Origin of the sequence: Polyangium mundeleinium (assembly GCF_028369105.1) — a bacterium.
Lineage (GTDB): Bacteria > Myxococcota_A > Polyangia > Polyangiales > Polyangiaceae > Polyangium > Polyangium mundeleinium.
In genome coordinates this window covers 9,459,379-9,517,049 of the sequence record NZ_JAQNDO010000001.1, presented here as the reverse complement: position 1 = coordinate 9,517,049, position 57,671 = coordinate 9,459,379, and the positions used below count along the sequence as shown (strand labels likewise).

General features: G+C 68.9%; 30 protein-coding genes (2 of these 30 only partly in view). 7 read left to right on the top strand and 23 right to left on the bottom strand.

Annotated elements, in window-relative coordinates; all coding sequences use genetic code 11:
* From POL67_RS37560 to POL67_RS37525, 8 genes are all read right to left on the bottom strand, one after another.
* Positions 1-1,407, bottom strand: partial view of a lysophospholipid acyltransferase family protein gene (locus tag POL67_RS37560; protein ID WP_271925462.1) — the 5' portion only. The gene continues 102 nt to the left of window position 1, outside the view; the window shows 1,407 of its 1,509 coding nt (coding positions 1-1,407); it begins with the start codon at positions 1,405-1,407; its stop codon lies off the left edge, out of view.
* Positions 1,408-1,421: 14 nt separating this feature from the next.
* Positions 1,422-2,489 (bottom strand): NAD-dependent epimerase/dehydratase family protein, encoded by a 1,068-nt coding sequence (locus tag POL67_RS37555; RefSeq protein WP_271925461.1) that lies wholly within the window; start codon positions 2,487-2,489, stop codon positions 1,422-1,424.
* Positions 2,490-2,631: 142 nt separating this feature from the next.
* Positions 2,632-3,915, bottom strand: a complete 1,284-nt coding sequence (locus POL67_RS37550; protein WP_271925460.1) for a hypothetical protein — start codon at positions 3,913-3,915, stop codon at positions 2,632-2,634.
* Entirely contained in the window at positions 3,915-4,526 is a 612-nt protein-coding gene (locus POL67_RS37545) for a GNAT family N-acetyltransferase (RefSeq protein ID WP_271925459.1), read from the bottom strand. Before POL67_RS37545 ends, POL67_RS37550 begins: the two co-directional genes overlap by 1 nt.
* Positions 4,523-6,055, bottom strand: a complete 1,533-nt coding sequence (gatA, locus tag POL67_RS37540) for an Asp-tRNA(Asn)/Glu-tRNA(Gln) amidotransferase subunit GatA (RefSeq protein WP_271925458.1) — start codon at positions 6,053-6,055, stop codon at positions 4,523-4,525. The genes POL67_RS37545 and gatA overlap by 4 nt, the downstream gene beginning before the upstream one ends.
* 2 nt (positions 6,056-6,057) lie before the next feature.
* Entirely contained in the window at positions 6,058-6,429 is a 372-nt protein-coding gene (locus POL67_RS37535; RefSeq protein WP_271925457.1) for an Asp-tRNA(Asn)/Glu-tRNA(Gln) amidotransferase subunit GatC, read from the bottom strand.
* 129 nt (positions 6,430-6,558) lie between these two features.
* Positions 6,559-7,344 (bottom strand): OB-fold protein, encoded by a 786-nt coding sequence (locus POL67_RS37530; protein WP_271925456.1) that lies wholly within the window; start codon positions 7,342-7,344, stop codon positions 6,559-6,561.
* A gap of 190 nt (positions 7,345-7,534) precedes the next feature.
* On the bottom strand, positions 7,535-8,299 hold the full coding sequence (locus POL67_RS37525; protein WP_271925455.1) for a hypothetical protein: 765 nt from the start codon (positions 8,297-8,299) through the stop codon (positions 7,535-7,537).
* Positions 8,300-8,976: 677 nt separating this feature from the next.
* Here POL67_RS37525 and POL67_RS53200 point away from each other — a divergent pair.
* Entirely contained in the window at positions 8,977-10,284 is a 1,308-nt protein-coding gene (locus tag POL67_RS53200; protein WP_276076102.1) for a zinc metalloprotease, read from the top strand.
* A gap of 169 nt (positions 10,285-10,453) precedes the next feature.
* Here the strand turns inward: POL67_RS53200 and POL67_RS37515 are convergent, their stop codons facing one another.
* Positions 10,454-11,698: an MFS transporter gene (locus tag POL67_RS37515; RefSeq protein WP_271925454.1), complete on the bottom strand. Its 1,245-nt coding sequence runs from the start codon at positions 11,696-11,698 to the stop codon at positions 10,454-10,456.
* 231 nt (positions 11,699-11,929) lie between these two features.
* Between POL67_RS37515 and POL67_RS37510 the strand changes: the two genes are divergently transcribed.
* Positions 11,930-12,787 carry a 50S ribosomal protein L11 methyltransferase gene (locus POL67_RS37510; protein ID WP_271925453.1) on the top strand — a complete coding sequence of 286 codons (858 nt, stop codon included), beginning with the start codon at positions 11,930-11,932 and terminating at the stop codon, positions 12,785-12,787.
* 9 nt (positions 12,788-12,796) lie between these two features.
* Complete coding sequence (locus POL67_RS37505; RefSeq protein WP_271925452.1) at positions 12,797-14,293, top strand: type 2 periplasmic-binding domain-containing protein; 1,497 nt, start codon at positions 12,797-12,799, stop codon at positions 14,291-14,293.
* A gap of 4 nt (positions 14,294-14,297) precedes the next feature.
* On the opposite strand, the gene POL67_RS37500 is transcribed toward POL67_RS37505, so the two are convergent.
* Genes POL67_RS37500 through POL67_RS37460 form a run of 9 tightly spaced genes read right to left on the bottom strand, consistent with a single transcriptional unit; the run spans position 14,298 to position 38,999 of the window.
* A complete protein-coding gene (locus POL67_RS37500; RefSeq protein WP_271925451.1) occupies positions 14,298-15,374 on the bottom strand; it encodes a prohibitin family protein in 1,077 nt (358 codons plus the stop codon).
* A 10-nt stretch (positions 15,375-15,384) separates the two neighbouring features.
* Positions 15,385-15,627, bottom strand: a complete 243-nt coding sequence (locus POL67_RS37495) for a hypothetical protein (protein WP_271925450.1) — start codon at positions 15,625-15,627, stop codon at positions 15,385-15,387.
* Between the two features lie 9 nt (positions 15,628-15,636).
* Positions 15,637-16,326, bottom strand: coding sequence for a YcjF family protein (locus POL67_RS37490; protein WP_271925449.1), 690 nt, complete (start codon positions 16,324-16,326; stop codon positions 15,637-15,639).
* Entirely contained in the window at positions 16,323-18,011 is a 1,689-nt protein-coding gene (locus POL67_RS37485) for a cyclic peptide export ABC transporter (RefSeq protein ID WP_271925448.1), read from the bottom strand. The genes POL67_RS37490 and POL67_RS37485 overlap by 4 nt, the downstream gene beginning before the upstream one ends.
* Before the next feature lie 16 nt (positions 18,012-18,027).
* Positions 18,028-19,743 carry a carbamoyltransferase family protein gene (locus tag POL67_RS37480; protein ID WP_271925447.1) on the bottom strand — a complete coding sequence of 572 codons (1,716 nt, stop codon included), beginning with the start codon at positions 19,741-19,743 and terminating at the stop codon, positions 18,028-18,030.
* A gap of 17 nt (positions 19,744-19,760) precedes the next feature.
* Positions 19,761-28,430, bottom strand: coding sequence for a non-ribosomal peptide synthetase (locus tag POL67_RS37475; protein WP_271925446.1), 8,670 nt, complete (start codon positions 28,428-28,430; stop codon positions 19,761-19,763).
* Positions 28,427-31,912 (bottom strand): non-ribosomal peptide synthetase, encoded by a 3,486-nt coding sequence (locus POL67_RS37470; protein WP_271925445.1) that lies wholly within the window; start codon positions 31,910-31,912, stop codon positions 28,427-28,429. The genes POL67_RS37475 and POL67_RS37470 overlap by 4 nt, the downstream gene beginning before the upstream one ends.
* Positions 31,913-31,932: 20 nt before the next feature.
* Positions 31,933-33,990 (bottom strand): RiPP maturation radical SAM C-methyltransferase, encoded by a 2,058-nt coding sequence (locus POL67_RS37465; protein WP_271925444.1) that lies wholly within the window; start codon positions 33,988-33,990, stop codon positions 31,933-31,935.
* An 8-nt stretch (positions 33,991-33,998) separates the two neighbouring features.
* A complete protein-coding gene (locus POL67_RS37460; protein WP_271925443.1) occupies positions 33,999-38,999 on the bottom strand; it encodes a non-ribosomal peptide synthetase in 5,001 nt (1,666 codons plus the stop codon).
* 420 nt (positions 39,000-39,419) lie between these two features.
* Between POL67_RS37460 and POL67_RS37455 the strand changes: the two genes are divergently transcribed.
* Positions 39,420-41,261 (top strand): sigma 54-interacting transcriptional regulator, encoded by a 1,842-nt coding sequence (locus POL67_RS37455; RefSeq protein WP_271925442.1) that lies wholly within the window; start codon positions 39,420-39,422, stop codon positions 41,259-41,261.
* Between the two features lie 50 nt (positions 41,262-41,311).
* Here POL67_RS37455 and POL67_RS37450 read toward each other — a convergent pair whose 3' ends face one another.
* The 5 genes from POL67_RS37450 to POL67_RS37430 form a co-directional block, all read right to left on the bottom strand.
* A complete protein-coding gene (locus tag POL67_RS37450) occupies positions 41,312-42,697 on the bottom strand; it encodes a PA14 domain-containing protein (protein WP_271925441.1) in 1,386 nt (461 codons plus the stop codon).
* A gap of 197 nt (positions 42,698-42,894) precedes the next feature.
* Entirely contained in the window at positions 42,895-45,591 is a 2,697-nt protein-coding gene (locus POL67_RS37445) for a serine/threonine-protein kinase (protein ID WP_271925440.1), read from the bottom strand.
* Positions 45,588-46,226 carry an RNA polymerase sigma factor gene (locus POL67_RS37440; RefSeq protein ID WP_271925439.1) on the bottom strand — a complete coding sequence of 213 codons (639 nt, stop codon included), beginning with the start codon at positions 46,224-46,226 and terminating at the stop codon, positions 45,588-45,590. The genes POL67_RS37445 and POL67_RS37440 overlap by 4 nt, the downstream gene beginning before the upstream one ends.
* A 189-nt stretch (positions 46,227-46,415) precedes the next feature.
* Positions 46,416-47,453: a tetratricopeptide repeat protein gene (locus POL67_RS37435; RefSeq protein WP_271925438.1), complete on the bottom strand. Its 1,038-nt coding sequence runs from the start codon at positions 47,451-47,453 to the stop codon at positions 46,416-46,418.
* A gap of 16 nt (positions 47,454-47,469) precedes the next feature.
* The gene (locus tag POL67_RS37430) at positions 47,470-48,978 is read right to left on the bottom strand and encodes a serine/threonine-protein kinase (RefSeq protein ID WP_271925437.1); all 1,509 of its coding nucleotides are present in this window, start codon (positions 48,976-48,978) and stop codon (positions 47,470-47,472) included.
* A 253-nt stretch (positions 48,979-49,231) separates the two neighbouring features.
* Here POL67_RS37430 and POL67_RS37425 point away from each other — a divergent pair, with 253 nt between their 5' ends.
* From POL67_RS37425 to POL67_RS37415, 3 genes are all read left to right on the top strand, one after another.
* Positions 49,232-52,492 carry a MopE-related protein gene (locus POL67_RS37425; protein WP_271925436.1) on the top strand — a complete coding sequence of 1,087 codons (3,261 nt, stop codon included), beginning with the start codon at positions 49,232-49,234 and terminating at the stop codon, positions 52,490-52,492.
* The gene (locus POL67_RS37420) at positions 52,489-55,173 is read left to right on the top strand and encodes a MopE-related protein (RefSeq protein ID WP_271925435.1); all 2,685 of its coding nucleotides are present in this window, start codon (positions 52,489-52,491) and stop codon (positions 55,171-55,173) included. The genes POL67_RS37425 and POL67_RS37420 overlap by 4 nt, the downstream gene beginning before the upstream one ends.
* A gap of 512 nt (positions 55,174-55,685) precedes the next feature.
* Positions 55,686-57,671, top strand: the 5' portion of a protein-coding gene (locus tag POL67_RS37415; RefSeq protein WP_271925434.1) for a hypothetical protein. Its footprint extends 687 nt past the window's final position; 1,986 of the gene's 2,673 nt are visible here — the first part of the coding sequence; the start codon lies at positions 55,686-55,688; the stop codon falls past the right edge of the window.

Here is a 57,671-nt window from a genome sequence, read left to right as displayed (position 1 = left end):
GTCGGCCGCCTCGGGGCCGTAGTTGCTCCAGGTGAGCGGCTCGCCGAAGCGGATGCGCCACTTCGTCGGCGCGGGCATGAGGCCGAATGGCCCGAGCGCCGGGAAGGTCGGCGTGATCGGGAAGTACGGGATGCCCAGGGTCTTCGTCATGTACTCGAAGCGGTAGAGCATCGGGTTCGCTTCTTCGGCGCCGACGATCGCACAAGGCACGAGAGGCGTGCGCGTGCGCAGGCAGAGGCGGATGAAGCCGCCGCGGCCGAAGCGCTGCAGCTTGTAGCGGTCGCGGTAGAGCTTGCCGATGCCCTTCGCGCCCTCGGGGAAGACCGCGACGAGCGCGCCCTTGTTGAGCAGGCGCTCCGCGTTCTCCTGGCAAGCGCGCACCGCGCCGAGGCGGTTCATGAACGTGCCGACGAAGGGCAGGTAGTAGACGAAATCCTCGGCGAGCCAGCGGAGCTCGCGGTGCGCCGGGTGATCGCGGCGGATGGCGGCGCGCAACATCGCGCCGTCGTAAGGCAGGGGGCCGCCCGCGTGGTTCGCCACGACGAGACATCGGCCCTCCGTGGGGATGTGATCGGCGCCCTCGACCTCGACGCGGAAATACCGCTTCGTCATGAAGTCGAGCACGGGCAGGAGCTTCGCCTCGAAGGCCGGATCGAGGCCGAACTCGTCGACCTCCTCGGAGCGGCTCCGCAGGCCCGCGCGTCCCCACTGCTTTGCGTAAAACTCGGGCGAGAGGACCTCGCTCGCGGTCGCCGACTCCGGCACGGAGGCCCGCGGCGCCGGCACGTCGCTGCGCGGCTTGGCCTTGGGCACGTCGCTCTTGCGCGCGGTGGGGACGGGCGGCGGTTTGGGCACGTAGGCCGGCTCGTCCGCGCGCTCGCGCCCGCGCCCGATCATCAGGTCGAGCCGGGCTTCGAGGTCGCGGATCTGCTGCTCGATCTCGGCGGGGTTCGTCGCGCCCGCGCCCGCAGCATCGGCCTCGTCGCGCACGGACGCGGGGGGCATGCTCGGGCGGATGACGGCCTCCGTGGGTCCGATCGGCGCGACGTCGTGCGCCTCGTCGGCGTCGAGGTCGTAGCCGGGCACGAGGCGCGGCGCGGACGGCGTGTCCGCGTCGAGGTCGGTGCCGTGGGGCAGGGCGGGCGCGATCTCGGCCGTGGACCAATCGTCGTCGTCGTCCTCGTCGTCGTCCTCCGAGGACACGGGCGCTTCGTCCAAAGCGGGCGGCGGCTCCGCGAAAAGCCGCGTCGCCGCGATCTCGCCTTCCGCAGGAGAGCTCTCCTCCTCGGGGGCGGCGACGCCGGCGTTGGCGGCGACGAACGCCGCGGTCGCGAGGGGCTCCTTCGGCGCCACGGCCGCGCGCGTCTCCTTCGTCTCCTTGTGCTTCCGCTTCTGCTTCTTCCCCATGGGAAACCGCCCGCCTAGGCAGGGCTCTCCTGCAGCAGGTTCGCGTCGCGCAGGCTCTGCGCGGCGAGGTAGTCGAGCAGCGCCTCGCGGGTCGTGTACGCCGGCCGGAAGCCCATCACGCGCGCCGCCTTGTCGCCGTCGGCGACACAGACGTATCGCAGGTACCGCAAAAAGCTCGGAGGCACGGCCGAAGCCTGCGTGATCCAGGCCGCGCCGACGAGCGAGCTCGCGACCGTGTGCGGCAGCGGCATCGACGAGCGGCCGGCCAGGCGCAGCACCATGGACAGCGGCAACACGCCGTCGGAGGTGATGTTGAACGTGCCCGGATGATCCCGATCGAGCGCGAGCTTGAAGGCCGCGAGCGCGTCGACCTCGTGCACGAACTGCAAGAGCGGATCGAAGCCGAGCAGCGTGGGCACGACGCGCATGCCGAGATACCGCGTGACCCAGTTCTGCACCGTCGGCCCGACGATCGGCGCCGTGCGCAGGACCGTGACCACGGTGCCCTTCGACTTCGCGGCAAACGCGTTGAGCTCACGCTCGGCGGCGATCTTGTCCGCGAAGAACGGCTCGTCCATGTCGGCACGTAAAGCGTGCCGCTCCGTGAGGAAGTTCGGGTTCGTGGGGTGCGCGCCGTAGAGCATCGTCTGGCTCCACTGCACGAGCTTGCGCAGCCGCACCTGCCGCACGGCGTTGAGGAGATGCATCGTGCCGACCGACTCGAGTTCGTGCGCCCAGCCCGTCGCGTGGGTCGGCGACGAGAGGAAGCAGAGGTGCACGAGCGTGTCGACCTCCTCGGAGGCCAGGATCTCCGCGACGCGATCCTCCGAGGCCGGGTTCGTCAGATCGACCTCGAAATGCCGCGCTTTCGGGCCTGCCGTGTCGGGCGACTTCACGTCGATCGTCACGATGCGGGCCGTCGCCGGATCTTCTTCGAGGAGGCCCACGAGGTTGCGGCCGAGGAAACACGCCGCGCCCGTGAGCGCGACGACGCGCCCGCCCGAGCGGCTCCGCGAGCCCCTCGCAGGCGGGATCGCCGGCTCGCGAGGCTCGCTGTTCGAGTTGTCGATCGGATCTGCCATGCGGAGCGGACTCGACACTACCCGCTCGCGCGGCGAGCGCAACATCTCGGTGGATGCTCGTGGACGACGCTCGGACAAGCCGAGCTACGCCCCCGAACCCCCGTTTGCCCAGCGCGGACAGGGTTCGCCCTGATGGACCTGGTCACGGCGCCGCGCAGGTGGCGCGCACCCACGAAACCTCGTCCCCCATCTGGATCCACATGTCCACGTCCGCGCCGCGCGCCGCGACGGCAAAACTCGTCGCGTCGGCCACGGGCATCGGCGCCGAGACCGGCGTGCCCTCGGCGTCGAGGACGACCGCGTACGCCACCTTGCGCGCCACGCCGCAGCCGAGCGGGGCGAGGTAGGCCGCGAGCACGCCACGCTCGAGCGGCCGGAGCGCGCCCGAGAGGGGCGGCGCGTGCGCGCGCACCTCGGCGGCTTCCTTGCCGACCCGCTCGAAGCGCAGCTTCCCGCCCTCTTTCGCGCAGCCCTCGTCGTCGATGGGGGCCCCGTACACGAGCGCGATCGGCCGCGCCGCCACGGTCGCGTCCACGATGCCGAACGGCGCCGGCACGCGTCCGAGCGAGCGCGCCGCGCCGTCCGTTGCTTCCCAAAAGACCAGCTCTTGCCCTTCGAGCAGCGCCGCGACCACGCCACCGCCCGCGCCTGCGTCGGTCCCGGGCGGCGATGCTTCGAGCCGCGCGATGCACGAGGGGCGCGCGTCGCTCTCGGGGGTGTCCGGGACGATCTCGGTCCGCTTCCACGACGAGGCCGGCTCGTTCGGGAGGCCGACCCAGAGCGCGGCGCCCGCGACCGCCACGTTGCCGAGGCGCGTCGTGAGAAGCGCGCATCGCGACGAACCACACGCGAGATCGAGTGCGTCGAACCGATCGCCCTCGCCGATCGGCGTCGCGTGGTCGCCCTGGTGCACGAACACACGGGAAAGCTTGTCCTCGCCCTGCTCGCTGTACGCCGCGAGCCACACGCCGGCGTCGGTGCGCGCGAGGCGCGGCATGGCGTCGGCGTCGAGCCAGGGCAGCGGCATCGCCCCCTTGCTTTCGCCCTCCGCGTCGAGCACGAGCCCGGCCACGCCGAGGAGCCGCGGGGGCGTCTCCGTTTCGTCCGCGTCGGCCACGACGAGCGCCCCGGCCCCGCGCGGGGCAGCGACGAACCGCGTCGAGGGGGCGACCTTCGCGCGGACGAGCGGCGCGCGCATCTCGCAGCCCGTGGGGAGCGCGATCCCCGGGATCCCCGGTCCGATCCGCGCGGGCTTGAAGACCCACGGCGCGGGCGGCGGCAAGAGCTCGTCCTTGGGGATCGGGATCGGCGCGGGCGGGCCTGCGTCGGCCTTCGTGTCCTTGTCCTTGGGCGTGCAACGATCGCAGCCGGTGGCGAGAAAGAGCAGCGCCGCTGCGGCGAGGGGGAGGGCGTCGTTCCGCGACACTAGAGCACCCGACGCAGCACCGGGTACGGCTCGAGCCCGCCCACTTCCTCGAACCCGTTCGGCTCGAACGCGCCCATCGGACCGGTCCAGAGCTCCTCGTCGTTCACCGGCTCCTTCGGCCGGCGCGGCAAGGCTTCGAGCACGCGCGCGCCGAACGTGTCCTTTGCGTACGAGACGGCGCCCGCGACGAGCGCCTTCGCCACGCCCTGCTTGCGGAAGCCCGGATGCACGAGCGTGCAGCCCAGGAGGAACACGCCTTGCCGATCCCCCTGAAACGCCGGGAGCTGCTTGTAGAAGCGCCGCTCGTAGGCCTTGCGCATCACGGCCGCGGGCGTGACCTTGAGCCAGCCGACGAGCGTCCGCTTCCCCGCCTCGTCCTCGTGGATCGCCACGATCCCCTTCGCCTCGTCGCCGCCCGCCGCGAGCGCGCCGAAAAATACCGAGGCGTTCTCCTCGGGCGCGTTCGCGCAGCGGTCGAGCCAGTCGTTGTTCGTCCCGTCGAAATGCCAGAACCGGCAAAAACACGGCGACGAGGCCGCCGAAAAGAGCTCCCGCAAACCGGACGCATGCTCGGGCCCCGCGGGGGCCGTGACGAGGCGAAGATCGCTCATGCTTCCGAAACCTTGGGCCGGAGCCCGCGCGCCGGCGAGATGCCCTCCCACGCGGCGGCGAGCGCGCAGAGCCGCGCCTCTTCGAGCGGCGGGCCCACGAGCTGCAGGCCCACGGGCAGCGACGGCACGCTGTTCGTCGCGGGCGTGGGCGCGCACGGCACGCTCAGCGCGGGCACGCCCGCGAGGCTCGCGGGCAGCGTGTAGATGTCGGCGAGGTACATCGCGAGCGGGTCGTCGACGCGCTCGCCGAGCGGGAACGCGACCGTCGGCGAGACCGGCGCCGCGATCACGTCGACCTCGCGGAACACCTCCTCGAAATCGCGCCGGATCAGCGTCCGGACGCGCTGGGCCCGCAGGTAATACGCGTCGTAATAGCCCGACGAGAGCACGTAGGTCCCGAGCACGATGCGTCGCGCGACCTCGCGGCCGAAGCCCTCGCCGCGCGTCTTCGCATACAGGGCGCCCAGGCTCTCCGCGCCCTCTGCCCGCGCGCCGAACCGCACGCCGTCGTAGCGCGCCAAATTCGACGAGGCCTCCGCCGTCGCGAGCACGTAATACGTGGCCACCGCATACCGCGTATGCGGCAAGCGCACCGGCCGAAGCTCGCAGCCGAGCGACGCGAGCCCGGCGAGCGCCTCACGCACGCTCTTCTCGACGGCCGGCTCGAGCCCCTTCGCGAAATACTCCTCGGGCACGCCGATCCGCATCCCCCGCACGTCGCGCCCGCACGCCTCCTCGTACGCCGCTACGGGCGCCCCGAGGCTCGTCTGGTCGTGCGGATCCCGCCCCGCGATTACGCCGAGCAGCCGCGCCGCCGAGCGCACGTCGGCCGCGAAGGGCCCGACCTGATCCAGGCTCGACGCGAACGCGATGAGCCCGTACCGCGAGACACGCCCGTACGTCGGCTTGATCCCGACCGTCCCCGTGAGCGCCGCGGGCTGGCGGATGCTGCCGCCCGTATCCGATCCGAGCGCGCCGAGCGCGAGCCCCGCCGCCACCGCGACCGCGCTCCCGCCCGACGATCCGCCCGGGATGCGCGACGGATCCCAGGGATTTTTCGTCGGGAAAAACGCGCTGTTTTCGTTCGACGAGCCCATCGCGAACTCGTCCAGGTTCGTCTTGCCGACGAGCACCGCGTCGGCCTCGCGCAGGCGCGCGACCACGGTGGCGTCGTAGGGCGGCCGGAAGCCGCGCCGTGGATCGAGCGTCGCCTCGCCCTTCGAGGCAGGCCGGAGGAGGATCCGTGATCCGGCCGTGGTCGGCGCGTCGCGCGTGCAAAGCGCGTCCTTGATGCCGATGGGCACGCCGGCGAGCGGCCCGAGCGCCTCGCCGCGCGCGCGTTTCTGATCGACGGCCCGCGCGGCCGAGAGCGCCTCCTCGGCTTGCACCGTCAAGAAGGCCCCGAGCGCCCCGTCGCGCCGCGTGATGCGATCGAGGCTGGCCTTGGTGACTTCCTCGGCCGAGACCTCGCCGCGCGTCACGAGGCCGGCGAGCTCCGGGATCGAGCGATCGAGCACCGTCGCGTCCATGGTCAATCCTCTTCCACGAAGCCCGGCACCGCGAACCCGTCCATCGACGTCCGCGGCGCCTCGCGGAGCGCGATCTCGTGCGGCAGGCTCTCGTGCGGCTCGTCTGCGCGGAGCTCTACCCGCGTCGGCTCGACGCTTGGGGCTCCGGGTCGCCCTGCGGCGCCCTCCGCCCCAAACCCCAGCTCGACATGTGCCGTTGGCTCGATCCCCGTCACGTCGAGCTCTTCGAGCTGCCGGACGTACGCGAGGATCCGCCCGAGATCCCCGGTCAAGCGTCGGATCTCTGCGTCTGGCAGATCGAGGTTGGCGAGGCGAGCGAGCGAGCGGACCTCATCCTCGGCGAGGGTGGCGGGGCCTTCGGGCGCGGGGGACATCGCTGCCGGATGTAGCACGAGGGAGGGCAGGGGAGGGGGCGGGGAACCGGAGGGGGGCGGGGAGGCGGAAGCGGCAGGCCGCATGCGGATGGGACATCGGCCCCGGGAATGCCTCCCCATTGCGAGGTTTCACGGCGCGAGCGTCGGCACGTCGTTCTCCCAGCGGACGCGCGCCAGCGCCGAGCTGAATTCGACGGCGAGCCGCGGGCTGAGCGACTCGTGCGTGAGGTGGCACGAGGACGTGTCGACGCTGATCATGCGCCCCGCGCGCTCCTGCGCGGGCAGGCTCGACGTCTTCGCGCGCCATGCCTCGAATCCGGAAGGGCTCCCGCACACGAGGGCCGCTTGCTCGGCGCCGAGAACGAGACGCGCGCCGAGCTCCTCGCGGTCCTGCTCGCACGTCCCGCGCCCCAGCGCTTTCGCCACGACCCGGCACGCCTTCACCTGCGTGTTGACGACACATCCCTCGATCTCGACGTGTTTGTCGAATTTCACGAGCTTGCCCACCACATCGACCGGATCGTCGGGCTTCAGGGCGGTGATCTCGGCCGCCTCGCTTTCTCGCACCAAACACCGGACGGACGGGGCGTCGGGTTTTGCCTCTTTGGGCATCGTCACCACCACTTTGGCCCCGTCTTTGACGACTTCGCCAAGTTTTCCCCGGACGAGCACATGTTTGCCCTTGAATCGCTCGTCGGCGCGCGTGGCGCTTGCCTCGTAGGCTTCGAGCAGCTCGACGTGGGATATCTCGACCTCGGGCGGATTCGTCCGGATGGAAGGGGCCGCGGGCGGCGCCGGGGCCGCGCTCGCGGAGGCCGCCGCCGCCCCCTCGCGCGAGGCATTGTCGGTGCGGGAGCAGGAGACGACCCCGAAGGCCACGAGAGCGACCCAGAACCACGAGCATCGGCGTGCCATGGCGGACACGTTACGAGGTCCGAGCGGAGGAGACAACCCATGGCGCGGCGCCGGGGTTTCGCCCCGGTCCCCGACAAGGGGCTCTCCGGCCCTCGACCCGGGGCCTGGGCCAGCTCTCGACCTCGGGTGCATCGACCGCGATGCGGTCGATGCACGAGATTCGCTCATCAACGCTCGACGTAGCTCCCGATCAGGGTGCATCGCAGAGGATGACGCACTGGTGCGCGGGGGTCGCGTTGCAGTCGCCGAAAACGCCGGGATCGAAACCACAGTCGCAATCGTACGTGTACGGGTCCACCACGCAGCCGCAATCCAGGGCGATGTCGGCGTAGGCGCCATACGGGACATCGACGTCCGCACAGGAGAAGAACTCGAAGTCCTTGTCGACGTTGTCCGACAGGCAGAAGACCTGGTTCACGACCTCGGCGCCGCCCGGGAGCTCCTCATTGAGGGTCGAGTTCGCGTTCTCCCGGGCGAGGAGGTTCTCCGGCGCATAACAGGCGAAGTCGTGGTCGTTGTTCGTGAGCTCCTCTCCCACGCAATTCTTGCCGACGTGGACATAGTAATAGAAGTCGTACGTGCCGTCTCCCGGGTCTACGCCCGGGGGCACGGGCTGGTTCACGGCATTGCTGGCGCAGAGCTCGTTGAACTTCGCCGCGTCCTCTTCGTTGTTGGGCGCGGGTTTCAAGGTCCCGTCCGCGTTGAAGTTGAAGCAAGCGGTCGCATGGTTGAAACAGCGGTACTTGCTGTCCGCGTTCCCGTCGCGCTCGGCGTCGATGAGCACGGAATTGCCGTACCAGCTCACGCCGCTGCCGCTGAACGCCATCTTGACGCTCGCCGTCACGCCATTCTCCTCGTCCCCGCTCCCGGGCTTCATGCCATTGCAACCGCTCACGGTGACGAGCCCGCCGAACACCATCATGCCGCACAGCGAGATAAGCTTCTTCGCGTTCATGGTCGTGATCTCCTCAATACGTGGTCGTGCTGCGCGGCGTCCTTCAGTGCCGCGCGAAATCCCCATGGCCGGGCTCGTAACGCCGCCGCTGTCGTGATGGGCCGATCTGTCACCGCAGCGAATGCCGAGCGGACGACGTGTGCGTGGCGCGTCCATCGACGCCCTTCATCGCGTTCGTCCGACCGGCAACGCTGCAGCGTGCCCCACCTCGACCCTCGGTCGGCGCGATGTTGGCGCCTTCACCCAGCGACGAGACAACAGGGAAGCTAGCTTGGAATGTGGGCCCGGCAAGGAGAAAGGGAATCGGCTGGGATCACAATACAGGACGTAAGCCTGTCAAAAATCGGGACTTCTAGGCCTCATTTCTCGACATCCGCATTCCCCCGCCCCCCCTCCGATCCATTTCCCTCACCACGGGCCCCCCGCTCGTCCCGAATCCCCCCTCCATCGTCTGCGTGTCGTCGTCCGGTGGGGCCCGATTCCCCCACGCATCCGCCCGCGATCGTATCGCCCGGCACACCGAGACCTACTCCGCCGTCCTTCCTGAAAAATTCTACGCCGGCGTAGGAACTGGGCCCTCCATTTCGCCTCCTGCGGACACGGCTTCCGTTGATACGACCGGCACATTCCTGGTAGTTTTCCGCGTTGTCGCTTCCCGGAACCAGGAGGAAAATTTCATGAAACGAGTCCATCACGTGGTGGCCCTCGGGGGCCTCTTCTTCGGAGCTGCTTCGTTCGCCGGTTGTGCCGCGGAGGACGGCACGTACGACGACGTCGACGACGATCTCGTGGGCGACGAGATCCCCGTGGATCCGGCTTCTCGTCCCACGCGCGCGTGTGGCGTCATGGACCTCCCCGAGGCCGAGCTCCTGCGCGTCGAAGGGGAATTCGAGCGCATCAAGGTGGTGCGTCCGGCAAACGCCTTTACCAGCCCGACCACGATCCCCGTGTACTTCCACGTGATCAACAAGGGCACGGGCATCGCGAACGGCGACATCCCGCAGAGCCAGATCGACGCGCAGATGACGGTGCTCAACAACGCGTACGCGGGCACCGGGTTCTCGTTCCAGTTGATCTCGGTCGATCGGACGACGAACGCGACCTGGTACACGATGGGCCACGGCTCGACGGCGGAGACGAATGCCAAGAACGCGCTCCGCAAGGGCGACAAGAACGCGCTCAACGTCTACACGGCGAACCTCGGCGGCGGCCTCCTCGGCTGGGCGACGTTCCCCTCGGACTACACCGGCGCGCCCAAGAGGGACGGCGTCGTGCTCCTCTTCTCCTCCGTGCCCGGCGGGACCGCATCGCCCTACAACGAGGGCGACACCGGCACGCACGAGGTCGGCCACTGGCTGGGCCTCTACCACACGTTCCAGGGCGGCTGCGCTTCCCCGGGCGATTCGGTCTCGGATACGCCGCCCGAGGCCTCGGCGGCCAGCGGGTGTCCGACGGGCCGTGACTCCTGCTCCGGCGGCGGGGTCGACCCGATCACCAACTTCATGGACTACACCAATGACTCCTGCATGAACACGTTCTCGGCGGGCCAGATCACCCGCATGCAGAGCCAGTGGGACACGTATCGCGACACGGGCACGCCGCCGCCCCCGCCGCCTCCTCCTCCGCCGCCCCCGCCGCCGTCCGGTACGTGCGCACACGACAAGTGCGTCACCGGGGCGGCGCTGAATGCGTCGGCGTGTGGCTCGGTCGTCGCGAGCGTCTGCGCCTCCGACTCCTATTGCTGCACCACGTCTTGGGATAGCCAGTGCGTGAGCGAGGTGTTCAGCTACGGCGGCAGCGTCGCGTGCGGTACCGGCTCTTGCGCGCACAGCCTGTGTACGAGCGGCACGAAGCTCACCAAGGGCTGCGACCCGAACGGCGTCGTGACGACGATCTGCAATGCGGATCCCTATTGCTGCAGCAACTCCTGGGACAGCACCTGCGTGAACAACGTCGGCACCATCGCCGGCAAGACCTGCAACTGAAGCGGCCGGGGAGCGGAGGCCCGGGCGAGCCGAGCGGGGCCCTTCGAGCGTCGAAGGCCCCTTCCGGCTCGCCCGTCCCTCCCTCCCGTCCCCTGCGCCCCATCCATCTCGTCGCCGGGCCGTCCGGTGTTTCGGACATTCTCCTTGCGATGAGCCTGCCCGACAGCACTCATGCGGCGCGGAACTGGGCTTCGGCCGCGCGAGGGTCGCAGAAGCGCAGGAGGCCGAGGAAGGTCAGCTCCAGGATCCCTGCGGTCACGAAGACCGCGGCCGCGCCGTGTCGCTCCGCGATTCGCCCGCCGAGCGGCACCGCGATGGCCGACGTGATGCTCGTCATGGCCGTGAAGATGGCGATCTGCGTCGCGGCGACCGTCGGGTTCGTGAGCCTCATGTAAAACCCGACGAGGACCGCGCTCGCGGCGTACGCGAAGAAGGGCAGGGCGATCGAAATGGCCACGAGGAACGTAAAGGAATGCCACAGGCCCGTGGACATGCCGAAGAGCACGAGGAGCGTGCCGAAGGCTGCCATCGCCGACGCGGCGACCTTGCGCATCCCGACGCGATCCGCGAGCGCGCCGCCGAGGAGCGCTCCGCTGATGCCGGCGATCGGCTCGATCACGCCCATCAACGTGCCGATCGTCTCGATCGAGAGACCAAGGTCCTTGCGGAGCAAGCGCGTGTAGACCGTGCCGATGAGCGCGGGCCCCGCAGGCGTGAGAATGGCAACGGCGAGCCCGATGAGGGTCGTCCTCGCGCCGAACGAGCGGCGCAGCTCGGCGAAACGGAAGGCATTGTGTGCGCTGGCGGCGCCCTGCGCGTCGGTCTCCGGGCGCTCGCGCACGGCAATCACGAGGGTCATCACCGACCAGATGAGGATCGTGATGATGATGACGAGGGACGACCAGCCGATGCGCTTCACGACGAGCGACCCGATACCACCGGTGAGCGCCACGCCTGCCGATTTCGCCGCCGACATCACGCCGTTCGCCTTCCCCCGCTCGCCGTCCTGCAGGAGCTCGACGGCGAGGGCGTCCGTGGCGGCATCCTGGATGGCCGTGAACGTCGCGTGGAGAAAGAGCACGGCGCCGATGAGCCGGAGGTCGCGCTGGGGGTCGAGGAGCAGCAGGGAGAGCAGCGTGGCGCCCATTCCGAGCTCGGCCGCCACGATATAGGGGCGGCGGCGGCCGAAGCGGGTCGCGCCGAACCGGTCCATGAGCAGCGCGAGGGGGATCTTGAGCGCCCACGGGATGCTCATCAGGCCGATGGCGTTGCCGATCGCCGCGTTGCCGAGCCCCTGATCCGTCAGAAAAACGACGTAGAGAATGAAGACAAAGCCGGACGGCAAGCCTTGCGCGAGGTAAAGCGCACCAAACGTGGTCAGGCGAAGCGAGGGGCTCTTGGACAGTGTCCACATGGAATGGAATCCAGTCGACGCCCGTTTGCAATCGACGTGCCCATCGACCGGGGACGCGCCGGAGCTCGTCACGCGCGGATGGGGAGCCCGACAGCCGCCGGATCAACCGAGCCAGTGGATCGATCGAGCCAACCGAAAGTGGATCTTTCGATCCGGTTCCGGCCCTTCCCGGTGACAACCCCCGCATCTTCCTCGCGGCACGGGTGTTGCGTCTCGCACGGCTCACCGAGCATGCACGCGATCGATTCTCTGCTCCGGTCGGCGCTCGCCGACAAGCGATTGAACCACATCGAGGGTCTCCACATCGTCACGGACCGGCTCGATTACCGACCCATTGATCAGGTCTTCCCGCTTTTCGCCGAGCAGCAGTTCTTCCTGGACGAGCTCCAGCGGGACAAGCTCCAGGGCGCCGAGGTGCTGGAGATCGGCCTCGGCTCGGGCGTGCTGTCCATCGGAGCCCTGCGGGCGGGAGCGAAACGGGTGACTGCGCTGGAGATCAACCCCCGCGCGAAGGTCTTCGCAGGCTTCAACGCCATGGTGAACGGCGTCGCGGACAGGCTCGTGATCCTCGACGGCCACGAGCAAATCTTCCATCCCGTGGAGGGGCGGAGGTTCGATTACATCGTTTCGAACCCTCCGTTCGAGCCCACGCCGCCCGGCATGTCGTATTTCTACCACTCTGCCGCCGGCCCTTACGGCCTCGACTTCCTGGACAAACTCTTCGCCGGTCTGGACGCGCACCTCGCGGACGACGGGCACGCGCAGATCGTGACGGCGGCGCCAGGGAACGCGGCGGAGCCGACGCTGCTCGTCGAGCTTTGCCGGACCCACCTCCAGGGCAGGACGCGGATCGTGCGCAACGCCGTCACCATGACGTTCGACGCGATCATGGATCGGCTCGCCGCAAAGGAAATGGGCCCGACGTCGGGAGTCGACGCCCTGCGCGAGATGGCGCGGAGAGATGGCGTGACGCACATCCACCTTTGCGTGATCCATCACGACAAGGGCCCGAAGGAGCTCCGCGTGGAGACCTCGGAGCGGATCTACGAAGACATCTGGGATCTCCCCGCCCAGGAGATCGTGCTGTAATAGGGTCCCGTGGCCAGCGCCCCCGACAAACCCCGCCCGACGCCCTCTGCCGGAGACCCCTTTACCCTCCGCGACGCGGCCGGCCTCGTCGTCGTCGTGAGCGTCCTGGGCTCGCTCGGGTACGCCTTCGTCCGCGAGCAGCTCGCCCTGCAGCACATCGAGACACCGCTGATCGTCGACGTGAAGACCACGACGACCACGCAGACCGACCTCTGCGGCCCCCTGACGCGGGACGGGCGCCCGGAGGTCATCAGCATGCTCTACAGCAATGACAAGAGGGAGTGGATCGAGGAGGCCGCCGATCGTTTCGCGAAGCTCTGCCCGAACATCCAGGTGAAGATCACGGCCATGGGCGACATCCAGTCGGCCAACGCGATCCTGTCCGGGGAGCAGACGCCGACGCTGTGGGCGCCCGCCGACGAGCTCGTCCTGCGATATCTCGACGTGCGCTGGCAGAAGGAGAAGGGCCATGGCGAGAAGCTCTTCGACATGGCGAAGCGGACGTCCATCGCCCGCTCTCCCCTGGTCTTTTTGTTATGGGACGACCGGCGGCAGGTCCTCGAGGCTGTCGCGAAGGCCCGGCCCCCGAAGCAGGGGCCCTGGGTCGAGTACATGTGCCCCCTCGTCCCGACGAACCCCCGCCTCACGGGCATGGCCATCGAGGACATGGTCCCGGGGAAATGGATCGACTGGTACAACCCGATCCTGCCCGCGCCGCAGAAGGAGCCTCCGCCGTGGCGGCGGAAAGCCGAGCCGAAGCCCGCGGAGGAGGAGCCCACGTATCGCGCTCCCTTCCCCACCATCGGCCAGATACGATCCTGGGGCCGCATGAAGTTCGCGCACACCTCGCCGACACGATCGGCGTCAGGGCTCGAGGCGCTCTACCTCATGGCGTACGATTACGTGCTCCCGCCGTCGGAACGGTCGGGTGGGGAGAAGGCGGGCGCCGCGGAGTTCCAGCGCGCCTTCACGGAGAAACGGCAGGCCTTCGGCGCCTGGCTGCGCCGCTGCGAGGCGGGACTGGACGCGGCGCCGGAGTCCGCGTCCCTGCTCACCGATACGATCTTCAACGTGGGCGGGTCGCGCTACGACGGCGTCGTCACGTACGAGCACAACACGTTTTCGATCTTCCATCGGTTCGATCGGTTCGCCAGCGCCGTGGCGAGCATGCGCGTCCTTTATCCGCAACCGACGATCATGAACGACCACCCGGTGGTCTTTCTGAAGCTCAAAACCAACATCACCGAGGCGCGGGAGGTCGCCGCCGGCAAGTGGGTCGACTACCTGCTCGGCGAGGCGACGCAGAAGAGGGCGATCGAGTTCGGGTTTCGCCCGGCGAACCCCGCGGTCTCCATCCGTGACTACGACTCGCCCCAAAATTCGTTTTTGCGATTCCGCCGGTATCGCGTGCAGTTCGAGGACGAGCTGTCCGAGCCCCCGCGCCTCGACGGTGACATGGTGTACGACCTGGTCCGCGTCTGGGAGGACGCGACGGGGCGGAACTGATCCTTCAGGGTTTGGCGGCGGCGGGCTCGGGGACCTTGGCAGGCTCCTGCGCCGGCGGAGGGGCGGGCTCGGCAGCCACGGGTTTGGCGGGCTCGGGCGGCGTCGCCGCGGAAGGGCTCCCGCCCATGGCCGTCTCCACGTTCAGGAGCATCTGCGCTCCCTGCCCCCCACCGAGGACCACGACCTTGCTGTTTTGCGATTTCGCGAGCTCGAGCGTGGCCTCGATGCTCCGCCACCGGAGCAGATCGGGGTTCACCTTGGCCACGATGAGGTTGTAATCGCGGATGCCGGCGGCCTCCGTGCGCTTTCGCTCCGCCTCGTTCTCCTCGCGCTGGAGCTTGTAGCGGTACTCGAGCATGAGCTGCTCCTGCTTGTACTTGTCCGCGATCGCCTGCTCGACGATGTCCGGCAGATTGATGGCGACGAGCTTGAGCTCCTGGATGAGCACGTACGGCTCGGAATCGAGCTTTCCCTTCTCCTCCTCGAGCCGGCCGAGGACGGGGATCTGCCCGAGCTCCTGGAGCACGTCGCGGGTGCTCGAATAGATCTCGTGCGCCGACCTCGATCCGAACGTGCGCCGCACGTGCGACTCGACCTCCGGCTTGATGAGCCGCTCGAAGTATTCCGTCCCGATGTCCTGATGCAAGAAGCCGAGCATCTCCTTGTTGGGGCGATACCGGATCGAGACCTTGACCCCGAGATCGAGCCCCTCCTCGCTGAGGACGTTGAACTCGAGCGTCTGCTGCTGGAGCCGTGTCTCGTACACGGTCAAGCGGTCCCAGGGCGGGATGACGTTGAGCCCCTCGGGCCAAACACGGTTCGTCACGGTGCCGCCCTTGAAGAACCGATACATGACGGCGTGACTGCCGGCCGGGACGCTGATGAAGATGCGCGGCCACAAGAAGCCGAGCACGAGCAGCACCAGGACCAGGGTGGTGTACGCGTAAAACTGAATCTGCTGCACCCGTTTCAGGAGGCGAACCCGCAGGCTGGGATCTTCGGGCCTCCTGTGCGCGGGCTCGACGACCACCGGGGTGGCGTCGTTCGTCCTTTCGTCTCCGGAAGGATCGCGCTCGGTCATCGTCTCCTCGTCATCGCCGGAACCACCGTCTCTTCTTCTCGCTCGAGCCCGCCGGGAGCGGCTTCGGCGCTTGCTCGTCCTCGATGGGCTTGGCGCCCGACACGAGCGCTACGAGAAAACCGCCCAGCGGCGTGAGCAGGATCGAGAAGAAGACGCCGCCCCAGAACCCGATTCGCCGCGTCCTGCCCAAAAGCCCCACGGCGAAGGCCGTGAGGAAAGGCAAACCATACGTGAAGAGCGGCTCGAGCTCCATGGCCCTCGATCAGCTCGCCTTCGTCGTGTTCGCGCGTTCTTGTTCCTGGACCTTCGCGACGGTCTCCTTGGCGCGCTCGAACTCCTGCTTGAAGTACGCGCGCATCGCGTGCGGATCGAAATCGAGGATGGTCCCGCCGGACTCGAAATGCATCAGGAAGACCTTCCCGGTCGCGTGCGTGAACGCGCCCGCGACGAGCGGCACCGTGACGATGCCGAGCGCCGTGCCCACGCCGGGGAGGAGCTTCGCGAAGCTCGAGCCGATCGCGGCGCCGACCGTCACGCCGCCGAGGCTCGAGAGCAAGGAGCCGATGACCTTCTTGGCGGCGTCGTCCTTGAACGGGACTCCGTAAAGATCCGAGAGCTCGGCGAGCATCTTGATCTGCACGCCCGAAACGGCGAGCGCGTCGACGAAGGGGATCGGCACCACGCCCGCGCCGAGCGACCAGAGCACGTTGCGCCGGATGATGGCCTCGGCGCGCCCGACACGCGACATGGTCTCTTCTTTCGCGGCGGGCTTGGGCGCTTCTTTCGCGGCGGGCTTGGGCTCTTCTTTCGCGGCGGGCTTGGGCTCTTCTTTCGCGGCCGCGGCGGGCTTGGGCTCCTCGATCGTCTCGGTCTTCACCTCGATCTTCGGCTCATCCGTGTCCTGCTTCGGGGCGGGTTTCGTGTCCTTGGTTTGTGCCTTCTCGATGGTCATGGCATGGCCTCCCTGGGGGTCTTCATTTCGTTCGAGGAAGAAGATGTGGGGGGAACGTGCGGCCGTCCGCCGTCGATGGACCGGATTTTACCATAATCCATCGTCACGACCCGATCCGCGCAGTGAAAGAACCGGTCGTCGTGGCTCACGGCGATCACGGTCTTGCCTCGCCGCCGGAGGGACGGAAGGAGCTCATCGTAGAAGTACGCGCGGAACTCCGGGTCCTGATCGGCAGCCCACTCGTCGAACACGCAGATGGGCCGATCCTCGAGGAGCGAGACGATCATCGCCAGGCGCTTCCTTTGGCCGGTGGACAGGTCACGCTTCGTGAAGCGTCCGTCCTTGAAATCGGTCTTCTTGTCGAGCTGCATCTCCACGAGCAGGCGGCGGACGAGGGCCTCGTCGGCGCCGAGGAGCCCGTAAACCCTCGAAAAAAGATGAAAATCGGAGAAGATCGCGGAGATCATCTCGCGGTAGGAGGCCACGTTCTCGGGGCGCACCGTCGCGTCGCTCGCGCGGAGCGTCCCGGATGTCACCGGGTACAGGCCCGTCAGGACCTTGAGGAGCGTGGATTTGCCGCTCCCGTTGCCCCCGACGATGAAGAGGATCTCCCCGGGCTCGATCGAGAGATCGATCGGGCCGATGCGGAACGAGGGGTCGCCGTTCGTCCCCGCATACGCGTATTCGACGTCCCTCAGCGTGAGGGTCCCGGGCGTTCCCTTCCACGCATCCTCGGCGTTCGCGAGCTCGGCCGTGTCCTCGACCCCTTCGAGCTTCGCCTCGAGCGCGAGGATATCGGCAATGGCGTGGTTCGACCGGACGTACGCGGGATAGCCGCTGACCGCTCCCTGGAGCGGCCCCCACAGGAACATGACCGCGGCGACGAGCTTCGAGAGCGTGGCCGACTCGACCGTCACGTGCTGCGGCAGGACGAACACGAGCGCGCCGAGGAGCGCGAATTGCGTGGCGCAGACGAGGATGAAGTTTTCGTCGAAGAGGTGGTTGGCTTTGCGCGAGACGTCCCGGAGGGAGGCCGACGCCACGTCGATGTCCGCGCGGATCTCGCGGCCCCGCTCGCGTCCGAGCTTCACCTCCTTGAAGCCCCGGAGCAGGTCGGTGAGGTTTTCGAGGAACGCGATGCGGGTCTTTCCGAGCGCCTTCAGCAAGGGGGTCATCCCCTCCGAGCGCGTGAAATAAAGCGTGAGCCCCACCCCGATCAGGAAGGCGACGAGGATGAAGGCCGGCAAGGACATCCACGCGACGTAGAGGACCGCGAACACGAAGATCACGATCTGCTGCATGACGTTTGTCACGACGCCCGCGGCGTTGGAGATGACCGTCGCGTTCTCCGTGATGCGATCGTAGATCTCGGCTGTTCCGAGGCGCTCGATGCCGGCGAGCTCGGCGCGCCCGATCTTCTCCACGATGCGGCTCTTCAGCCGGTAGAGGACCTCCTCGACGATATCGGTCATTCGGTGGAACACGTAACGCGCGGCCAGGACGTACACGAGGACGGCGAACAGGAAGAGGAAGAACGACCGCACGCCCGCGCTCTCCGGCGATTGGGCGAACACCGTGACGAGCGTGAGCACGAGCGTGTTCGCGAGGCCGGCGCCGGTGGCGGCGATGAAGAGCTTGGGGCGCTCGGCGGCGGCTTCTTTCCAGATGAATCCGATGATCGTCATGGTATTCCGCGGGAGGTCAAACCCCCATGCGTCCGGGCTGCCTGCGCGCCTCCACGAGGAAATCACCCATGGCGAGCGCGTCGATGCGCGTGCCCTTGAAGGTATCGATCGCGTGCTCGGGCGTGCAGACGATGGGCTCGTTGTCGTTGAACGAGGTATTCAGCACCATGGGGACGCCCGTGAGCTCGTGGAAGGCCGAGATCAGCCCGTGATAACGGCGGTTCGTCTCGGCGCGCACGGTCTGTACACGGCTCGTCCCATCGACGTGGACGACGGCGGGGATGCGGCCTGCCTGCTCGGGGCGGGCGGGATAGGCGACGAGCATGAAATCGGAGGCCTCGGCCGTTTTCTCGATGCAGAACCATTTCGCGGCCTCCTCGGCGAGCACGCTCGGCGCGAAGGGACGGAAGGGCTCGCGGTGCTTGACCCGGTCGTTCAAGACCTGTTTCATGGTGGGCGAGCGTGGATCCGCGAGCAGGCTTCGATTGCCGAGGGCGCGCGGGCCGTACTCCATGGCGCCCTGGAACCAGCCGACGATGTCACCATCGGCGATGAGCTTCGCGGCCCTCCGCTCGATGTCGGGGACGCGCTCGTAGACGAGCCCGGAGCTCGCGAGCGCGCGCTCGAGGGCGGCGTCGTCGAAGCTTGGGCCCATGTAGGCGTGGCGAAGGGCGAGTCGTTCCGGATGACCGAGCATGGTGTGCCAGATGTAGAGCGCCGCGCCGAGCGCCGTGCCCGCGTCGTGCGCGGCCGGCTGGATGTAAAGCCGCTCGAAGGGGCTCGCCTCGAAGGCGATGCGGTTCGCGACGCAGTTCAGCGCGACGCCGCCCGCCATGCAAAGGTTTTTCGAGCCCGTGCTCCTCGCCAGATGCTGGAACATGTGGCTGAAGGTCTGGTTCGTGATCTCCTGCAGCGCCGCGGCGATGTCCTCGTGCGCGGCGAGGATCGGCTCGCCCTTCTTGCGCCCGGCGATCCCGAACATGGCCTCGAGCGGCGTGTAGTCCTCGACCCGGAAGCGTAACGCGTGCCCGTCGAGCTGGAATCGGCCCTCGGGGGCGAACGTGAGCAGGCGCTCGAAGTGCGGCAGGTACACCGTCGGATCGCCATAGGACGCGAGGCCCATGACCTTGCACGCGTCGTACTCGGAAAAACCCAAGAACTTGGAGAATTTTTCCCAAAGAAACCCGAGGGATGCTGGGTAGCGAATCTCGCTCTCCACCTCCATCTTCGTCCCGCTGCCGTGGGCGAACAGGGTCGAGCCGAGCTCGCCGATCCCGTCCACGCAGAGAATGGCGGACTCGTGGAACGACGAGGGGAGGAACGCCGAGGCGGCGTGCGCGAGGTGGTGGCCGACCCATTTCATTTCGCCCTGCATGCCCAGGGCGCGTAGCTCCGAGGGCACGCGCTGGAGGCTGTCGAAGAAGCGCATTTCGCCCTCCTCGCTGCCCCACCCGCCCGGCACGACCCGGTCGGCGAGATCCTTGTTCTGGAGCCGCGCGCGGGGCTCGATCGAGTAGCCGACCCAGGCGACGTCCCCGAGCCCGATCCCCGCCCTGTCGAGGCAATGCTGGATGGCGAGTCGCGGCAGATCGTGGCCGTTCGTCGGCTCGGCAGGCTTTCCGTGCTTCCGCCGCGAGAGGCGCTCCTCCTCGATGGCGGCGACGAGCTTCCCATCCTCGAGCAGGCAAGCGGCCGATTCGTGATATGCGGCATTGATTCCGAGCACGTACATGGGACCTCCAGAAGCAGTCAATGCGCGCCGGCCAGCGGACCGGGTCGAAATAAGGTTTTCACGGCCGGGGAGTTTTCCTCCCCGGCGATGTCGCGGAGGTGCTCGTCGATCACCTTCGCCAGCGCTCGCACGTGGGGCTCCCGGAGCATCGTCACGTGCCCCCCAGGCATGATCCTCGCCGTCACCGGGGCGAGCTTCGACCAGCCCGCCACCTTGCGCTCGCGGTGCGCGGCGCTGCCCTCCTCGGCGACGAGGTAGAGGAGCGGAACCGGCGCAGGATCCCGCGGATCGTAGGCCATTCGTTTCGAGGCCTGGTAGACGTTCACCTGCCCGTGCGTCTCGGCGACGTCCGCGCCCGGCGGCAAGAGGCCGATTCGTTCGAGATACCGGTGCATGAGACCGATTCGTCCCTCGGAGGACAGGGCGGCGATTTGCTCGCGCGTGACGACGAGGCTGCCGCCGGACACCTCCTCCAAGCCCACGATCATCTCCTCGATGACGTCGACCTCGTCCCACAGGGACTCGGGCCGGTACGTGAGGTCCGGCGGCAACGAGTCGAGCACAAGGACGTGCACACGCTCGTCCAGGCGGCGAAGCTCCTGCGCCAGCGCGAAGACCACCTTTCCACCGAAGGAATGGCCCAGGAGGAGATACGGTCCCCGGGGTTTCACGGCGCGGATCTCGGCGAGGTACCGAGCGACGAGCGCGTCCATGGTCCGGTACGGTTCGGTTTTTCCGGACAGCCCGACGGACTGGAGCGCGTAGAAAGGCTGATCCTTCCCGAGGTGGTGCGAGAGCAGCGAGAGGTAATGCACGCTGCCGTGACCCCCCGGCACGCAGAACAGCGGAATGCGCGCGCCACGGGGCTGCATCGCCACGAGCGGGGCCCAGGCGTCGACGTCCGGCGGGCTGCCGAGCTTTCGGGCCATCTCCTCGATGGTCGGGGCCTGAAAGAACACGGCAAGAGGGAGGGTCTTGCCAAACCGATCCTTCACCCGGGCGAGGAGCCGCACCGCGAGGAGGGAATGCCCGCCGAGATCGAAGAACGAATCCCGGACGCCGAGGGGGCTCTGCCCGAGCACGTCCTCCCATATCTCGACGAGCGCGCGCTCCTCCGCGCTGCGCGGATCGACCATGCCGGCCGACGCTCTCGCCGCGGCGCTCGGCGGCGGCAGCGCCTTCTTGTCGACCTTGCCGTTCGGGCCGAGCGGGACGGCGTCGAGCCATTCGAAGGCGCTCGGGACCATGGGCTCGGGCAGCGTCTCCAGGAGCGCCTGCCGCAAGGCGGACGGGTCGGGGCGGAGGGTTTGGCCGGGCTCTGCGTCGCGCCGGGCCACGAGATAGGCGACGAGCCGCTTGTCCGCCCCCTCGCCCTCCGCCACGACGACGGCTTGCGCCACGCCGATCCGCTGGACGATCGTCGCCTCGATGCCCCGGAGCTCGACGCGCACGCCGCGGATCTTCACCTGATCGTCGGTCCGCCCGAGGATGTCGAGCGAACCGTCGAGGCGATACCGGCCCACGTCCCCCGTGCGATAGAGGAGATCGTCCGGGTCACCCGTGCGTGAATTTCGCGCGAATCGCCGCGCCTGCTCGCCTGTGCCATTCAGGTAGCCACGGGTGCGGAACGGCGTGCGGATCACGATCTCGCCGGGCTCGAAGGCGCCACAAAGCTCCTCGCCGCGCATCACGAGCGCCTGGGTCTCCGGCAGGGGAAGACCGACCGGCTGCACGCCCGGCTGCGGGTTCGCGGGCACCGGAAACGCGCATTTCGCGAGGGTGGTCTCGGTGGGGCCGTACAGGTTGATGATCTGGCAGGCTGGCGCGGCCCGGGAAAACCTCCGGGCCAGGGTATCGCCGAGCGGCTCGCCCGCGAAAAAAGCCCACCGGAGCGCGGGAAGGGAGCGGTCCTCGGGGACATCCGCGAGCCAAGCCTGGGCGAGCGAGGGCACGGTATGCAACACGGTGATTGCCTCTCGCTCGAGCCAATCGAAGAGGCGGCGGCCGTCCATCGGATCGTCGTCCGGGGGCAGGACCAGCGTACCACCGCTGACCAGCGCGACGAAGACATCACGCAGGACGACGTCGAACGAGAGGGCGGTGAGCTGCGCGGCGCGGTCTCCCGGGCCGACACCAAAGGTCCGGCTCTGCCATTGCAGGAAGTGCGCGAGGCCCTTGTGCACGCCGAGGACGCCCTTGGGGGTGCCCGTCGTGCCGGACGTGAAGAAGACGTAGGCGGGCGCGTCGGGCGCGGGCGTCGGGAGAGCGGCGGGGCGGTTCGAGGAAGACAAACCCGACTCCGCATCGAGGCGCAGGGCGCGGAGCTCCTCCGGGAGTGGCCCTTCCGAGGTTCGTCCCTCCCGTGCAATGACGATCCCACGCCGGGCGCCGGCCTCGGCGATCATGATCTCGCGGCGCTTTCGCGGCAGGCGCGGGTCGAGCAGGAGGAGCACGCCGCCCGAGGAGAGAACCCCGAGCATGGCGGCGACGAGGCCGAAGGAGCGCGGCCCCGCGACGGCGACGACCTCGCCTGGCGCGAGCCCGGCGTCCTGCAAGGCCTGCGCGACGAGGGCGGCCTGATGCACGAGCGTCCGGTACGACCACGTCCGGTCTCCCCGCGCAAGGGCGGTCCGCTCTGGCGCCTCGCGGGCGAGAGCCGCGACGCGCGCGGGCACCGGGACGACGGGCGGCTCGGGCAAGCGGCGCGACGGGTCCGGGAGCAGGCCTCGCATCGAGGGCGTGACGAGCGACATCGCGAAGGCACGCTGCTCCGGATCGCCCGCAGCCTGTTCGAGCAAATGGCCATATTGCTCGAGCAGATGAGCGATCGTCTCGGCGGCGAAGAGATCGACCTTGTAGACGGCCCGGAGCTCGAGCCCTTCGCCGAGCTCCGTCGCGTAAAGCGTCAGGTCGAACTTCGCCGGCTCCTCGTGTTCCCCGGCGAGGCGCGAGATTTCGAGCCCATGGAGCCTTGGCAAGGAGGCCTCCGCGGGCACCAGGTTGAAGAGCACCTGGAAAAACGGGCTATGGCTCGGATCCCGCGCCGGCTGGAGCTCCGCGACGAGCTTCTCGAAGGGGATGTCCTGGTGCGCGAACGCCTCGACCGTCGTGCGCCGCGCGCGCTGCACGAGCTCGGAGAACGTCGGGTCTCCCGAGACGTTCGTGCGGAGCACGAGCGAGTTCAAGAAAAGGCCGAACACCCCTTCGAGCTCGACCCGGTTCCGGTGGGCGACCGGCGTGCCCACGACCACGTCGTGTTGCCCCGACAACCGAGCAAGCAGGAGCTGGAAGGCCGAGAGCAAGGTGACGAAGAGCGTCACGTTCTCTCGCAGGCTCAGCGCGCGGAGCCTGCGGACGAGGGACACGGGCAGCGTGAGCGAAGCCGCGGCCCCGCGCGTGGACGGCCGCGCAGGGCGCGGGCCCCGGAGCGGCAAGGAGAGCGACGGGGGCGCGCCTTCGAGCTTTTGCCGCCAGTACGCGAGCTCTTGGGCCATTCGCTCGGACGAGAGCCATGCGCGCTGCCAGACGGCGAAATCGGCATATTGAACCGGCAGATCGGGCAGCGGAGAGGGCGAGCCCTCCCGGTGCGCCTCGTAAAGCGCCGCGAGCTCGCGCACGAAGATCGCCATTGACCCGCCGTCCGAGGCGATGTGGTGCACGTTGACGAGCAGGACATGCTCGGTTTCGCAGGGCAAACGGAGGAGCGTCGCCCGGAATGGCGCATCACGCTCGAGGTCGAAGGGGCGCGTCGCGTCCTCCGCCGCGAGGCGCAGAAGGGTGGAAGGGAGCGTCTCTTCCGGCTCCGAGCGCAGGTCGACGTGGACCAGGGAAAACGCGGCGTCACGGACGATCTGGGCCGGCTGGCCGGCCACGGTGACGAAATTCGTCCGCAGGCTCTCGTGACGCCGGACGATCGCGGCGAGGCTTCGCGCGAGCGCGTCCGCGTCCAGCGCGCCCGAGAGCCGTAGCGCCATGGGCATGTTGTAGGCCGCGTCGCTGCCTTGCAGCTCGTTCAGGAACCAGAGCCGTTCCTGGGCAAACGAGAGCGGCAGGGCGCCGTCGCGCGCCACGGGCCGGAGGACGAGCGCCTCCTCGGGTTTGGCGGGAGCAACGGCGGCCGTCTCGGCTGCGTCCAGCCATTCTGCGAGGGCCGCGATCGTCGTGCGCTCGAAGAGGACCTGCAAGGGCATCTCGCGCTCGAAGGCTCTCCGCGCCCGCGCGGCCACCTGCGTGACGAGCAGCGAATGACCGCCGAGATCGAAGAAGCTGTCCTCGACGCCGACCTCCTTCAGGCCGAGCACCTCGCGCCAGATCCCGGCGAGGAGCTCCTCCGTGCGCGTGCGCGGGGCCGTGACGGCGCCCTCCCGTCGACCCGAGAGCTCCACGGGCGTCGGCAGGGCTCGCCGATCGACCTTGCCGTTCGGCGTGAGCGGCAGCGCGTCGAGCGTCACCCACGCCGCGGGGATCATGAAATCCGGCAAGGTCCGGCGCACATGCTCGGCGAGCTTCGGCCAGAGGCGCCGGTGGATTTTCCCCCGCAGCGGGTTGTTCGTGTACGCGTGCCAAGGCGCCGCCGAGGTCCGCGTGGCCTCCGCCAGACGAGGTTTGTCCGCGGAGCGCCGCCAGAGCGTCACATCGAGCGCGCCGGGCGTGCCCGACGCAGCGGGGCTCACCTCGGCCTCGTAGCCGAGCTCCGCGGCGAGCGCGAAGAGTGCCTCGGGATCCACGCCCTCCCGCGCCTCGGCGAGCGTCTTTCGGAGCTGCGCGACGCGCCCGTCGCGGCCCCCGACGAGCCACGCGACCGTCCGGATGTCGTCCTCCACGCGCGCGTCGGGGACCTCGCGAACGAGGAGAGAGCCCGGCGCGGCCACGGCGAGGTGGTCGCGGAGGGAGGCCAGGGAAAACCCATCCCTGCGGAAATCGAGGAGCGCCTCGGGCGCGGCGGGGACAGCGGCGCTGCCGCCCACCCGGAGGATCACCTGATACCGGAAGCGGGTCAGCTCGTTGTGGTGCCGGCCGCGCTTGACGCGGATCTCCACCGCCTCGATCGGAGGCAAACGTGAGGCCAGCGCGCGGAAAAACCCGGGATCGACGAGCAGCTCTTCCTCGTCGAGCAAACGCTGCTCGACGCGCGCCCGGAGCTCGTCGCGGGTGAGCTCATCCGGCGCCCGATGGCGCTGCACGGACGCATGATAGGCGGAGAGGAGCGAGAGGTTGCGCACGTCGCCGAGGTAGATGGATCCCCCGGGCTTGACGGCGCGCGCGGCTCCTTCGAGCACGCGGATCAGGTACTCGACGCTCGGGAAATACTGCACGACCGAGTTCAAGAGCACGACGTCGAAGGCGCCTTCCGGGATGCCGGTGAAGTCGTCGGCCGCGCGCTCGAGCACCGTCACGCGCTCGAGGTCCTTGCGGGTCGCCTGCAGCCGCAGGAGGCGGGCGACTGCCTCGCCGGCGAGGTCGGTGCCGACATAGCGTTCACACGAAGGGGCCAGCCGGAAGAGCAGGAGGCCCGAGCCGCAGCCGATTTCGAGCAAGCTCCGCGGCGAGAGCGCGCGCACGTCGGCGACGGTCGCGTCCACCCATTCGGCCATCTGCTCGGCCGGGATCGGCGCGCCCGTGTAGCTGTCGTTCCAGCCAGCGATGTCGAAGGTCGGATCCCCGCCGTCCGCGGGCCGCCCGTAGGTCTGCTCGTAGAGGGTTTGCCATTGCTCGACGTGGCCCGCTTGCGCCTCCGCGGAGGTCGCGTCCGGGACCACGTAGGCGACGAGCCGCCTGTCGCCGGGCCGATCTTCCCGCGCGACGACGACCACCTCCCGCACCTCCGGATGCGCGCCGAGCGCCGCCTCGATCTCGCCGAGCTCGACGCGGTGCCCGCGGATCTTCACCTGATCGTCGACGCGGCCGAGGAACTCGAGCTCGCCGCGATCACGCAGGCGGACGAGATCCCCCGTGCGGTAGAGGATTCCTTCGCCGAAGGGATCCGGGACGAACCGCGCCTCGGTGAGCTCGGGCCGGTTCAAGTAGCCGCGCGCGACGCCCACGCCGCCGAGGTAGAGCTCGCCCGGCGTGCCCTCGGGCACGGGGTTCTTGCGGCGATCGAGCACGTAGACCTGCGTATTCGGGATCGGCCGGCCGATGCGCGTTGCGTCGGCCGGCTCCACGCAACGCATCGCGGTCGACCAGATCGTCGCTTCCGTCGGGCCGTAGAGGTTGAAGAAGCGCCGCCCGCGCGCCCAGGCCTCGACGAGGGCCGGCGTGCACGCCTCGCCCGCCACGGTGATCGTGCGGAGCTCCGGCAGAGCCGTGACGGGCAGCGCGGCGAGCGCCGAGGGCGTCAGCGTCACCATCGAGATCCGGTGCCGCGCGAGGAACCTCGACAAGGGTTCGCCCGGTACAACCTCGGCCCGCGCGCCCAGGCAGAGCGTGGCGCCCGAGGCGAGCGCCAGGAAGGTTTCGAAGGTGGCGGCGTCGAAGCTGAGCGACGCGAGCTGGAGCACGCGATCGTCGGGCCCGAGCTCGAACATGCGTCGCTGCGCCTCGGCGACGTTCACGAGCCCCCGGTGCGTGAGCAGCGCGCCCTTGGGTTTGCCCGTGGAGCCGGAGGTGTAGATGACGTACGCGAGGTCCTCGAGACGAGCTCCCCGCGCGGGGCGGCAAGGCTGCGCGGCGTCGATGACGGCGGCGTCGCGATCGAGCAAGACGAACCGCGCGTCGCGCACCGGCAGCACCTCGGCGAGCCGCTCGTTCGTCACGACGACGCGCGGCCGCGCGTCGTCCAGCATGAAGGCGAGGCGCTCGGCTGGATAGGCCGGATCGAGCGGCACGTACGCGCCGCCCGAGAGGAGGATGCCGACGAGGCCCACGATCCGATCGAGGGATGGATCCAGGCAAAGACCCACGAGATCGTCCGGACCGACGCCGAGCGAGCGGAGGTGGCTCGCGAGCTTCGAGGCCCGCTCCACGAGCTCGCGGTACGTGAGCGAGCGCGGCGTGATCCCATCGTCGAAGAGCACGGCCACGGCGTCGGGCGTGGACCGGGCCTGCGCCTCGACGAGCGCGCCTGCCGAGGGCGAGAGCGGGAGATCCGTCTTCGTCGGGTTGACGTCGACGAGCACGCGATGTCGTTCGGCCGCGGGGAGCAGCGGCAGATCGCTCACCCGCCTCCGTGGATCCGCGACGATTCCTTCGAGCAAGGTGCGGAACCGGTCGATCAGCGGCTCCACGGTGCTCGGGTCGAAGAGGTTGGTGTCGTGGAAGAGCAGCCCGTCCAGGCCGCCGTCGCGCGGGTCGAGGTGCATCTCGAGATCGAGGCGCGCCTGCTGCGATCGCGGTTGGAGCGGCGTCTCGCGCAGGCCCGGGAGGCCGAGCTCGTCCGTGTTCGCGAAGGCCGTGTCGTGGAAGGCGAAGGCGACCTGGAAGATCGGGTGGTGGCTCGGATCGCGCTCGGGCGAGAGCGCCTCGACGAGCTTCTCGAAGGGCAGCTCTTGATGCGCGAATGCGTCCTGCGTGTCCTTCCGGACCCGCGCGAGGAGTTCGAGGAACGTCGGGTCGTCCGCGAGATCGGCCCGCAGCGCGAGGCTGTTGACGAAGAAGCCGATGAGCGGCTCGAGCTCCTCGCGGTTGCGGCCGGCGATGGGCGTGCCGACGACCACGTCGTCCTGGCCCGCGCAACGCGAGAGCAGCACCTGGAATGAGGCGAGGAAGGTCATGAAGGGCGTCGCGCCCGCGCTCTGCCCGAGCGCGCGCACGGCGCCGAAGAGCTGGGGCTCGATCCGGAACCGGAGGACGCCGCACTCGAAGGGCGCGCCCGGCCTCCGCGGCCGATCGGCGGGGAGCTGCAAGAGCGGAGGCGCGCCCTCGAGTTGCTTCTTCCAGTACGCGAGGTGCGGCGCGAGGACCTCGGGCGTGAGCGAGCGGCGCTGCCAGACGGCGACGTCCGCGATCTGGAGGGAGAGCTCCGGCAGCGGCGAGGGCCGCCCCTCGACGAACGCGCGGTAGAGCGCTGCGAGCTCGCGCCGGAACACACCCATCGACCAGCCGTCCGAGGCGATGTGATGCATGGTCGCGAGCAGGACGTGCACGGGCGCGGGCCCGTCCGCGCAGCGGAGCAACGAGGCCCGGAGCAGCGGATCGGCCGTGAGATCGAAGAGCCTTTGCCCCTCGGCCTGCACGCGCCTCGTGACCTCGAACTCCTGCTCGGCGGCGGAGAGGTGGCGTAGATCGACGAGCGGGAGCGTGAGCCTGACCGGCGGCTCGATGACCTGCGTGGGCTCGTCGTCGCGAACGACGAACGTGGTGCGCAGGCCCTCGTGGCGGCGCACGATCTCGGACAAACTCGACGCGAGCGCCTCCACGTCGAGCGGGCCTTCGAGCCGCATCGAGAGCGGCATGTTGTAGGCCGTGCCGCCGCCCATGCGGTCGAGGAACCAGATCCGTTGCTGCCCAAACGAGAGCGGCAAAGGGCCCGTACGAGGGACCGGCCGGAGCGGGGGCGCGCTCTCCTTGCGGGAGAGGCCTTGCCGGAGCAGCGACAGGATCTCCGCCTTCCGCGCGGCCATCGCCTCGCGCAGCGCGGGCGTCAGCGCGCCCTGCGGCGCCCGGAAGCGCAGGCGATCGTCCTCCAGCCAGAACCGCACGCCGAGCCCGGAGAGCTCGCTGAGGAGGGCCTCCACGTCGCCGTTCACAGCTCGCCCTCTTCCTCGCTTTCGACGCCCGACGTCGCCGTCGTGAGCAGGCCCTGCGCGAGCCGCGTGCGATCGATCGAGGCCGCGAGCTCCGCGATCGTGCTGCTCTCGAAGACCGCCTGGAGCGGGAGATCGAGAGAGAACGCGCGGTTCACCCGCAGGACGAGCTGCGTCGCGAGCAGCGAGTGCCCGCCGACGTCGAAGAAGCTGTCGTGGATGCCGATGTCCGCGCGCCGGAGGATCTCGCGGAAGATCACGGCCACCCGCTCTTCGGTCTCCGTACGCGGCGCGGCCTCGGTCGCCGCCGCGCTGCGGTTCGGATCGGGCAGCGCCGCCTGATCCACCTTGCCGCTGGTCGTCACCCGCGGGATCTCCGCGAGCGGGAGGAACCGCGAGGGGATCATGTGCTCGGGCAGCGTCTTGCGCAGCGCGGCGCCGAGCTCCCCTTCGAGCTCGCTCTCTGCGAGGCCCTCCGCGGCGACGACGTAGGCCACGAGCGAGCGGTGCTGGCCGACCTGGTGCACGACCACCACCGCGTCCCGGACGTTGGTTTGTCTTCGGAGCTGGGCCTCGATCTCGCCGAGCTCGACGCGGTAGCCGCGGATCTTCACCTGGTGATCCGTGCGGCCCACGAAATCGAGCGTGCCGTCGGGGAGCCACCGGCAGAGATCACCCGTGCGGTAGACGCGGCCTGTCTTCGCGGCGTCGGAGAGCTCCGCGGCGAAGGGCAGCGACGCGACCTCGATGAACTTCTCCGCGGTGAGCGCGGGCTGGTTCAGGTACCCGCGCGCGACGCCCCGCCCGCCGAGGAAGAGCTCGCCCGGCACGCCGATCGGCGCGGGCCGGAGGCGCCGATCGAGCACGTACGCCGTACGGTTCGCGAGCGGCTTGCCGATGGGGATGCGCGGCAGGCGCGCGTCGAAGTCGCCCGTCACCTCGTACACGGTCGCCGCGACCGTGGTCTCGGTCGGCCCGTAGACGTTGAACAGGCGCGCGCGCCCGGCGATCCCCGTCTTCCGGAACCGCGCGACGACCTCCGCCGGCATCACGTCGCCGCCGACGACGAGGCTCCGCAGGCGGAGCGCCTCGGCGAGCCGCGGCTCCTCGATCCAAGCGTCCACGAGCGCCCGCCAGTGCGCGCCCGACGTGTCGAGCAGCGTCACCTCGAGCTCCGCGAGCTTCTCCGAGAACACGCGCGCCTCGAGCTCCCAGTCTGGCAGGATCACGCAGGCGCCCGCGGTGAGCGCCGGGAAGATCTGCTCGACCGACGCGTCGAAATGGAACGCCGAGAGCGCGAGCACGCGATCCGCGGGCGAGAGGCCGTGGAAGCGCGTGTATTGCGACGCGTGTGCGAGCAGCGCGCCGTGCTCGATCATCACGCCCTTGGGCTGCCCGGTGGAACCCGAGGTGTACATGACGTACGCGAGGTGGCCAGCGCCCGCCTCCGTCCCGAGATCGTGCGTGGGCAGCGTGGCGATCGTGGCGGGATCGTCGAGGAGGACGACCTCCGTGGCCGCGCGCGCGTCCGCGCAGAGGCGCTGCGCGAGATGCGCCTGCGCGAGCACGAGCGGCGCGCGCGTGTCCTCGAGCAGGAACGCGAGGCGCGCCGGCGGCAGCCCCGGGTCGAGCGGCACGTACGCGCCGCCGGCCTTCCACGCGGCCAGCATGCCGACCACCATCGAGACCGAGCGCTCGGCGAGGATCCCGAGGGGGGTGTCCGGACGAACCCCCCGCGCGACGAGCTGGTGCGCGAGCGCGTTCGCCTGCTCGTTCAGCGCGCGATACGTGAGGCTCTGGCGCGACGCTCGACCGTCGTGGACGAGGGCCAGGGCGTCCGGCGTCCGCGCCGCCTGCGCCTCGAAGAGCCGGTGCAGGGCGGGCTCGGGTGGCAGCGCCGCGGCCGTGTCGTTCCACGCGACGAGGATCGTCCGGCGTTCGTCCGGAGGAACCAGCGGGAGATCAAAGACGCGCCGCCGCGGATCCGCCGCGATTCCCGCGAGCAGCGCCTGGAACGATGCCACCAGACGCTCCATCGCCGCGCGATCGAAGCGATCCCGGTTGTAGACCCAGAAGCCCTCGAGCTCGACGCCCGCCTCGAGGACGTCGACCTCGAGATCCATGCGCGCGGCGAGCGTCGGCAGCGCGACGCGCGTGGACCTGATCCCCGGCAGCGAGAGGTCGACGCTCCCTGCGTTCTGGAGCGCGAAGAGCACCTGCACGAGGGGGTTTCTGTGCGGGACACGTTCTGCCCCGAGCGCCTCGACGAGCCTCTCGAAGGGCATGCCTTGGTGCTCGAACGCGAGGAGCGTGTCCTCCCTCGATCGCGAGAGGAAATCGACGAACGTCGGATCGTCGCCGAACCGCGCGCGCAGCACGACGGTGTTGACGAAGTAACCGATCAGGCCTTCGAGCGCCTGGTGGCTCCGGTTCGCGGCGGGCGTGCCCACGAGCAGATCGTCCTGCCCGGAGGTGCGGGCGAGCAGGACCTGGAAGGCGGCCATCAACGTCATGAACAGCGTCGCGCCGTTCGCCTCGGCGACCTTCCGCAGCCCTCGTGTCGTCTCCGCGTCGATGCGGAAATCGAGCCGGTCCCCGCGCGGCTGGGTGGGCAACGCCTCGTCCTCTGCGACCTCCCGCGTGATGGGAAGGTCGAGGAGCGTCGGCGCGCCCTCGAGCCGCTGCCGCCAGAACCGCGTCTCCTCCGCGAGCGCCTCTCCCCGCAGCCGCTCCCTTTGCCAGACCGCGACGTCGGCCATTTGAATGGGGAGCGCCGGCAGGGGCGAAGGCGCTCCGGCGACGAATGCACCGTACAGCGCCGAGAGCTCGCGCGTGAGCACCCCGATGGACCAGCCATCCGAGGCGATGTGGTGCAGCGTGAGCATGAGGATCGATCGGCCCTCGCCGATCGTCAGGAGCAAGGCGCGGAAGAGCGGGCCGTCCGCGAGATCGAACGGCCTTCCCATTTCCTCCTCGATCGCGGTGTGCACGGCGGCCTCTCGCGCCGTCGGATCGAGCGCCCGCAGATCACGCTGGATCAGCGGCACCTCTGCGGGATCACGGATGGTCTGGCGGAGCTCTCCCTCCACCTGGACGAACGTCGTGCGCAATCCCTCGTGCCGCTGTGCGATCGCGTCGAGCGACCGACGGAGCACGGAGACATCGAGTGCGGAGGCGAGCTCGACCGCGATGGGCATCGAATACACGGTTCGATACCCGAGCTGATCGAGGACCCATAGCTGCTGCTGCCCGAACGTGGCCGGCAGCGGGCCGCCGCGGGGAACGGGGACGGGCCCGCCGGACGAAGAGGAGCTCCCGGAGGAGCGCAAGAACTCGATGATCTCGGGCTTTCTCGTCTTGAGGGCGCCGATGAGCTCCGGCGTGAGGGCCCCGGGCGGGGCAGAGACCTTGAGGTCCGGCCCGTCCACCCAGAGCTTGATGTCCTTCTTGCGGACCTCGGTCAGCAGCGCGATCAGGGTATCCATGGTCTCGATTCTCGAATTCGCTACAGCGAGAGGACGGTGCGCAGCTCGGCGTGCGCGGCGGGCGAGTTCCACCCCCGGCGGAGGTCCTCGTCCGGCCGGAGCGGCGCGCGTCCCGGCAAGACGAGGTTGATGAAGCGCTCGCCCTCCTGGAAGACGAGCTCCTTGCTCACGAGGAACTCCATCTCGCGCTCCATGTCGATTTCGGGCAGCGTCTTCCGCACCTCGGCGGCAGCGCGCTCGAGCGGCGCGGGTTTCTCGAACGCCAGGAGCACGGACCAGGTCGAAGGCGCGATCACGTGCTCGATCCTCCGGCCCGAACGAGAATCGCGGATCACGAGCTCGTCCCCGCGCCTCTCGACGTGGAGCTCGGCGCGCCCCTCCGGCTCGAATTCGGGCCAGCGGTTTCTCCAGGTCGCGACGAGGTCCTTGATCGTCGTGAACCACTGGGCGAGGTGGACGAAATACGGCGCCTCGTAGTTCGCGTCCTTGAAGAAATACGCCATGTCGTCGATTTTTTCCGGGCGGAACGGGTAGATCATCCCGTAATGCTCCATCGGCGCGAGCTTCAGGCCATACTCCTCCGCGTTCGTGAAGTAGGGGCTGAAGCGGTCGAAGCGCACCTGGAGGGCGTCCGAGGGCGGCGGCAGGTGCATGAGGAGCGGGATGATCGCGGCGTACCGCCGGTACATCTCCTCGTCGGCGCGCGGCATCCCGAGCAGGAGGTTCCAGGCGGGCACGATGCCGTACATCGCGCAGCGCTTGAGCAGGAGGATGTTCTGGAAGACCGTGCTGCCCTTCTTGAGCAGCTTCAGGGTCGACGTCGCGAGCGCCTCCACGCCGGGCTGGATGGTCAGGACGCGCGCCCGGGCCATCTCCTGGACGTTCTCCTCGCTCAGATCGCTCTTCGCCTCGTAGAAGATCGTCATCGAGGGCGGCGTGCGCAGCCGCGGCAGCATGTTCTCGAGGAACTCCTTCGGGATGATGACGTCCACCGCCATGATGCGGGACGCGCGCCCGGCATACCGGAAGAGCCGCTCGAATTGCCGCACCGCTCGGTCCGCCGCCATCGCCCGGTACCCGAGGGTCAGGTCGTTCAGTCCGCAGAACGTGCAATGCGAGCGCTCGCCCCACCAGCAGCCGCGCGACGTCTCCACGAGCAGCGTCGGCTTGTCCGCGTGCGCCGGCTTGTTCGCCTCGAAGGCGGCGAGGTAATCGTCGTAATCGAGCTCGACGTCGTCGTCGAGCGGCAGCTCCTCGCCCACGTGCTGGAGGCGCGGGCGGCGCCGGTCCTGCACCACGTCGAGCTGCTTGACCCGCTTCGACGGGAAAAACGCGCCGGACTTCACGAGGTGCTCCTCGATCTCGAGCTTCGCGCCCCGATCGACGAACGAGCCGGTGTTCTCGCGGGAGATGACGCCGTTGATCCGGTGATTCTCCTCCGGTCTCCCGTCGAGGATGTTCTTGACGAACGCGGGAAAGCTCTTCAGGCCGGGGCCGGAGAAGGCAAAATCGATCTGGGGCGCCTCCTCGACCATCACCGCGCCCATCGGGTATTCGCAGTTCGGGCCGCCGATCACCGTGACGACCCGCGGATTGCGCGCCTTGATCCTGCCGGCCATGGCGAGGCTCGCCATGTTCTGGATGAAGATCGAGCTGAACCCCACGAGATCTGCCTCGTGCAATCGGTAGCTCTCGAGCAGCTCGTCGAGGATCCTGTCGAGCTCGGCGCGGAGTGCGTCGACCCGCGCCCGGAGGGCCTGGACCTCCGGGGTCTTCCGCGCATAACAGCGCTGGAAGTACTCGTCGACGTTGTCGTTCGCGTCCGGGAACGCCAGGGAGCGAAAGAGCCAATCGCCGAGGCCCGTGTGGAGGTGCTCCATCGAGTCCTCGATTTCGTGGTAAATGGCCCCGAGCCGGCGCGAAGCGTCGAGGTTCAGGTAGCAGATCTCGACGTGCACCCGCTCGCCGAGCTGGCGTCGCAAGACGGATCGGAGCTGCGTGAGCGCGAGCGACGGCAAATGCTCCGCCGCGAACGGCATGTTGATCAGCTTGATCGCGTACGGCTTGCTCGTCTTCACGTGGTCATTCACAACGAAATCTCCTCGTGCGATGCCAAAGGTGCGGTCGCGGGCGGCGCGAGGTCGCGGGCGAGGCGGAGCGCCTCGATCTGCTCCGCCATCCGGGCGACGGTGGGCTCGTGGAAAAGCGAGCGCAGGGACGGGCTCACGCCGAGCGCTTCGCGAATCCGGGCGATGATCTGCGTGGCGAGCAAAGAATGCCCCCCAAGCGAGAAGAAATCGTCGTGCACGGAGATTTCCCCCACACGGAGCACCTCTCGCCAGATCCGCGCGACGGTCGCCTCCGTGGGACCCCGAGGCGATACGAGCCCATTTGTCCGCTCGGGGAGCATCGAGGAGGGATCGGGCAACGCGCGGAGGTCGAGCTTGCCATGGGCGCCGAGCGGGAGCGCGGAGAGCGGGACGAACCCGGAGGGCACCATGAAATCGGGCAGGCGGCTCGCGAGATACGGCCGGAGCTCCGCCTCGACGCCGGGCATTTTCGGGACGACGTACGCCACGAGCCGTGTATCGCCGGGCCGATCCTCGCGGACGACGACCACCGCGTCCTGCACGCCGGGGTGCGCCGAGAGGGCGGCCTCGATCTCGCCGAGCTCGACGCGAAACCCGCGAATCTTGACCTGGCGATCGATGCGGCCGAGGAACTCGATCGTGCCGTCCTCGCGATATCGAGCGAGATCACCCGTCCGGTAGAGTCGACCTTCCCTGAAGGGGTCGTGGACGAACCGCTCCTCGGTCAGCTCCGGCCGGTTCAGATATCCCCGCGCGACGCCCACCCCGCCCAGGCAAAGCTCGCCGGGGACTCCGATCGGCGCGAGCCGTCCCCGCCGATCGAGGATGTAGACCTGCGTGTTCGCGATGGGGCGACCAATGAGGGAAGGCTCGTGGGGATCCTGGATCCATGCCGCCGTCGACCAGATCGTCGCCTCCGTGGGACCATAGGAGTTGACGAGGCGGCGACCCGGGCTCGCCCACGCCCGCGCGAGCGACGGTCCGCAGGTCTCTCCTCCCAAATTGAGGAGGCGCAGCGCGGGGAGATCGGTGACGGACATCGCGCCGAGGGTCGACGGCGTGAGCGAGACGATGGTGATGGCGTGGCGCGCGAGGAAGGCCCGCAACGGGTCGCCGGGGGAAAGCTCGTCGCGCGTGCCGAGGTAAAGCGTCGCGCCCGCAGCGAGCGCCATCCAGACTTCGAGGCTCGCGACGTCGAAGCTCGGTGACGCGAGCTGCAGGACGCGATCCGCGGGCGTCACCTCGAACATGCGAATCGTCGCGTCGATCGCATTCGCGAGCCCCCGATGTTCCACGAGCACCCCTTTGGGTTTGCCCGTCGAGCCCGAGGTATAGACGAGATAGGCGAGGTCGTGCGCGTCGGCCTGGCTCTCCTTGCCTTCTCGGTCCGTCGAGGCCGCGTCGCTCGCCGCGTCTTCCGCTCCGAGGACGACGATATGCCCACGATACCCGGCGAGGCGCGCCTGGCTCCGCGCGCAGGTCACAACGAGGGGCGGCCGGGCGTCCTCCAGCAGGAAGGCGAGCCGCTCCGGCGGGTAGGCCGGGTCGAGCGGGAGATAGGCGCTGCCTGCCTCGAGGATCGCAAGGAGCCCGAGGATCCGCTCGATGGAGGGCGGGAGGCAGAGCCCGACCACGGTCTCGGGTCCGGCGCCGAGCGCTCGCAGGTGGCGGCCGAGCCGCGTCGCGCGCTCCTTCAGCGCGCCGTACGTGAGGGTCTGCTCGGCCCCGTCGCCGTCGAAATGCAACGCAACGGCGTCCGGCGTGCGCGTCGCCCATGCCCGGAACCGGTCGTGGACGCACGCGGCGGGAGGCCCCCCCGTCGTCGTTTCGTTCCACGCCAGCACGAGCTTCCGGCGCTCGTCCGGTGGGAGAATATCCATTTCGGACAACCGAGCTCCGGGCGCCGCGACCATCTGCGCGAGCGCTTGCTCGAGGTGACCGCAGAGGCGCGCGATGGTGCTGCTTTCGAATCGATCGACATCGTACTCGACACCGCCGCGGTACCCCTCCGGCGCTCTCTCCAGGGAGAGCGTCAGATCGAACCTCGCCGTGCTCCTCGCGACGGGCCACGGCGCAACGGAGAGCTCGCCCATGCGCGGCGGCTCCTCGGTTGCCGCCTGCTGGACGAACATGACCCGGACGAGCGGCGTGCGAGCTCCGTCGCGCGGCAGGCGGAGCGCCTCGACGACCTTCTCGAAGGGTACGTCCTGGTGGGTGTATGCGTCGAGCGTCGTGCGGCGGACGCGCCCGAGGAGCTCGAGGACGGTCGGATCGCCGGAGAGGTCCATGCGAAGCGCGAGCGTATTGGCGAAGAACCCGATGATCCCTTCGAGCTCGGCGCGATGGCGGCCCGCGACGGGGGTGCCGATGACGATGTCGTCCTGGCCTGCGTGGCGCGAGAGGACCACGGCGAAGGCCGCGAGCAGCAGCATGAAGGGCGTCACGCCCAAGGCACGCGCGAGCGAATCGACGCCCGCGCCGAGCGCGTGGTCGAATCGAACGGAGAACCACCCCCCTCGGCCCGACGAAACGGACGGCCTTGGACGATCGGCCGGCAGATCGAGCGCCTCCGCCCCGGTGAGGTTGTCCCGCCAGTACGGCATGCGACGTTCGAGGGCGTCGCCCGAGAGCCATGACCGCTGCCAGACCGCGAAATCGACGTAATCGATGCCAGGCGGCAGCGATACGGGCGCCCGGCCGGCGGCGAGCGCCGTGTAGTCCCGGGCGAGCTCGCGCATCAGAATGCCCGCCGACCAACCGTCGAATGCGACGTGATGCACCTCGACGAGGAGCACGTGGTCCTCGTCGGAAAGCGCGAAGGCCGAGGCGCGCAGGAGCCGCCCTTCGGCGAGATCGAAGGGTCGATCCACCTTTCGCGCGAGGCGCTCGCGCAGCGCCGCCTCGTCCGGGACACGCTCGATCGAGAGCTCCACGTCGCCTGCCGCGGAGATGACCTGGAAGGGGCCGGCCTCGTCCTCGTGCAGGGCGACGCGCAGGCTTTCGTGCCGGGCGACGAGCGCGTCGAGCGCCGCTTGCAAAGCCCCGACGTCGAGCTTGCCGCGCAGGCGAAGCGCCGAGGGGACGTTGTATTGCGCCGAGCCAGGGTGGAGGCGCTCCAGGAACCACAGCCGTTCCTGGGCGAACGAGAGCGGAAGCCGCCGCGATCGATCGACCCTCGTGATCGGCGCGCCGAGCGGCGAGGTGCCCGCGGCGTCGATGGCCCGCGCCTGCGCCGCGAGGGTGCGGGCTTCGAGCAGGGTGCGAATCGGGACCTCGACGCCCAGCGAGGACGCGAGCCGGCTCGCGACCCTCGTCGCCGAGAGAGAATGGCCGCCGCAATCGAAGACGTCGTCGTGGAGGCCCACGCGCTCGAGCCCGAGGACCTCGGCCCAGAGCTGGGCGAGCAACGTCTCCGTCTTCGTCACGGGCGCCACGTAGCCCGAAGACCCCGCCGCCTCCGCGTCCCCGACCGGCGGCAGCGCCCTCCGATCCACTTTTCCGTTCGGCGTTCGAGGCAATGCGTCGAGGGGGACGAACACCGCAGGAATCATGTACGCGGGCAGGGCCGCTTTTGCGTGCTCTCGCAGGGCTCGGAGGCCGAGCTCGCCGCCCTCGGGCACGACGTACGCCACGAGGCGCGCGTCTCGGGGCGCGCGCTCCTCGGCGAGCACCACGCAAGCGCGCACAGCGGGGTGCGCCGAAAGCGCGGCCTCGATTTCCTCGAGCTCGATCCGGAACCCGCGGATCTTGACCTGGTGGTCGATCCGACCGACGAACTCGAGGAGGCCGTCGGGGCCGACGCGACCGATGTCGCCGGTGCGGTAAAGACGGGCGCCGGGCTCGTCGGTGAAGGGATCGGACGAGAATCGCTCCCGGTCGAGCTCCGGGCGATTCAGGTATCCACGCGCGACGCCTGGGCCGCCGATATGGATCTCGCCCTCGGCGCCGACGGGCACAGGCCGCCGATCGGCGTCGAGCACGTGCACGCGCGTGCGCGGCAAGGGCACACCGAGCGGCACGCCGCGGCCGAGCGGCTCGTCCCCTCGGACGCGATGGGTCGTCACGATGCCACTCGTCTCTGTGTGGCCGAACATGTTGACGACGACGACACGATCCCCGGCGAGCGCCCGGAATGCGCGAGGAACGTCGGACGAGAGTGGCTCGCTCGCCGACAGGATCATGCGGAGGTGCGGATCGACGCTCTGCGCCCGCGCGGCGGGGGGGTGCTCCGAAAGCGCGAGGTTCAGGGCGCGGAAATGCGAGGGGACGACATCCAGGACGGTGACCTCGTGCCTCCGCACGGCCGACCAGAGCTCCTTCGGCGAGCGCTGTTGATCCGAGGTGGCGATCACCGACGTTGCCCCGCGCAAGAGGGGCAAGAAGAGCTGACGCACGGACGACGAGAACCCGAACGACGCGGTGTGCAGATAACGATCTGCGGCCTCGATGCCGAGCACCGACGAGAGCGCCTCGGCATAATGCGAGAGGTTTTCGTGGGTGATCTGGACGCCCTTCGGTTTTCCTGTCGTGCCCGAGGTGTAGATCACGTAGGCGACATCCGAGGGCGCTGCGAGGTCCGGTGGCGGCCCGCTCGTGTCGTCGCGCGCCACGTCGAGCTCTTCGTCGAGGAGGACGACGTGGGGCGTGTGCGCCGCGAGGCGGGAGGAAAGGTGCGCCTTCGTCACCAGCACGGGCGCCTTCGTGTCCTCGAGCATGAACGCGATGCGTTCGGCCGGATGAGCGAGGTCGAGTGGCACGTATGCGCCGCCGGATTCGAGAACTCCGAGGATTCCCTGCACCATTTCCGGCGACCGGTCCATGCAGAGCCCCACCCGGACGCCCGGCTCGACCCCCATGGATCGCAGTCGACGGGCGAGCGCGTGGGCCCTCACCGCGAGCGCACGGTAGCTCCACCGTTCGTCCTCGCAAACGAGGGCAACGGCGTCCGGCGTGCGCGCGGCCTGCTCTTGAAACGAGGCATGGATGCACCGGCCCATCGCTCGTTACCTCTCGCAGCGCGTGGTGTCGGGGTCACTCCTCACAATATGAGCGGTTCGAACGACGCGACGCGAACGGTCCGGCCCAGCTTCATCCAGTCAGCAACTTGCGTGCCACGAGCGATATTCGGTTCGGAAGCGCTTGAAACGTAGATTGTTCGCCTTGGCCAGCGTCCGTGGGTTCGGCTGGATCGTTCGAGCCACGTGGCTCGAACGATCCAGCCAACGACGGCTCGATCGAGCCGCGTGCCCGTATCGAACGATCCTCGACAGACCCGCGACGCCGTTGCTAGAACATCGCTCGGTTTGCGACCGCTCGATGCTCCAGGTTTCCTCCTTTGTCCCGAGGAGGAGCCGAGGGAAGAACGCGAAGCGCTCTTCCGAGCATCGGACCATTGGATGCTCTAGGGTGTCGTTCACGTGCCCCAACTCGTCAGTTTCGCGCCCGGACAAGGCCCTCTCGCCATCGATCTCCACGTGCCCCTGGTCGTCGGTCGGGATCCGCTCGTCGATCTGCCGATTCTCGATCAGCTTGTGTCACGCCGGCACGCGTGCTTCGAACCCGAGTCCGACCAATGGTTCGTCCGTGATCTCGGTTCGGCCAATGGCACCTTCGTCAAAGGCGTGCGCGTCGATCGGGCCCGGCTCGCCCACGGAGACGTGATCGACATCGGAGCGGCGCGGCTCGTGTTCCAGGAGGAGGAGGGCGCGGAGATCGTGCTGGCGCGGCACGAAACCCAGGACGAGGCCGCGACCGCCGGAAGGTCGAGCCAGCGGCTCACGGTGCTCTACGAGGTGACGCGGGCCATCAACACGCTCGAGGATCCGGATGCGCTCCTTGGCCGGATGCTGGAGGCCGTGCTCGATCTGGTCGGGGGCGAGCGGGCCCTGGTGGCGCTCGTCGAGGGGCCGAGGCGCGACGTGCTCCGGCGCATCATGCGGGTGCGCGGCGGCCTGGAGCGCGCGACGGACGAGATCGTGGTGAGCCGCACGATGGTGCAGGCGTTGCTCGAGCGGCGCGAGGCCGTGATCGTGCGGGAAGGCCGCGGCCGGGGCGCGCCTCACACGCACACGCGGCAGACGATCATGTCGGCGATTGGCGCGCCGCTCGAGGTGTCGGGGCGCGTCCTCGGGTTTCTGTACGTCGACGATCGCTACCGCGAGGAGCGCTTCAGCGAGGAGGATCTCGACTTCTTGAACGCGCTCGGGCGGATGCTCGCCGCGGCGCTCGACGGCGCCGAGCGGCTCCAGCGCGCGAGCGCGCTCGCCGAGGCGGCCTCGAGTCGGGAGCCCATCTACGGGACCGTCGGCCAGAGCCCCCCGATCCAGAAGCTCCGGGTCCAGGTGGCGAGGTACGCCGCGGCCTCCGGGGCGAACGTGCTGATCCGGGGCGAGAGCGGCACGGGCAAGGAGCTCGTGGCGAGGGCGCTGCACGCGGCGTCCCCGCGGGCGCGGATGCCGTTCGTGCCCGTCAACTGCGCGGCCATCCCGGAGACGATGATCGAGGGCGTCCTCTTCGGCTACGACAAGGGAGCGTTCACCGGAGCGGCGCAGCGCCGGCGCGGCCAGTTCGCGCTCGCCAACCGCGGGACGCTTTTCCTCGACGAGATCGGCGATCTCGGCCTCTCGGCGCAGGCCAAGGTGCTGCGCGCGCTGCAGGAGGGCGAGCTCGCCCCGCTCGGGGCCGAGACGCCGGTCCGCGTCGACGTGCGCGTCTTCGCGGCGACCCACAAGGATCTGCGCCAGGAGATCGCCGCCGGGCGATTCCGTGAGGATCTCTATTACCGCCTCAACGTGCTCCAGATAGAGGTCCCGGCGCTCCGGGAGCGCGGGGCCGACATCGAGCTGCTCGCGCAGATGTTCCTCGAAGCCGCCGCGCTCAACCTGAACAAGCGGCTCGGGGGCTTTTCGGCGGCCGCGCGCGCCGCGCTGGTCGCGTACCCGTGGCCCGGCAACGTCCGGGAGCTGCGCAATGAGGTGGAGCGCGCCGTCGTCCAGGCGGAGGGGGCCGTCGTGGAGCTCGACGACCTGAGCACGACCCTCCGCACGGTGGTCTCGCCCCCGGAGCCCGCGCCGCCGCCGTCGGCGGGCTCGCTCGCGGCCCGCTTCGCCGCGCTCGAGCCGACGGAGCGCACGCTGGTGGAGGAGGCCCTCGCCACGACGAACGGCAATCTGTCGGAGGCTGCGAGGCTGCTCGGGATCACGCGCATCATGATGCGAAGGCGCGTGGAGCGCTTCGGCCTGCGCTGCCGGGACACCTGAGGGCTCCCGCCTCGCCTGCCGGAGGGCTCAGGAGCGCCCAGCGACGGGGCTCAGTTGATCTTGTCCCACCAGATGCGCACGCTCGCGTAATTGGCACGCTCGTAATAATGCGCGAGCAGCGGGACCTCGCCGTCGAGGTAGATGGGCGCCGAGTCCACCTGACGCGCGGCGTGCTCGCTCCAATCGTTGATCTCCCAGCTTCCATTCGCCCCGACGTCGAGCCGCACGCCATCATCGGCGTTCGTGTGGAAGACATAGGTCCCGGCGGGGAAGGTCACCTTCCGGCGCCATTCGTAGGAGAAATCATTCGGCTGCGGCGTGCCTTGCGGGCCGTCGACGCCCCAGTTCTTGTTGATCTCCGACCAGAGCTGCGCGCGGAGGAAGAGACCCGTGCTGCTGTCGGTCCCGGCGAAGAGGCAGGAGTACCAGACGTCCGTGGCGAAGTAGTTGCGGTCGCAGCTCGTGGGCGGGTTCGTCTGCTTCACGTAGAACCACAGATAAAGGTCGCTCGGATTCGCGCTCAGGCTCAGGGTCACGCTGCATTTGTTGCCCGTATTGGTGAACGAATCGCTGTCGCGTGTCCCGTAAAGCGAGTATGCGTCACACGTGTATCCCGGGGGCGGCGTGAAATCGAAGACGTGTGTCCCCGCGTCGAGCGAGACATTCTTGCCCAGGGCGTCGCCGAAAAAGAAGCTCGGATCGCCGCACTCCCATCGGGATCGGCCGAGCTGGGTGTTGTCGATCGTGATCGACGAGCTCAGCGACGTGGCCGTCCGGAAGAGCGTGCCAGGGCAGGGGCCTTGCGTGAGGCGGTTCGGTCCGAGCGTATCGCTGTCTGAAAGCGCGACGCCGCCGCCGAGCTTCACGGTGAGCGTGGGCTTGACGTAATACCAGAGGTAGATATCACCGGGAGCCGTGGTGATGCGCAGGCTGACGGTGCAACGGTTGCCCGATTTGCTGATCGTCTTGCTCTCCACCGGGCCGTACACCGAGAAGCCGTCGCATTTGTAGCCGGCGGGCGGGGTAAAGGTGAATTCCTGAAAACCCGCCGAGATGTTGACCAAGGCATCGCGGTTCGCGCCGAAGAAGAACTCGGGGTTGAGGCAATCCCATTTCGCCTCGCCGAGCTGGCCGCTCTTGACGCTGATCGCCGAATCGTTCGCGGAAGGTGTCTTGAACACCGTTCCGGGGCAAGGGCCGAGCGTCAGGCGGTTTGCCCCGAGCATGTTGCTGCCGGCGATCCCCACGGCGCCGATCACCTTGCGCGTGGTCACCTCGCCAATCGCGCTCTCCGCCTCTTCGGTGGGCTCGAGCTCATTCCACTCTCCCTGCTCGTCGACGCAAGCGCCGAGGGAAAGGCTCGTGAAGAGAAGGCCGGCGCCCGCAAAACGCGCCGAACGGGAGAGGAACGTCGAGGAAGCTCGTTGTGTATTCATGACGAAGGGTTTTTTCCTGCGTGTTGTGGGAACGTTCTTCAGCCGCCTCGGCTCGCGCCCACGGCAGTGGATGCCCACACCCGCGGGTTCTGATCACGCACATGGACACGGCCCTGGCTCACGAGGGAAGGCACCACGCGCCGCGGATGTGAACCACACGCCGGAAAAAATCCGACGCACGCCTCTGTCGAGGCCGTTTACGGCGGGCCGGCGTCGCAGCCGAGCGCCCGGGCGTGCTTCCTCGCCTCCTCGGCCGTGACCGAGCGCGGCTTGGCCTCGCCCCAGCGCGCGAGGATCCTGGCGAAGGCCTGGCACGCGCGGTCGTGAGCACCACGCGCCTCGAGGGCGCGGCCGTACAGCAGATCCGCGCGCATGCTCGACATGATCCATTCGAAGCGGCTGCAGCGCCTGAAGGCGCGCTCGAAGAAGGGATGCGCCTCCTCCCGCTTGCCGCCGAGCCAGAGAACGCGGCCTATGCCTGCGTCGAACCCCTGGGATACGCCGAGCCGCGGGACGTCCGTGGGCCGCGCGGAGAGCGCTTCGAGGGCCTCGTCTTCTCGCTCGATGCCCGCGACGTACGCAAGATCCCATGCGCGCGTCCTGTCGTCCGCGCTCGACGCGCTCCGCAATGCAACTCCGTACCAGGCGTCCCTGCGCGCACGCACGTCGCCTTCCGCGATCGCCCCACCTCGCGCGGCGATACGCGATAGGTAGACGCTGGGGTCGTCGAGCACCCTGCCGAGCTGCCATCCCTCATGCCGCCGGAGGAAATCCGTCGCCACGGCCGCCGCCTCCTTCACGCGCCCGGTCTCCAGCTCGATTTCGGCGAGCAGCAGCGCAAAGGGCGCGTGGGCGGTGAGCGCCGGATGGCCGTCGACCTCGCGGAGGCCCTCGCGCGCGTGCGCCCTCGCCTCCTCGAAATCCCCGTACGCAGCCGCGAGGTTCGCGCGGTCCGCCGTCTCGTCGCGCCACGCGACCTGGGTCGGATCGAGCCGGGGCCACACCTGCCGTAGCACTTCGGCCACCGCTTCGCGCGGCTTGCCGAGCGCGTAGAGCATGCTGGCCCGCATCCGAAAATACTGCGCAAGGGCCTGCGGGTCGCTCGTCGCGCGCCGGAGGTGCGCCTCTGCGTCGGCGCACCGGCCGAGCTCGGTCTCGATGAGCGCATGCTCGAACCAGCAGTCGGTCGCCATCGGTGCGGCGGCGGCGCAGCGCTCCAGCGCCGCCATTGCGCCCTCCAGATCCTCTTTGCCCGCGAGCGTCTGGGCGAGCGCTTGCCATGCATCGGCAAACCCGGGATCGATCTCGACCGCGCGCCGCGCCGCCGCGAGCCGAAGCGAAGGGTCATCGACGAGGGCGTACACCGCGCAGAGGTGGAAGATCTCGGCGTCCCCAGGGGAAAGCTCGCCGAGCTCGGCGAGCTTTCGTGATGCCGCGGTCATATCCGGCGGATCGGCGCCGAGCATGGGCTCCAAGGCCGAAAGAAGGGCGCGGTCGCGGGGCGTGAGCGAGCCGCGGAGCCGCGTCGCCTCGCGATAGGCCGCGCGTGCTTCCAGCGAAGATGACATGCGGAGGACGCGGCCCGGGGGCGACAGCACGATCGCGAGCCGGAGATGCGCCGCGGCGAGCGTGGGATCCAGCTCGATCGCCTTGCGCAGGCTCGCCTGCGCCTGCCCCCAGTTCGCATCACGGAAGGCCTGCAGCGCGACCTTGTAAGCGTCGATGGCCCCGGTGCTGCTGGAGGAAGGGAGCGGAAGATCGGTGATCGCGGTCGGGCGCGGCGCGGGCGAGGGGGCGCTCGGCTCCGGCGCGCGTGAAGGAGGCGCGTGGAGCGAGAACCACGCGGCGATCAGGGCCGTCGCGGCAACCGGAAGGGCGAGGACGGCCATGCGCGGTCGTCGTGGTGTCCGCAGCGGCGCGGCTTCGAGCGCGGCGAGCAGCGCGCCCGCGTCCGCATATCGCTCGCTCGGCTCCTTCGCCAAGCAGCGCATGACGACGCTCGCGAGGTCACGAGCAGCGCCTCGTGACGGGAGCGGCGGCGGCGCGTCACGAAGGATCGCCGCGAGCACATCCGTCGTCGTTGCCCCGCGAAAGGGCCGCGCGCCCGCGAGCATCTCGAAGAGCACGACCCCGAGCGCGAACACATCCGAGCGGGCATCCGCCGAGAGCCCGCGCGCCTGCTCGGGGGACATGTAGCTCGTCGTTCCCAGGAGGCGGCCCTCATGCGTGGCGACGTCGGTCGACGCGAAGGCGGAATGCGCGTCCTCCGCGTCGCGCAGCTTGGCGAGCCCGAAGTCGAGGATCTTCACCTCCTTGCCGTCCCCGATCATCACGTTCTCGGGCTTGATGTCGCGGTGAATCACGGATGCCGCGTGCGCCGCGGCGAGGCCTCGGGCCATCTCCCGCGCGATGTGCGCCGCCTCCACCGTCGGGAGCGCGCCTCCGGCCGCGTTCATCACGGCGCGGAGCGAGCGCCCCTCCACGCGCTCCATCACGAGGAACACCTCCCCGTCGATCTCGCCGGCCTCGAACACGGCCGCGATGTTCGGGTGCCTCACGGCCGCGCCCGAACGGGCCTCCCGCAAGAACCGCCTGCGCCGCTCCTCGCTCGGGGTCGCCCCAGCGCGGAGCAGCTTGAGCGCGACTTCGCGCCGCAGGGTCCGATCGAAGGCGGCGTACACGACCCCCATGCCTCCGCGACCGAGCAGCTTCGTGAGTTCGAAGTGGCCGACCGTCTCGCCCGTGCGATCGCGCTCTGCGCCGGGCGGCTCGATGGGCGGGGCGAGCGCGACCTCGCGAAGGAAGCTTCCGACGGACGAGTCCTCGAGCGCTTCTTGCTCGTCCTCCTCTCTGCCCTGCGCGCCTCCTGCGCCGGCTCTGGACGGCAACCTCAAGCCCCCTCCGGATCCTCGCTCACGACGCCCGCGCGTTTGCCCATCTCGAAGAGCCGCACCTTGAGGAGCTGGAATCGCTTGCGCAAGCGCGCCGCCTCGCGCGCAAGCTCGACCTTGCCCTGCGGCGCGTCGCCTTCGTGGAACACGCGAGCGAGCTCGTTCCACGCGAGCCCCCGATCGATGCGGAGCACGAGGAGCGCCTGGTCCTCGGGGGGCAACGAGGCGCGCAGGGCCGCGAAGCGCAATTGCCGCTCGGTGCGCAGGTACGAAGCCGTCTCGCTGCGGACCTGCTCCACGATCGCCGAGAGCTCCGATCCCTCGGGCAGGGGCCGCTGCCTGTTCTCGCGGCGCCGCGTGTCGCGCCGGTAATTGAGCGATGCGTGCCGCGCCAAAACATAAGCCCAGGTACGAAAGGAGCTGTCGCCGCGGAAGGTGCGCACATCACGCCACAGGCGCTCGCTGAAGGCGGCAAAGACCTCCTCCGCGTCCTGCTCGTCGCGGTGGAGCGCGACCAGGAAACCAAAAATCTCCGCGCCGAAGCCACGGATCGCGAGCGTCGTCGCCTTCTCGTGGTCCCCTTCTGTGAGGCGGCGTCGGATGTCGCGCTCCAGGTCCTCGTATTGGTTTTCGGCCATCCGTCTACCAGGACGTTATCCTCGAACACCCGCAGCGTCACTCGACGAGCGCGCGCTGGGATCGATGACGTTCTCGGCAGAGCATCTCGTGCCGTGGCGGGCGCCATGGCTGCGCGCCAGCGCGGGGGCCGTCAGGATCCCGGGCTGGACGGCTGGTTTTTCCTCCGCGGATCGTGCGTGGTTACACCCTTACCAGGTCCCACGAATGCCACCCCCTCCTGGCCAGACGTGCAACGCCGCTGTGATGCCACCGGTCTCGGCCTCCTTGCCTTTGGAGGCCGAGGGGGACAGCACGAAGAGCGTGATGCCCCCAGCGAGCAGCACCCCGCCCACGACGAACGCTGCCGTGGAGCCTTTTCCGAGCGCAATGGCCTCCATCCGCAAATCGTACCCCGTTCGATTGCAGTGGTCTCGCGCATCACAGTACCCTTTGCTATCACCGTTGCGCGATAGAGCCATGCCGCCGAGAATGGCGCCCACGCCGAGCCCTGCGGCGCCAAGCCCCATCCCCGAGAATGCGGCGATGCGAAGCGCGGACGACGACGGAGGACGAGGAGCAGGAGGAGGCGGAGGAGGCAGCGGCGGGGGGGGTTCTGCCTTGCCACCATGGGGGGGGCGCTCGATCGGTGAAGGAGGCTCGACCGGCGCCACGAGGCTCTCCCCCTCGACGCGGATCTCGAACTCCTTCGTCCATGGCCGCATGCCCGGTGCTGTGACTTCGATCTGGTGAACGCCGAGGTCCACGGGCACCGGTTTGCCCCACTGCATCGATAGCACCGGCACGCCGTTCCGCGTGATCGAGAGCCCGGGGATCGCTGCAGTGTCCGCGGGCACTTCCACGGAGAGCTTCGGCAATCGAGGTTCGAGCGCCTTCCTCCTTTCCTCGGCCTTTCGCGCTCGATCCGTGTCCTGCAACCTCGTCGCGGAATCTTCTGCGTACCTGAGCTCCGACCATGCGCTCGCTAGCTTGCCCAATTTTTCATAACATGAGGCGAGCTGGATCCTCGTGCCGGGGGTGTCGGAGAGCTTGAGGACATTTGCGAATTTGGGGCATGCGCTCGCATAGTTCTTTGCGCGGTAGTCCTCGACGGCCTCGTCATAGAGTGCATCCGCCGCAGCTTCGACCTCGGGATTCGAGGATTGCGCACGGGCCCCCATCGGCCAGGTCAGGCTGACGGAAAGAACGAGCGCGTGGAGAAGTCGCTTGCCGTTCATGTTCTCCTTCATGGGAATCGCTCCTCCTCTAACGCCTGCGCTCAATCTCCTCCGTGCCCGCAGCTGTTGCCGTCGCTTTCGGCTTCGCCACTTGCTGCTGCGTGTCGGTCGTCGCGGCCTTCGTGGTCGTCGCGGCCTTCGTGGTCGTCGCGGCCTTCGGTGGTTTCGCGCCACTGCCAGCCGTCTGCTTCGCGCTGGGGGAAGCCACAGGCTCCTTCGCCGGGGGCTCGGGAGGCGCCGCCACGGACTCCGTCACGGATGCCGTCGGAGCCGCGGTCGCCACCTCCACGGGCGTGGGCTTCATCGTTTCCGGGACCGGCGGTGCATCGACCGCCGAACCGGGCGTGCTCGTTCGTGCCCCCGCAACCACCCATATCCCACCCCCTAGGAGAAGCACGAGCCCCACCGCGGCCCCCGCCACGAGCCTCGTCGTTGCACGTATGGCCTTCCCGCCCGGGTTCGTTTTTCCCCACGCGCCGGCCGTCTGGCCATTCGAGCCAGCTCTCCCGTTCGGCACAGTTTGCGTGTCGAGCCCGGTGGGGATGGGAACCGCTCCCGGAGGGAGCGGCTGCGTCGCGACGGTGTGGGTGCCGCCAGGCTCCCCGCCTCCTCCGTGCGTCGGCGTTGTGGGGAGCGGAAAAAGCGGAGCGCCGAGCATCGTGGCTTCGGCTCCCGCGATCGTGAACGGCCGCAATGCGGCCATGAGCTCGTGCACCGATTGAATCCGCTGCGCCGGCTGTTTCTCCAGACATCGTAGCACGATCGCTTCGAGCACCGGCGGCAGATCCGGGCGAATCTCGGTGAGCCTCGGAGGAGATTCCATCAAGACCTTGCTGATGAGCTCCGTCATGACCTCCGCCTTGAACGGGAGCCGGCGCGTGAGGAGCTCGAACAGGATCACCCCGATCGACCAGATGTCGCTGCGCGCATCGGCGTCCTTGATACGCGACATCTGCTCGGGAGACATGTAGCTCGGCGACCCCATGAACATGCCGGTCTTCGTCAAGTCGGGGCCCACCCTGTGCGCCGGATCGAGCTCCTTCGAGATGCCGAAATCGAGCACCTTCACGCACGGCGTGCCATTGGGTCGCTGGATCAGGAACAGGTTGGCTGGCTTCAGATCACGGTGCACGATGCCGAGGGAATGCGCCTCGGCCACGGCCTCACAAGCCTGGTAGACGTAAAGGGCCGTTTCCTGCACGGGCAAGGGCCCGCGCGCACGCAGGACGGCTTTGAGATCCTGGCCGGAGAGGTGCTCCATCACCATATACGGCGCGCCGCTCGGGAGGCGACCGACGTCGTGCACGCGCGCGACGTGCTCGCTCTTGAGCCGAGCGGACGCGCGCGCCTCGCGCAAGAACCGCTCGACGGCGTCGGGGTGCGCGAGCGCTGCGGGGAGCATGAGCTTGATCGCGAAGAGCTCGCCGAGCTCGAGGTGCCTGGCCGACACGACGACCCCCATACCGCCCTGTCCGAGCACACGCTCGACGCGGTACTTGTCCAGCAAAACTTCCCCTGGTTGTACTGCTGTGTGCATCGCGTGGCGCTCCTCAGGAGGCCCCTCGGCCCTGCCATTCAGGTTACCAGAGTCGCTGAACGAGTTGCAAGGAACACACTCTGCCCGACGACATCCCGGCCGCTCGTAGCATGACCAAAAGACCCGGGAACGCTCAGGCTGCGCCAAACCACGGGCCCAGAATCCAGTTTACGCCACGAACCCCGCCCTGTAAGCTGGACGCACGTTTGTCTGGGCCCAGGTCGGCTCGACCAAACGGTTCGAGACGGATCACATGCGCACGACCTTCACCACTGAACGTATCGGTCGCTTCTCACGGATGGGGGCCGCAGCAGGCGGCATCATGGCGCTGGTGGCGTCGTTGACGGCGTCGCGCGTCGCTGGTGCGGAGCCGGTGGCGTGCCTCAGCCCTGACCCGGCGCAGTGGCCTTCGCCTGCGAAGCCGTATTTCATGATCCTTTTCGACACATCGGGGTCGATGACGGCCGGCGCCCCGAGCTCCGCGAGTCCGCTGCCCGACTCGTGTGGCTTCGGGTCGACCCGCATCAGCCACGCCAAGTGCGCCCTGCGGAAGATGTTCTTCGCGTTCGGCGGGCAGGTGAACTTCGGGCTCGCTGGGTTCCAGCGCGGCACGGCCGTGGGTTGCGTTGCGTCCTGTAGCTCGACCGGCGTCGGCAACTGCGTATGGCAGAGCTACACGGGCGGAGGCAACCCCGGCAGCGGCTGCGGCCTAGAGCCGACCGCGCAGCCGAACTCCGCGGACCGTCGGGGCGCCGAGGTTCTCGTCCCGATGCAGATCGACAACTTCTACGCGCCGCCGCTCCAGGATTCGAACATCCCGGAGCTGCTCAAGTGGGTCGACAACGACTGCTCGATGCACCCGACGCGGCAGCTCAGCTACGAGCTCTGGCCGGCGGGTGAAACGCCGTTGAACGGCATCCTGCGCGACGCCTACCGGTACCTTTCGGACCAGTGGGCCCGGCCGATCACCGGAAACCCGACGTTTGTGTCTCCGATCTCGCAGTCCGGCGAGCGCGCCTGCCGCACGATCAACGCGATCCTCATCACGGACGGCCTCGAGACTTGCGACGACCCCGCCGACGCAATCGACGCAGCCGCGGATCTCCTGGCTGGCTTCAATCGTGGTGGGATCAACTGGTCGGTCAAGACGCACGTGATCGATTTCGGCACCTCGGCTGCCGCCAACGCAGCGCTCGCGGCGGCGGGCGGCACCGGCACATCGACCCCGGCGACGAATGAAACGCAGCTCTCGACGGCGCTCTCGAACATCATCGCCACTGCCATCAAGCCCGAGACCTGCGACAACGCCGACAACAACTGCAACGGCTGCACGGACGAGGGGTTCGCCCATTATTGCAACCAGGGGCAGACGTGCTGCGCGTGGTCGACGGCGGCCCAGCGCACGACGTGCCTCTCGACGTACCAGAGCACGATCACCACGGCGAACCCGGGCGGCGACCTGACGAAGCTGCCCTGCACGACGCCCACACAGGCGACCCAGCCGGCCACGTGGCTCTGCTACAACCCCAAGGAGAGCTGCGACAATCTCGACAACAACTGCCAGGGCGGCATTGATGAGGGCGTCACGAAATGTGGCAATCCGGCGCATTGTCCGCAAGCGGAGACGTGCAACAGCCAGGATGACGATTGCGACGGACAGGTGGACGAGAGTGCCGTATGCGTCGTGCCGTGCATCCCCTCGGCCGAGGTGTGTGACGGCTGCGACAACGACTGCGACGGCGTCGCGGACAATGGCGCCCCGAGCGCGGCGTGTGGTCAGTCCACCCCGGCGAACTGCGCCGGCGTGCTGACGTGCAAGGCGGCGCAGAACGTGGCGTTTCCCGGCGCTTGCGTGGCGAACGGCGGGTTCAACGCCTGCACGAACTCCCCGCAGGTCGAGCAATGCGACGGCAAGGACAACGACTGCGACGGCACGATCGACGACGGTGTGCCGCCCGCGCCGTGCGTGCCCGTCGGCACGCCGGCGAACCTGAACTACGGCGTGAACAGCCAGTGCAAGCGGGGCACGCAGCCCTGCAATGGCACGTGCCAGGGCTTCGTCGGGCCGAGCGCGGAGATCTGCGACGGCAAGGACAACGATTGCGACGGCGTGGTCGACGAGAGCCCCTTCGGCGTCGGGACGCCTTGCGGCAACAACCAGGCGCCGTGCACGACGGGCCTCACGGCCTGCGTCAATGGCGCGCTCGTCTGCCAGGGCGGCGTGCAGCCGGGTCCCGAATACTGCGACGGCAAGGACAACGATTGTGACGGCACGATCGACGAGACGCCGCTCGCGGACGCGCCGGCCGCTGGGAACAACGGCTGCTGGACCGAGCCGGGCAACTGCTGCACGTTCGGGAACCTCACGTGGTGCCCGCCGCCCGGCGGGACCTGCAAGGGCACGGGTACGCTCACGGCCCCGTGCAACACGGGCAAGCTCGTCTGCCAGGGCCTGCAAAAGTGGGTCTGCTCGAACCCGAAGGCCCCGAGCCCGGAGGTCTGCGACGGGCTCGACAACAACTGCAATGGCATGCTCGATGACGGCAGTCTCCCGCAGGTCGGTACGACGTGTGGCTCCAATCAGGGTGAGTGCAAGACGGGCACGCTCGTCTGCACTGCGGGCGTGCTCGATTGCGCGAATGACGTCGGCCCGGTGTCCGAGATCTGCGACGGCAAGGACAACGATTGCGATGGCGCGCTCGACAACGGTCTTCCGACGGGCGGTCCGTGTACCCCGGCCTACGACACAGGGCTTTTTCCGGGCAACCGCAGCTTCCCGCCGTGCACGCCGGGGAAATTTGCGTGTGATGACGCAGGGGGAAGCACGTGCATCGGCGGTACGGCGCCTGTTTCGGAGATCTGCGACGGCATCGACAACGATTGCGATGGCTCGATCGACGAGGCAGGCGCCCCCCCCGATGGCATCGACGGCACCCCGAACCCGCAGCCGTCCCCCGTGGTCTCGATCGGAGAGGCGTGCGGGATCGACACGGGGGCATGTCAAAAAGGGCAATATGCCTGCGTCCAGGGAGAATTCGCCTGTGCCGGCGCGCAGGAGCCGAGCGACGAGTCCTGCGACTGCGAGGACAACGACTGCGATGGCGTGATCGACGAACAAGACCTGAGCGCGCCGCCGCTGTGTGCTGCGGGATCCGCGTGCGTGAAGGGCAGCGATGCTTGTTTCTGCGCCGTGCCTTGCGCAAAGGGAGAGTACCCCTGCCCGCCGGGCCAGACGTGCGAGGAGGTGACGAGCAGCGAGACGGGAGACGCACTCGGTATGTATTGCGTATCGGAGAAGAGCTCGGCCTCCGGCAGCGGCGGCGCGGGCGGCGCGGGCGGCGCGGGCGGCGCGGGCGGCGGCGGGCCGTTCGATGGCGATGAGACAGGTAGCTGCGCGTGCGGCCTCGGGGCGCAGGAGCGGAGAGGGAGCGCATGGGCGCTCGCAGCGCTCGCGCTGATGGGTCTACGCCGGCGGCGCTCCGGTCGCCGTGGCGCGGAGGAGGTGCAGCGATGAGAGCGCCGGCCCGAGGAATCCTGCTGCTCGCCCTGTTGCTCGCGCCCACGGGGTGCAACGAGATCGCCGACATCCGCGAGCCGATCCTCGACGAGGACGCCGACATCCGCGAGCCGATCCTCGACGAGGACGCCGGTCTCTGCGAGCCGACGAACGGAGGCGTCGAGACATGCGACGGCCTCGACAACGACTGTGACGGCACCGTGGACCAGGGGCCGAGCATCGACTACGCGACCCCGAGGGGTTGTGGGACCTGCGACAACAACTGCTATGAGCTCTTGCTGAACAACGATCCCAAGAGCATCACGTGTCTGCCGAGCCCGAACCCAGGCAAGGTGCCGGGGACGTGCACCGGTACGTGCGCGCCCAATTACCACGATCTCGATGACGACGAGATCTGCGAATACTACTGCGTCGAGACTGCGCCGGACGATGCATCCTGCAACAACAAGGACGACGACTGCGACGGCGTGATCGACGAGGACGTCGATCTGTGCAATGATCTGACGAATTGCGGCGTGTGCGGCACGAGCTGCGCCGTGCTCCACGGCACGCCGGAGTGCGTCCACACGGGCAATGAGGCGTGCTCGCAGGCGAATACGAAGTGCGTTATCGATTCGTGCCAGGACGGGTGGTGGGATATCGATGGTGCCTACGACACGGGGTGCGAGTACGCCTGCACGGTGACGAACGGTGGTGTCGAAGCCTGCGGCGACGCGCTCGACAACGACTGCGACGGGCAGATCGATGAATCGAACGCCGGCGATCCCATGCAAGGCGTCGATTGTTACGGCGATCCGGATGGTATCTGCGCCCTCCCCGAGCACATCGGCAAGACGGTGTGCCAGGGCAACAAGGTCGTCTGCGGCGGCCCCGACGTCCTCGTCGAGAATCAGGTCCCCGAGATCTGCAACGGCCTCGATGACGACTGCGACGGCGTGATCGACGAGAGTCCCATCGATGCCGGAAAGCCGTGCGGCACGAGCAACATCTATCCCTGCGCCTTCGGGACCCAGCAGTGTGTCGACGGCGCGCTCGTCTGCACCGGCAACATCGACCCCAAGCCCGAGGCCTGCGATGGCGAGGACAACGACTGCGACGGCACGATCGACAAGGCGGGGAACAACCCGCCCGCCGACTCCGTCGGCGCCTGCAACGTCCCGCCCGCGCCGCCTGCGGGCGCGACCACGGCTTGCGTGGCCGGCGCCAAGGCCTGCGTCGGCGGCACCATCGTTTGTCAGGGCTCCGTCACCCCGGCGCCGGGCACGCAGGACGGCTGCAACATCGACGCGAACTGCGACGGCGCCCTGACGAACCAGCCCGACAAGCAGTCCGACGTCAACAACTGCGGCATGTGCGGCAAGAGCTGCTACACGGGCGCGGTCCACTCCACCTGGGCCTGTGTCTCGGGGGCTTGCCAGTTCAAGGGCTGCGAGCCGGGTTATTACGACCTCAACAACGATCAGAAGTGCGAGTACGACTGCGACTTCATCTCGGCGCAGGAGACGTGCAACGGCCTCGACGACGATTGCGACGGCCAGATCGACGAGAACGTCATCGCCCCCTCGCCCGCCCAGGTTTGCGGCGTCAGCCCCTCCGCAACGAAGCCCGAGTGCACCACCGGCGTCACCGTCGCTTGCGTGATGGGCGCCTGGAAATGCACGTTCCCGACCGGTGTCTGCACCGGGCAAGCGCCGAACTACTGCAACGGCACCTTCGAGGTCTGCGACAACCTCGACAACGATTGCGACGGTATCCAGAACGAGAACGTCGCCAACTGGAACAAGCCCTGCAACTCCGACGACGGCATGCCGCCACCCGGACACGGCGCCTGCCGCACGCAAGGCACCTACATCTGTGACGGCGTCATGTCCGTCAAATGCAGCGCCATCCCGGCGAACTGCGCCAGCTTGCCCGGCGGTTGCGAGGAGACGTGCGACGGCCTGGACAACGACTGCGACGGCATCGCCGACGAGCCCTACAACAACAAGGGCAACAACGCGACCTATTACGTCAAGCCCGCCGTCACGAAGATCGGCTCGCAAAACAAGTGGATCATGCAGTTCGAGGCCAGCCGCCCCGATGCCACCGCCGTCGTGCCCGGCACCGGCAATGGCTTCTGGACCAGCGGGCCCGTGGGGGCCACGATCGACAAGACCACGGCTTGCTCGGTGCAAAACAAGATCCCCTGGTTCAACGTCACCCCGCGTGAGGTCGAGCAGGTCTGCGTCGCCGCCGGCGGCACCGTCTGTACCACCGCCGATTGGCAGGCCGCCGCGCGTTTGCCCGCGCCGGATGCTTGCCTCTGGGGGTATGCGCCGCTCTCCGCGTGCAAGACCGCATTCGTGGCGGGTACCAAGTACTGCAACCTCGGCTTCTCGTACGACTTCTCTCCGGATGCCGGCATGCAGAACGGCCTTCTCGTGACCGGCAACGAGACGAACCTCAAGAACTGCTGGGTCGATTGGACCGGACAAACCAATGCCAAGCTCTACGACATGACGGGCAACCTCCGCGAGATCACGAAGTCCGCGACGAACACGTACCCGCTGCTCGGCGGCGCCTTCAGCACGCAGGCGGAGGCCGGCGCCCAGTCGGACTTCACCTTCTACACCGTCGATCAGAACTTCCAGTTCTTCGACACCGGCTTCCGCTGCTGCTTCACGTCGAATCCGGGCTGACGGAACCTTTCCTCGGGGGCTCGTGCTCGACCGAGGGGGTCGACGCGCGTCGACCCCTCCTGTCCACGATGACGCGTGGGTGTCGCCGCGCGTCGACCCCCCCAGGCGACGATGACCCGCGGGTGTCGCCGTGCGTCGACCCCCACGGTCGACGATGACCCGCGGGTGTCGCCGCGCGTCGACCCCCACGGTCGACGATGACCAGGAGGCCTCGCCACGCGTCGACCCCTCCCGTCCACGACGACACGCGGGTGTCGCCGCGCGTCGACTGGCGCTGGAGAACGTGGACCGAGGTGGTCTCCACGCGTCGAGGGCCGCATGCGACGATTTTTGGCCCCTTGCCCGTGCCGAGGCCCCCGACGAAACGTTGGCCCCTCCGCCGCGCCGATGATATTGCCGCGCCGCTCCGCGCTTTTCCTGGCGCCGGGCAGGCCTCATCGGCTTCGAGCGTTCTGTCGACACTTGGGGCTCCGGATCGCCTTCGGCGTCCTTCGCTCCAAACCCCACGCGGCATGGCTACCTCCCGTCTCTCCACCCTCGTTCGACAAGGACGCCGCCACGTCGCGCTCACCGTGCTCGGCGCCGCCGCGCTCGCGACGCTCGTGCCCCGCGGCGTGCCGAACCTGGGCGCGAAGGACAGGTCCACCGCGCTCGCCTCGGCGCTCGCGTCGCAGGGCCTCGTGACCACGGCCGACGACGTGGCGTGGATCGATCCGCCGCGTGGCGTGTGGGGCGCGCTCGGCGCGAAGAGCCGCGCCGTCGTGCGCGCCGCGCCCGCGCAGGGCGAGCCGAACGATCTCTTTCTCGTGCACGCCGAGCTCTCCCCTGAAGGCGTGCTCCTCGACGTGGGCGGCGCCTTCAACCTCACCGAGACGAGCGGCGCCGACGAGTCGCGGCCCGCGGTGCGCGGCGAGCGCTTGGCCTACGTGTCGAGCCCGCTCATCGCCGGCAGCCATCCCACCGTGCACGTCTTCGATCTCTCGGGGCAAGCCCTCGCGACCGAAGGCTGGACGCGCGTCGAGCGGCTCCAGAACGCGCTGACGAACGCGCAGGAGACGGGGCAGCTCGGCGGCATCGGCAAGCGCACGTTCACGCTCGGCGAGGGCGAAGGCGAAGCGCAAGACGCCGACGCGAAGGAAGGCGAGGCGCCCGCGCGAGACGTGCGATGCGCGCTCGAAGCCGCGGAGCTCGTCGTGCGCGATGGACAGCGCGAGGCGCGCGTGCCGCTCGACGGACCGGCGACGCTCCCTGCTTGGCTTTCGCACGAGAGTGGAGAGATCGCGCGGCCTGGGAACGTCGTCACGTGGTCGGTCGATCGCGTGCGTGACGTCATCGGCGACGAGGCGATGCAGACGATCAAGGCCGTCGCGTTCGCGGGCCTCGAGGTCGTCATGCGGCAGAAAGAGGACATGGGCGGCGAGCAGGCCGCGGCCGAGGCGATCGCCGAGGACCTCGGACAAACCACCCTCGAAGCGCCCACGCGCACGATGCCGACCGACCCCGAGATCGGCTGGCCTCCGGCGCCGCTCGAGCCGTGGATCACGCCCGCGCTGCCCGGCGAGGGGCAGTGGAACCCGCAGGACAAGGATCCGTTCATTCGAAGGATCGAGGGCCTGCCGCCCGCGTTCGTCACGACGTACATCCGCCCCGATCGCTCGCGCAAGACGACACGCGTGTTCATCGTCGTCTGGGATCCGCGGCAGGTGGAGCTGCACATGATGGCCGGCACGGTCGAGCCGAAGGGCGCGACGGGCGAGGCCGGGCCCGGCCTCATCCCGCGCGATCCCGCGGTGCTCGAGCGCGTCGTCGCCGCTTCGAACGCAGGCTTCCAGGCGCTGCACGGCGAGTTCGGCATGATGGCCGACGGCGTGGTGTATCTGCCGCCGAAGCCCTATGGCGCGACCGTCGCCGTGCTGCGGGATGGATCGACCGCGTTCGGGAGCTGGCCCGAGGATCAGAGCATCCCGCCGAACGTGCTGTCGTACCGGCAGAACATGACGGTCATGGTGCTCGACGAGAAGTTCAACCCGTATAGCCGCACGTGGTGGGGCGGGACGCCGCCGGGCTGGGCCGACAAGACGCACACCGTGCGCACGGGCATTTGCCTGACGAAGGAGAAGTTCGTCGCGTACTTCTACGGCGCGGACCTTGGCCCGGAAGGGCTCGCGCAGTCGATGATCCAGACGCGCTGCTCGTACGGCATCGCGCTCGACATGAACGCGGGTCACAGCGGGCTCGAGTTCTACAAGGTCGCGCCCGAAGGCGAGATGGATCCGCTCGGCAGGCCCTTGCAGTACGACTGGGAGTCGGAAGGCACGGTCTCCGGCATCGACGGATGGAAGTTCCGCGGCAGGCGCTTCATCCGCGGCATGGGCCTCATGAACTTCCCGCGCTACATCAAGCGCGAGGCGCGCGACTACTTCTACATGACGTTGCGCCACGTGCTGCCCGGCACGGAACTCGCGCCCGTCGCGCAGCCGCCCGTCGAGGGCGAAGGA

Bases quoted from the DNA above. Each gene is read 5' to 3' on its own strand.
- POL67_RS37450 (WP_271925441.1), bottom strand. From the start codon at position 42,697: ATGAATACACAACGAGCTTCCTCGACGTTCCTCTCCCGTTCGGCGCGT.
- POL67_RS37460 (WP_271925443.1), bottom strand. From the start codon at position 38,999: ATGGGCCGGTGCATCCATGCCTCGTTTCAAGAGCAGGCCGCGCGCACG.
- POL67_RS37555 (WP_271925461.1), bottom strand. From the start codon at position 2,489: ATGGCAGATCCGATCGACAACTCGAACAGCGAGCCTCGCGAGCCGGCG.
- POL67_RS37440 (WP_271925439.1), bottom strand. From the start codon at position 46,226: ATGGCCGAAAACCAATACGAGGACCTGGAGCGCGACATCCGACGCCGC.
- POL67_RS37535 (WP_271925457.1), bottom strand. From the start codon at position 6,429: ATGTCCCCCGCGCCCGAAGGCCCCGCCACCCTCGCCGAGGATGAGGTC.
- POL67_RS37485 (WP_271925448.1), bottom strand. From the start codon at position 18,011: ATGACGATCATCGGATTCATCTGGAAAGAAGCCGCCGCCGAGCGCCCC.
- POL67_RS37500 (WP_271925451.1), bottom strand. From the start codon at position 15,374: ATGACCGAGCGCGATCCTTCCGGAGACGAAAGGACGAACGACGCCACC.
- POL67_RS37430 (WP_271925437.1), bottom strand. From the start codon at position 48,978: ATGCACACAGCAGTACAACCAGGGGAAGTTTTGCTGGACAAGTACCGC.
- POL67_RS37530 (WP_271925456.1), bottom strand. From the start codon at position 7,344: ATGGCACGCCGATGCTCGTGGTTCTGGGTCGCTCTCGTGGCCTTCGGG.
- POL67_RS53200 (WP_276076102.1), top strand. From the start codon at position 8,977: ATGAAACGAGTCCATCACGTGGTGGCCCTCGGGGGCCTCTTCTTCGGA.
- POL67_RS37490 (WP_271925449.1), bottom strand. From the start codon at position 16,326: ATGACCATCGAGAAGGCACAAACCAAGGACACGAAACCCGCCCCGAAG.
- POL67_RS37510 (WP_271925453.1), top strand. From the start codon at position 11,930: ATGCACGCGATCGATTCTCTGCTCCGGTCGGCGCTCGCCGACAAGCGA.
- POL67_RS37435 (WP_271925438.1), bottom strand. From the start codon at position 47,453: ATGAAGGAGAACATGAACGGCAAGCGACTTCTCCACGCGCTCGTTCTT.
- POL67_RS37545 (WP_271925459.1), bottom strand. From the start codon at position 4,526: ATGAGCGATCTTCGCCTCGTCACGGCCCCCGCGGGGCCCGAGCATGCG.
- POL67_RS37480 (WP_271925447.1), bottom strand. From the start codon at position 19,743: ATGTACGTGCTCGGAATCAATGCCGCATATCACGAATCGGCCGCTTGC.
- gatA (WP_271925458.1), bottom strand. From the start codon at position 6,055: ATGGACGCGACGGTGCTCGATCGCTCGATCCCGGAGCTCGCCGGCCTC.
- POL67_RS37515 (WP_271925454.1), bottom strand. From the start codon at position 11,698: ATGTGGACACTGTCCAAGAGCCCCTCGCTTCGCCTGACCACGTTTGGT.
- POL67_RS37495 (WP_271925450.1), bottom strand. From the start codon at position 15,627: ATGGAGCTCGAGCCGCTCTTCACGTATGGTTTGCCTTTCCTCACGGCC.
- POL67_RS37470 (WP_271925445.1), bottom strand. From the start codon at position 31,912: ATGGATACCCTGATCGCGCTGCTGACCGAGGTCCGCAAGAAGGACATC.
- POL67_RS37425 (WP_271925436.1), top strand. From the start codon at position 49,232: ATGCGCACGACCTTCACCACTGAACGTATCGGTCGCTTCTCACGGATG.
- POL67_RS37525 (WP_271925455.1), bottom strand. From the start codon at position 8,299: ATGAACGCGAAGAAGCTTATCTCGCTGTGCGGCATGATGGTGTTCGGC.
- POL67_RS37420 (WP_271925435.1), top strand. From the start codon at position 52,489: ATGAGAGCGCCGGCCCGAGGAATCCTGCTGCTCGCCCTGTTGCTCGCG.